Below are 55,937 nucleotides of genomic sequence, written 5' to 3'. Positions count from 1 at the left end.
GCGCCAGGCTTGCCAGCGCCGCCGCGCAGGCGATCGGATTGCCCGAATAGGTCCCGCCCAGCCCGCCCTTGGGCAGCGCGCCCATGATCGCCTGCCGCCCGACTACCGCGCCCAGCGGCATGCCGCCGGCAATGCTCTTGGCCAGCAGCAACAGGTCCGGCTCGATGCCCAGCCGGGGGAAGGCGAAGCGCTGGCCGGTGCGGCCGAAACCGGACTGGATCTCGTCGATGATGATCAGGATCCCGTGCTCGTCGCAGAAGCGGCGCAGGGTCTGGGCGAAGGCGGGGTCGAGGGCGAGAAAGCCGCCTTCGCCCTGCACCGGCTCGAAGATGAACGCCGCCACGTCCTCCATCGCCAGTTCCACGCCGAACAGGCGCTCCATGGCCTTGAGCGCCTGCTCGCAGCTCACCCCGGTGTCCGCGCTGGGGTAGGGCAGGTGGTAGACCGGACCGGGCAGTTCACCGACCCGCTGCTTGTACGGGGCGACCTTGCCGTTGAGGTTGAGGGTGGCCAGGGTACGGCCGTGGAAACCGCCGTCGAAGGCGACGATGGCGCGCTTGCCGGTGGCGCCGCGGGCGACCTTGAGGGCGTTCTCCGCCGCTTCCGCGCCGCTGTTGGTGAGCATGCCCGCCAGCGGGTAGCTGACCGGGACGAACTGGCGCAGGCGCTCCATCAGCTCCAGGTAGGGGCCGTGGGGCGCTGCGTTGAAGGCGTAATGGGTCAGACGCGCGGCCTGCTGCTGGATGGCCTCGACCACCGCCGGGTTGCAGTGGCCCAGGTTGAGCACGCCGATACCGCCGACGAAGTCGATGTAGCGCTTGCCGGCGGTGTCCCAGACTTCGGCGTTGCGGCCGTGGGAAAGAGTGATCGGGTGAACGATGGCGATGGACTGGCTGATACTTTCCTGATTCATCTGCACGCGGCCTGTTGTTCGAGTCAGGTCGTATCCAAGCGTGGCGGGGATATATCCCGCAAACGAATTATTCGATTGCCGTCATTCGTTTTCTTCCTGAACTTGATGGGTTGTCTTTGACATTATCCCGGGACACGCTCATTGGCGTGGAACGGGCAGGGCGCTACCATCGGCAGCCAGCCTCCTTCCCAAATCCAACAAGCCAAGGACGCACATGACCGAGCAAGCCCTTTCCCTGCAGCAACTCGCCGCCCCTGATGGCACCTGCTATGGCTGCGGTTGTTCCCACCCCAGCGGCCTGCACGTGCAGAGTCACTGGGATGACGACGGCGTCCACCTGCTGTGCCGTCATTCCCCTGATCCGACCTTCATCGGCTGGCCCGGCCTGGTCTACGGCGGCCTGCTGGCCATGCTGGTCGATTGCCATTCCAACTGGACCGCGATGGCCCACCACTATCGGGCCGAAGGCCGCGAGCCCGGCAGCCTGCCGCGTATCGACTGCGTTACCGGCCAGCTCAGCCTGACCTACCTCAAGCCCACGCCGATGGGCGTCGAGCTGCAGCTCAAGGCGCGGGTCGAGGGTGAGGTGGGGCGCAAGAGCCGGGTGATCTGCGAGGTCTGGGCCGGTGATGTGCTGACCGTCACCGCTGACTCGGTGTTTGTCCGGGTCGATACCGAGAAGCTCAAGCGCCAGGCTCACGGCGACGCCTGAACCTTGCGCCGGTTGGGAGGGGCTGGCATTGTCGAGGGTGATCCGGATGCCCGACAGGATGTTGCCATGCCCTACCAGATCCGCCCGGCCCGCAGGGACGATTGCGCAGTCCTGAGCCATATCGGCCAGGCCACCTTCGCCCTGGCCAGCCCGCCCGACAGTGCCCCGGCGGCGCAGCAGCATTACATCACCCACAACCTGCAGCCCGAGCATTTCCAGGCGCACCTGTGCCACCCGCACAAGCGCCTGCTGGTGGTCGAGCAGGACGGCCAGGTGCTGGGCTACAGCATGCTCGACCTGGCGCCCGGTGAGCTGGGGATCGCCGCGGCCGATCAGCTGGTGGAGATTTCCCGCTGCTATGTGCTGCCCGTCGCCCACGGCACAGGCGCCGCGCAGTCGCTGCTCGAGTCTATCTTGTCCCACACCTGTGGCCCGGTTCGCCTGACCGTCAACGAACTCAACGCCAAGGCCATCCGTTTCTACGAGCGCAATGGTTTTCGCAAGGTGGGCGAGGCGATCTTTCCCTGCGGTGACGAGCGGCACCGAGACTGGGTGATGGTCAGGACGCCCGACAGTCTTTAAATTGAATCCCCCAACCTTCAGGGCGCGAACATGACCGATCTTTGTGCATTCCCCATCACCCGCAAATGGCCGGCCCGGTATCCCGAGCGCCTGCAACTGTATTCGCTGGCCACGCCCAACGGCGTCAAGGTCTCGATCATGCTCGAGGAGATCGGCCTGCCCTACGAGGTGCACAAGGTCAGCTTCGACAACGACGACCAGCTGAGCCCCGAGTTCATCTCCCTGAGCGCCAACAACAAGATTCCGGCAATCCTCGACCCCGATGGCCCTGGTGGCCAGCCGCTGCCGTTGTTCGAGTCGGGGGCGATTCTGCAGTACCTGGCCGAGAAGAGCGGGCAGTTGCTCAGCCAGGATCCTGCCCAGCGCTACCAGACCCTGCAGTGGCTGATGTTCCAGATGGGCGGCATCGGGCCGATGTTCGGCCAGGTGGGGTTCTTCCACTTATTCGCCGGCAAGGAGTACGAGGACAAGCGGCCCCGGGATCGCTACGTCAATGAGTCCAAGCGCCTGCTGGGCGTGCTCGATCGCCATCTGCAGGGGCGCGAGTGGATGGTCGGTGCGTACAGCATTGCCGATATCGCCATCTTCCCCTGGGTGCGCAACCTGGTGGAGCGCTACAACGCGCGCGAGTTGGTGGGGTTCGATGAGTTCAAGGAAGTTCAGCGGGTGCTGGCGAAGTTTCTTGAGCGCCCGGCGGTCCAGCGCGGGCTGAAAGTGCCGAGCTAAGCAGCTATCCGCGATCCTGTGGGAGCGGGTTTACCCGCGAATGCGTCGGCAGCGCCACCATCGCATTCGCGGGTAAACCCGCTCCCACAGGCAATACGCATGGCTCAAAATAACTGGTTCAGCAACCAGTACAGGCAACCCGCCAGCAACATCGCCGCCGGCAAGGTCAATACCCAGGCCATCAGCAGGTTGACCAGCGTCTTGCGTTGAATTCCCGACCCATTGGCCACCATGGTCCCGGCCACGCCCGAGCTCAGCACGTGAGTGGTCGACACCGGCAGGCCGAACATGTCCGCCGCGCCGATGGTGCACATCGCCACCACCTCGGCCGAAGCGCCCTGGGCATAGCTCAGGTGGGTCTTGCCGATCTTTTCGCCCACCGTCACCACGATGCGCCGCCAGCCGACCATGGTGCCCAGGCCCAGGGCGATGGCCACCGCCACCTTGACCCACAGCGGGATATAGCGGGTGGCGTCGTCCAGCTGGTGCTTGAACAGCTGCACATGGCGGGTGGTGTCGGCGTCGTAGTGGGCCAATTGGTGTTTGTCGATCAGGCGGATGGCCTCGCTGGTCAGGTACATGTCGTTGCGCACGTTGGCCATGGCCTCGGCCGGCACGCGCTTGAGCGAACCATAGCCTTTGACTTCCTCGCCGATCATGCCAGTCAGCGCGGCCAGCGCCGGGACCAGCTCGGCGCTGGCCTTGGGCTCAGAGATGAACGCGGTCAGCACCTGGCGCGGATCGGCCGGTGCGGGGGCTGGCGCGGCGCGCACCAGGGCCTGGCGGGTGACCTCGGCGACCGCCGAGAACTGCAGGGCCTGCTCGTTGGGCATGGTCTTGTTCAGCGCATAGGCCATTGGCAGGGTGCCGACCAGGATCAGCATGATCAGGCCCATGCCTTTCTGACCATCGTTGGAGCCATGGGCGAACGACACGCCGGTGCAGGTGAGGATCAGCACGCCGCGAATCCACCAGGGCGGCGGCGTCTGGCCTTCTGGCGCCTGATACAGCTCGCGGCGCTTGACCAGCGCGCGCAGGGCGAGCAGCAGCAGGGCGGCGCAGGCGAAGCCGATCAGGGGCGAGAGCAGCAGGGCGTAGCCGACCTTGCTGGCTTGGGTCCAGTCCACGCCGCTGGTGCCGTCGCGTCCGTGCATCAACGCGTTGGCCACGCCCACGCCGATGATCGAGCCGATCAGGGTATGCGAGGACGACGCCGGCAGACCCAGCCACCAGGTGCCGAGGTTCCAGATGATCGCCGCCAGCAGCAGGGCGAAGACCATGGCGAAGCCGGTCGACGAGCCGACCTGCAGGATCAGCTCCACTGGCAGCAGGGCGATGATGCCGAAGGCCACCGCGCCGCTGGAGAGCAGCACGCCGAGGAAGTTGCACAACCCCGACCAGACCACCGCCACCGGCGCCGGCAACGAATGGGTGTAGATCACCGTGGCCACCGCGTTGGCGGTGTCGTGGAAGCCGTTGACGAACTCGAAGCCCAGGGCGATCAGCAGGGCCAGGCCCAGCAGCAGGAAGGGGGTGACGGTGGTGACCACGGTGCCGCTGGCGCTGACATCCTGCTTGAGGCTCCAGAAGGTGTAGGCCAGGCCGGCCAGCAGCAGGCCGAAGAACAGGGTGAGGGTGGCGCGTCCGGGACGGTGGGACAGGTGGGGGCGGGAGTCGAGCTTGGGCAGCGCGTCCTGGCTGACCAGCAAGGGAGTTGTCATGATGGCTCCGGGGGGCTTCGACGGAGAGGGGAAGGTTTCCTATCCTAGAAACAATCTGTTACTCCCGCGTGACCTCGGTCAACGGAACCTCTAGTCTAGAAGGCACCACGCAATTGCCAAGCGAGTTTCCGATGATCTGTTGCAAGCGGGTGTACGATCCCGTCATGGCGAGCGATGGCCAACGTGTGCTGGTCGACCGCCTGTGGCCGCGCAACACGCGCAAGGAAGACCTGCACGGGCAGTGGCTGCGCGAAGTGGCGCCGTCCGACGCATTGCGCAAGGCGTTTCACGCCGGCGAGTTCGACTTTGCCGGTTTTACCCAGCGCTACCAGCAGGAACTGGCCGCTCACCCCGAGCACTGGTACCCGCTGCTGGACCTGGCTGGCAAAGGCGACCTGACCTTGCTGTACGCCGGCAAGGACACCGAGCACAACAACGCCCAGGTCCTGGCCCGGTGGCTGGAGGACGAACTGGAACGCCGTGGCCCGGCCAGTTCGCCGGTGTGCTATGCCCCTTGAACTGATTCCTGCCAGCGACGAACACCTGACGTTTGCCCGTGACCTCACGCGCCGCGCCATGCTGCCGTATTACCGTGAATTCGATCTGTTGTGGATCGAGGAAGCCTTCGACGAAGCCTGGGGCTGGCGCGAACAGTGGCTGGTGATCGAGGACGACCGGGTGTTGGGCTTTTGCAGCCTGAGCCAGGACCGTCAGGCGCTGTACATCCGCGAGCTGCACCTGTTGCCCGAGCAGCGCGGCCGGGGCGTGGGAGGCTGGGTGCTGGAGCAGTTGGCCGGCTGGACCGCGCAGCGTGGGTTGCCCTGGCTGCGGTTGATGGTGTTCAGCAGCAATCCGGCGCGGCGCCTGTACCAGCGCCGTGGGTTCGTCGAGGTCGGGATGGACGAGTGCTTTGTGCGGATGCAGCGCCCGGCACCCTGACGCGATCCTGTGTAGGAGCGGCCTTGTGCCGCGAAAGGGCCGCAACGCGGCCCCGGCGATCTTTGCTTTAACGCTCAAATCCTGGGGCCGCTCCGCGCCCCTTTCGCGGCACAAGGCCGCTCCTACAAGGGGCGGTGTATTTCAGTCCTGGCGCACCCTGACCATCTGTCCCTGAACCAGCATCGCCTCCAGCACCGGCCCCTGCAACGCCAGCAGGTCGCCGGCCAGCAGGTTCTGCAGCAGCGCCTTGCCATCGAAGCGATTGCCTCCCAGTTCGACCTCGCGCACGCCCTCGACCCGCACCACCGCCTTGCCCACCTGCCCCAGGCGGTTGCCGCTGATCACCAGCGGCCCGGGCTGCGGCGTGGCGTTGCGCAGGCTGACGGCGTACTCCGGGGTGTTGCCGATACGGTTGCCCACCAGGGTCAGGGCCGTGACCTCGCTGGCATCCACGGCGCTGCCTTGGCTGCTGGCCAGCAGGTTGTCGTCGATCAGCAGCGGGGCTTCGGTCGTCGGCGCGAGGTTGCGCAGCTGGATGCCATGGCCACGGCTGTCGCCGATGCGGTTGCCGGCCAGCAGCACGGCGCCGCGCTGGTCGCTGATCTCGATGGCGGCCTTGGCGGCGCCGAGGATCAGGTTGTTTTCGACCAAAGCCCGGGTCTGGCCACGCAGGCGCACGCCGCTGTTATTGTCGACGCCGCGCAGCTGGTTGCCACGCAGGCTCAACTGGCTGTCGCGGGCGTCGATGGCGTACTGCTGCGAGCCTTCGAAGCGGTTGTCGATGATGGTCGCCTGGCTGTGCTGCAGCTCCACCGCGCTGGACAGCTCGCTGAAATGACTGGCCTCCACCAGCAGCGTGGCCGGACGCGTGCTGGACGGCTGCTGGGTGCTGAGCGCGGTGCTCAGACCACGGGACAGGTTGGTGTTGTAGCCCAGGCGTTTGAGCGTCGAGCCGATCACCTGGGTATGGCTGCCAGCCCAGGACACCACGAAGGGCCGCCAGGCGCGGTTGGTGTTGCCGGGCTTGTCGCCAGCGACGCTCTCCAGCGTCGATTGGTTCAGCCCCAGCCAGCCCTGGTTGATCAGCGCGGTGCCGGAGTAGCTGTACAGGTAGAGGCTCGTGCCCTCCAGCAGCAGCCCGGCATCGGCGCCGATCATCAACGGGTAGCTGAGCAGGTAGCCGTCCTTGTAGCGCTTGAGGACCCGTGGGTCGTGCAGCGCATCGTGCAGCTGCGCCAGGGTGATGCTGCCACCGCGCAGCACCACGGCCTGCGGGTGATGCGCCTGGTAGCCGGCTATGGCGCGGAACAGGCCGTTGTTGACGAACGGCTCGAACGGCCAGCTGCCGGCCTGGGACGAGAACATCGGTTGCAGGCTGACACTGGCGCGGCCCGCGGGTGGCGGGCGGCGCGCCTGCTCGAAGGTCACCGCCTGGCGGGCCTGGTGGCGCAGTTGCTCCAGCTGCTGCTGATACTGCGCCTGGGGCAGGGTGTCCATCACCGGCGCGGCCTGGGCGGTCGTCGCCAGCAGCAGGGCGGCCAGGCAGGTGAGGGAAAAGCGGCTGAACGGTGCCATGGGTGCGTCCTTGATCAAGGCAGGTTGGGGTAGGCCGGCTTGAGCGGGCCGCCGATCTGGCTGTAGTTGTCCACCTCGCCGTCTTCACTGTCGTACAGCTGGCGGGCGAGGGCATGCCCGGGCCGGCGGGCCAGGAACGGTATCAGCCAGGCCAGCTTGTAGGGCGCGACGTCGGCCTGGCGCTGGCCCTTGAGCTGGGGCAGGGAGTCCGGGGCGAGCACGCTGCGGGCGGCGAAGGTGGCCAGCTGGTCGAGGGTACGCTGGTCGTCCTCGCTCCAGGCCAGGCCGTTGGCCCGGGCCGACTCGCCGAGCAGCACCAGCGGCACCAGGGCGTACTGGCTGTAGTTGGCGGCCAGCCTGCTGCGTGCCACTTCCAGCGGCAGGTAAGCCTGGTCGCCACTGCGCACGGCCTGGGCCAGGCCCCGGCGCAGGTTGCCGTCGGCCCAGCGGATGAAGTCGTCGCGGCCCACCAGCATGCCGGCGGCGGCCACCGCCCAGGCGGCCCAGTAGTCGTGGTTGTTGAAATAGACCGTGGTGGACTGGCGGCGCGGGTCGTATTCGCGGATCACCTGCTCGCCGAGCTGGGTGAACCAGTGACGTTGCGCGGGGCTGAGTTGCGCCTTGCCGTCGGCCGCGGCCTGGGTCAGCAGCACCGCGCCGGCCATGGCCGCCAGGGCCCATTTGCGCGCGGCCATGCCGGTGTTGCTGGCGTGCGGGTCGAGCAGGGCGCCCGCTTGCGCCCAGTGTTCCAGCCACTGGTCCTGGCAGGCCAGGGCCATGTTGGCCTGCTGCGGCTTGCTGGCGTTCTGAAAGCGCTTGCCGGCCTGGATCAGGCCGCCGACGAATTGCTTGATCTGCCGGGCGACGCGCTCGCTGTCGGCGTCTGGGCTGGCGCGCAGGGTGGATTTGCTGGCGTCGCGTGGGTCGTATTTGCTTTGCAGGTGCAGGCTGGCGGTGTAGGGCGGTGGTGCTTCCTTGCTGCAGGTGAGGGTGCGGTAGTCGGCGATCATGGCCGATTGCGCGGTGGCGCGGGCGGGCCAGATGGTTTGCGCGGCGTGGGCCGTGGGGGTGAGCAAGGCCAGGGCTGCCAGGGTGAGCGTGAACCTGTGGGGGCGCTTTGCGCCTCTTTCGCGGCGCAAGGCCGCTCCTACAGGGATTGCGTGGGTGCGGTTCACAGGCACAGGCGGGTCTCCACATCGGTGGCGGCGGTGCCGGCCTTGGTCGGTTCGAGGAACACCGAGAGCAGGTTGGCGCCGGCGAACTCGGGGGCCTTGCTCAGTTCGAGGTAGTACTGGCCGCCGCTTACCGCGGCCTCACGCCGGAACCACACCTTGTCGCGGGCGCCATTGTCGTAATAGACGATGAGGTAGAAGTCCTTGACGCTCCTGTCGCTCAGGCGGATATCGAGAAAGCCGTTGGACACGGTCTGCCGGGCGCTACCAGCATTGCTCAGCAGTTCGATGCGCTCGCCGACCTTGAGTGGCGGACGCTGCAATTTCGTGCCAAGGATTTCCCTGGACGCCTTGCAGCCGCCGTGTATCGCCGGCACCAACTGGCGGTACATCAACGGCGAATCCAGGCGGTAGTTGGCCGGCAGTTCCCAGACGATCAGCTTGGGCGGCGCCTCGGGCTTGTAGTCGGCGGACAGCAGGTACTCCAGCAGCGAGCCGTCCTCGCCCACGCCGGGCAGGGCGTAGTTGAGTACATCCGCTTCCAGGTACTGCTTCAGGTAGCCGTCGAAGTTGAACTGCTTGCTCTCGTCCTCGCGGGCCGCCGCGTTGCTGTCGCCGACCAGGATCACCTCGGGATCGGGGGCTTCGTCGAACAGGGCGTCGCTGCTGTCGGCCACCGGCACGGTCTGGTAACCGCGCACGTACTGGAAACCGTAGTTGTTGCCGCAGATGTAGCTCAGGGCCAGGTTCAGGGTGCCGTCCTTGGGCACCATCACGCCGGGCTCGGTGCTGTAGCGCTTTTTGGTCAGGCTGTTGTAGAACGGCTGGCGGCGGATCTCCTCGGCCATGAGCCTGGCCGTTGCCTCGGCGCCGGCCGGGGTCCAGTGGTGGTCGCGGCGGAAAAAGTACTCGCCCTTGGGCGGCTGGCGCACCAGCTGCATCATCGGCGCCACCACCGCGCCGGCCTGGCGCAGCTGCCCCAGGTAGCTGTCGAGGTTGCGGCTGGCGCGCCCGTAGTCGAACCCGTGCAGTTGCTCGGCATAGAGCTTGTCGCGGTGCATAAGGCCGCGGGTCGGCTGGATCGCCATGGCCACCTGGATGCCCTGGCGGTGGAACGCGTCCATCAGCCGGGCGAACTCCGGGCGCATGGGCGCGGGAATGCCGAAGTCGTTGGTCAGGTCGACCATCGAGCGGAACAGCCAGCGCTCCTTGCCGGGGACGATCTGGCGCATCAGCTTCATGCGCCCTTCGGCATAGTGCTGCGGTTCGGCCAGGGCCGGGCAGACCATGCACTGCAGGTTTTCGCAGCCGGGCCGGACGGGCTCGGCGGCCTTTGCCTGCGCGCCGAGCAGGGCCAGGGTGGCCGCGAGGCCGAGGGGGAGGAGGGTGTTCATGGGCCAGTCATCCTTGCGTGCGGCACGGCGTCACTCGGTCGGGTCGATGCTGTTGGCCAGGCTCAGGCTGCGGTTGCCTGGCAGCAGCACATAGCTGTACGAGCGGCCCTTCTTGAGGAACAGCTCATCGAAGCTGGCCACTTCCTGGCCACCGACGTAGGCGGCGAAGTCGATCTTGATCTCGTTGACCATGCGCGCGCCGGTCTGGCCGCTGGCCAGGGCCTTGACCACCTCGTGCTTGCCGTCGGCGGTGCGCAGCGTGGCCTGGGACGGGGTCAAGTTGTAGAAGGCCACCTGGGCCTTCTTCGGCTCGTTGACGTACTGGTCGGCGATCAACTGCAGCTGCTTGCCGTCGTAGACCACGGTGCTGGCGGCATTGGCCACCAGGGTCGGTTCGATGGCCTTGGCGCCGATACCGATCCTGTGCACGCCGGCCGGCACGAAGCGGTAGCCGCTGAGCTGGCCGGGGGCGACCTTCTGCGGGTTGAGCTTGCCGCTGAGGGCCACCTCGACGTTGCCGTCGGACAGGTTGAGCACACGCACGAACGCAGAATCGGCCGGGGCCACGGCGTCGTACAGGTCGGCATTGCCTTCGGCGGCCAGGGCGGCGTGGCTGGCACAGGTCAGGGCCAGGGCGGTGAACAGGGGCGAAAGCTTCATCAGGTTCTCCTAGGGACGTCAGAAATGCCCGGGCTGGGCGCTGCGGGCCAGCGCGCCGGGACGATGGGCCAACAGGGTGCGCAGGGGGAACTCCCAGACCACGGTGTCGATCTGCGGGTTCTGCAACTGGTCGCCGGCGAGAAACTGGTTCATCGCCTCGAACGGCCCGCGGGCCTCCACGGCGATGGACAACAGGTCGCGGTTGAGCGCCTCCTTGAGGAACCCGACGAAGTTCCAGTCGTCGATCTTGCTGTAGCTGGTGCCCACCAGCAGCAGGCTCTGCGTCTGCTCGGCGAACAGCGCGTCGCTGTCCTGGTCGGCCTGGAGGGTCTCGTACAGCTCGATCGGGTTAGGGCCGAACTGCGGCGCCAGGCGGGCGTGGTCGAACTGCAGGTAGTTCATCAGGTCGCCCTTGACCGTCTTGTCGCCGGCCTTGCGCGACACGTACACCTGGTCGCCGAGCAACTGCGGGCGCTGGCGGGCCAGTTCGTAGGCCGACAGGCGCGCGCCGTCCGGGCTCCAGTGGGTGTCGGACTTGAGGAACAGCCGTGGGCCGGCCAGGTTGCGCAGGTAGGCGTCGCGCAACGGCACCACGTCCAGCCGGCGTAGCTGCAGGTCGGCGACGAAGCGGTCGTAGAGGCTGTGCACCCGCGGATCGAAGGCGTGCTCGGCGTGGTTGGCGTAGATATCCAGCTTCATCGGCAGCGGCAGCAGCACCAGGTGCTTGCCGTGCTCGGCCAGTTGCCTCTGGACCTTGACGATCTGCTCCAGCTGGCTCGCCAGGCTGGCGTCCAGGTCGTTGGGCACGCGGTATTCCTGGTTGGTGTAGAGCCAACCGTCCTTGCCCAGCACCACGCCCTTGGTGCCCTCGCCGAACAGCTGGAACTGGGCGTCGGCCCACAGTCGTTGCGAGGGCTCGCGCAGGAACAGGCGCTTGTCGTAGACCTGTTCGAACTTGCGCAGCAGCTTGCCGTCGACGAACAGGTTCCAGCTGTCGGTCTGGGCACGGGCAAAGCTCAGCACCGGCGGCAGCGAATAGACGAACATCGCCGCCAGCGCCAGGGCGAAGACCACACCGTTGGCCTTGCCGGCCGAATTCATCACTGGGTACATGGCATTTCCACGGAACAGTTAGTTGATTCATTGATCGACACGTCCCCCTGTAGGAGCGGGCTTGCCCCGCGATCAAGGCGACGCGGTGCATGGCACCGGCTGCGCCGGTGTTCGCGGGGCAAGCCCGCTCCTGCAGGGGGCATCTCAAGCCTTGCCCTAGAACTGGAAATACAGGAACGGCGAGAACGAACTGGCCGCCAGGCTGCTCAGCGCCAGCAGGAAGCCGCCCCACAGCAGCAGGCTGTGCAGCACACCGACGTGACGCATGAAGTAGCCTTCCTTGTTGCCGGCGTAGAAGCGCACGTTGTTGATCCCGGCCAGGATCAGCCAGGCGATTGCCACCAGGGCGAAGGCCATGGCCATCCTCGAGGCGCCAAGCACGTAGAGCTCCAGCGAACCGAAACCGTTGAAGCCCAGCAGCGCCTGGTAGATCTGCAGGCTGTGGCGCAGGTCCATGGTGAAGAACAGCGGCATGCTCAGGATGATCAGCAGCGCGGTGCGCAGGTTGCGGCCCAGGTGATAGGGCGTGGTGACCTTGGTCGCCAGGTTGAACCTGCGCTCCAGCACCATGCCGATGCCGAAGAACAGCCCCCAGCAGATGAAGGCGAAACTGGCGCCGTGCCACAGGCCCGACAGCAGCATGGTCCACACCAGCGCCGGCAGGGCGCCGGCCACGCGCTTGCGCACCAGCGGCAGGTACACGTAATCGCGCAGGAAATGCGCCAGGGTCATGTGCCAGCGCGACCAGAACTCGGTGATGCTCTGCGACACATAGGGCTGGTTGAAGTTTTCCGGGAAGCGGAACCCCATCATCAAGGCCAGGCCCAGGGCCATGTGGCTGTAGCCGGCGAAGTCGAAGTACAGCTGCAGGGTCGAGACCACCAGGCCGAACCAGGCATCGCTGAACTGCAGGGTGCCTTCGCCGACGAACAGCACGTTGATCGGCGCCAGGCGGTCGGCGATCAGCACCTTCATGATGAAACCGAGCATGAAGCGGCACACCCCCAGCGAGAACAGCTCCAGCGAGTGGCTGCGCTGGCGCAGCTGCGGCGCGAGCTGGCTGTAGCGCAGGATCGGCCCCGCCACCAGGTGCGGGAACAGCGCGACGAAGGCGGCGAAGTCGATGAAGCTGCGAGTGGGCGTGGCGTCCTTGCGGTAGATGTCGACGATGTAGCTCAGGGCATGGAACACGTAGAACGAGATGCCCAGCGGCAGGAAGATGTTCTCCAGGGTCCAGGTGTTGATGCCCAGCGGCGCCAGCAGCAGGGCCAGCACCTCGGCGCCGAAGTTGGCGTACTTGAAGTAGCCGAGCGTGGCCAGGTTACCGGCCACGCCGAGCCACAGCAGGCGCAGGGCACGGCGTTTGTCGCCGGCGTCCAGGCGCGCCTTGATGAACAGGCCGAAGCCGTAGTTCCAGGCGGTGATGGCGACGAACAGCAGCAAAAAGTCCGGGCGCCACCAGGCGTAGAACACGTAGCTGGCGGCGACGATCACCAGCGAGCGCCACTGTGGCCGGGCCAGGTAGTAGATGGCCAGGAACAGCGGCAGGTAGAGGAACAGGAAGACGTTGGAGGCGAAGATCATGCTGGCCGGTCCTTAGTAACTGATCACCACGCCGACACTCAGCTGGTAGTCGTCGCCGGTGTCCAGCGCGCTGCCTGCGTTGAGGTAGCTGGCGCTGACCAGGGTGTTGACGTCCAGGTGCTTGCCGTCGAGGGCTACCGGGAACATCTTCCAGTAGTAGTTGAGGTCGATCATCTGGCCGACGTTGTCGCCCTTGCCGTGCCGGCCGGCGTTCAGTTCGCTCTGGCGCCGGGCGCGGGCATCGGCGGCCATGCGGATCGGCAGGGCGCCGCCTTCGTCGCGCAGGTTGAGCTGGGTCACCCGCAGGTCCAGGGCGCTGCGCGCCGTGGGCCGGGTCTCCAGGGCGACGCCGTAGTAGCTCAGGTTGCGCAGGTCGAGGGCGACGAACGAGCTGGTCAGGCGCGTGCTGTACGAGCCCTGGCGGGTGATGCGGTCGGACTGGATCGGGTTGAGCCGGAAGCCGTCGTTGTCGTCGTCCGGCTTGTCGGTCAGGCCGCCGCGCAGGGCCAGGCGCGGGGTCCAGGGCAAGGTCTCGAAACGCTTGCCGACCTCGCCCAGCGCCGCCCAGCCGCGGCTGCCGTGGCCGGTGCTGGTGACACCGTTGCCGGCGGTGTTGTCCATCGTGCCGTCCAGCGCCGCCAGTTCCAGGTGGTAGTCGCTGGCCAGCGGCAGGTTGTCGCCCTTGAAGAACAGTCCGTAGCGCCAACCCTTGAAGTCGTAGCGGTCGTCGGCGTCGTGGCCACTGCGGTCGTTCTCCTGCATCAGGCGCACGCCGACCTGGTTGTTCGGGCTCCAGCGATAGGCGTACTGGCCCATCAGGTACAGCGTGCGCGCTTCGCTGGCGGCCAGCGAATTGACGTCGGTGTTGTAGTTGCGAAATTTCTGCCCGACCGCGACGAAGGCATCGCTGAAGGTATCCTGGTAGTTGAATCGCAGCGACTCCAGGCTGTCGTCCCACCAGATGCCGTAGTCGTCGTAGAAGCGCTGACGACCGAACGACAGCGAGAAGCGCGGGTCGTCGCCGATCAGGTTGCGCTTGACGTACAGCTCGCGCAGCTCGGCGTACCAGCCCTCGGGTTGCTCGCGCTCATTGTTGTTGGTCGACTCGTTGGCCAGGTTGCTCGACTGGCTGGAGTCGTAGTTCAGCCACAGGCGACCATAGACCATCCATTTGGCCCAGCGTTTTTCCGGCGAGTACCAGGCGAACGACGGCTCGTAGCGCAGGCTGTAGAAGCTTTCGCGGTCGCGGCCGACCTGGGAGTCCTGCGGCCCGTAGCCGGTCTGCACGGTGAGCTTGTTGAAGAACTCCGAGGTGATCAGCGGCTCGCTGCCGTCAACGGCCGCGACGCGCACAGGCGCGTTGCTGTCGGCCTCGGGGCCGGTGACTTCCTCGGCCGCCAGCACCGTCAGGGGCGCCAGGGCGAGCAGGGCGCCGAGCAGGGGTGGGTGGGCTTTCACAGGGTGGCCTCCTTCAACAGATCGTTGCGCGCGGCCAGGGCGCGCTCGATGTCATCCTTGGGCAAGGTCTTGTCCAGCCGTTTGATCAGGCCGCGGGCGCGGGTCTCGCCCAGGTCGAGGGCGATGCGCGCATAGGTGTAGGCCTTGACCGGGTCGTGGCAGATGGCCCGGCCGCGCAGGTGCACGGTGGCCATGCGGTACCAGGCCGCGGTCGAGCCCTGCTCGGCCTGCCGCTGCCAGATGGCCAGGGCACGCTCCTGGTCGGGCTGGTCGAGGCCGCCCTTGCTGTACAGGTCGCCCAGCAGCAGCTGCGCGTCGGGATAACGGGCGGTGATCAGCTCGTCGATCAGCGCCTGGGACTTTTGCGGATCCAGGGTCAGCCAGTTGTTGACCATGTAGAACGCCGCATCCAGCGCCTTGGCCCGGGTCGGGTCCTTGGCCCGCACCTGGGCGATCAGCGCCTGGGTCTGCTCGGCGTTGTGCTCGGTGGGGTTGGAGATCATGAAGTTGGCCTTGGACACCTGCGCCGGCAGGTAGCCACGGGCGACGGCGTTGTCCAGCCAGCGCTGGGCCTCGGCGATGCCGTCGGCGCGCAACTGGTCGTTGGCCTTGTCGCGGGCCAGTTGCTCGGGCGTCGGCTCGACCTTGGGGCCCATGGCGCGGCTCAGGCGCTGTTCGCGCTCGGCGTCCAGCTCGGCGCGGGTGGTGCCGTGGATGCTGTCCAGCAGCGCGCCGATGCGCTGCACGACCTCCACCGGCAGGCTGGCCATCTCCGGCTCCAGGCTGCGGGCGAAGGCGAGGAAGGCCGGGTCCTGGCGCTCGCCGAGGAAGCGGTAGTAGCGCTCGATGCCGCGTGGGTCGATGCGCGCCGCCTGCTGGTACCAGCGCTCGGCTGCGGCGCTGTCGCCCTGGCGCTCGGCGACCACGGCGCGGTACAGCTCAGGGCGACAGTTGAGCAGGCAGCTCTGTTCGTACAGCGCCAGCAGTTCGGCGGCGCGCTCGCCGGGGAACAGCTGCGGATAGACCAGGAACACCTCCAGGCTGGTGCTGGTGCTGCGCGGATCACGGTCGTTGGGGTAGCGGGCCAGGGCCTGACGCACCCAGGCTTCGTGACTGCGCTGCAGGCGCGGGGTGCGGTCGAGCAGGCGCGCCAGCGAGGCCAGCGCCGGGATCTGGCCGTGGCCGTCGGCGAAGGCCTCCTGGTACAGGCTCACGATGTCCTGGCGGTTGGCACTGTCGCTGTTGGCCAGCACATCGCCGAGCAGCTGCTTGGAGGCCAGGTCGCCACGCTCGGCGAGGGCGCGCAGGTCGCTCGTGACATCGGCGCTCGGGTCCTTGTACAGCGCGTAGCGGATCTGCTCCAGGCTCTGCCCGGCCCAGCCGCTGCCGGCCCAGGCCAGGCCGAGGCCGGCCAGCAACAGGCGCGGGGCGTTCTTGGCGATCATGACCGGCCCTCAGTTGCCGCTGCCGAACGGCAGGCCCAGGTACAGGTCGACCGCCACGGCCTTCTGGTAGGCCGCTGCCGGCAGCGGGCTGTCCGGCTGGATGGTCAGGGCCAGGTTGTGGTTCAGCTCGTCGGAGCGGGCGTCGACCACCTTGCCGCTGAAGTGCTGGTCGAGGCCGAACACCTGCATGTCCACCGAGCGCACGCGGCCGACATCGGCGAGCTTGTCGAACGGCACGTTGGCGCGCACGAACAAGCCCTCGTGCTTCGGCAGCAGGTGCATCATCGGCGCCGCCTTGTAGCCATAGCCGTCCAGCGGCGGCGACGGGTACCAGACCTGGCAGTCGCACGGGCTGTTGATCACCGTCTCGACGCTGGCGCGCCCCAGCAGCGCCTGCAGGTCGCCCGGGGCGAGGTCGGCCAGGGCCTTCATGTCCGCCGGGCTGGTGAAGCTGGTGGCCAGCTGGGTGGAGATGTTCGCCAGCGGCTGGCCGGCCTGCACCTCGCTGGCGCCGGCCGGCAGCAGGTACTTCACGTAGCCGTTGTCCGGCATGCTGATGACCTGGGCATTGCCGGCCACCGTGGCCTGCAGCGCCGGGACGCGGAAGAACAGCAGGTAGCCCTTGTAGCCGACGAAGCCCAGCGCGGCCAGGCCGGCGGCGGCGTACAGCGCGGTGCCGGCCACGGCCTTGAGGCGCTCGGCCGGGGTGCGGGCGCTGGCCTGCTGGTGCTTGCGCGCCTTGATGTAGTTCTCGCGCTGCATCACGTTGAACAGGCCGTTTATGTCGGCGACTTCGCCCGACAGGTAGGCGCTGATCAGGTAGCGCAGGATGTCGCGCTTCTGCGCGTCGAGGTCGACGAACTGCGCGCCGACCTCCTTGCCGCGCTGGGAGACGATGCGCACCTTGCCGTCGATCGACAGGTCCACCTGGTTCAGGCGCAGCTGGATCGAGGCGTCGTACAGCGCGCCGACGGTCAGCGGCGCCTCGTGCAGCAGGCCGATGCCGCCCAGCGAGATGTCGGCCAGGTCGGCCTCGAACGGTTCGCGGCCGACACCGGACAGGCGCACCCGGGCGTGCATGCGGGTGCGCACGTACTGACGCTCGTCGATGGCTTCGTGGACGATGTTGGCCGTGGTCGTGCCCGGGGCCGCCGGGGTATTCGAAGTACTCATGTGCAGGCGCCTTTCCTTAACGTTGCGAGAGTTCCAGAAGAACGGTGATGACCCCGAAGAAGATGGCGATCGAGGAGCACAGCATCGCCTTCGAGGACCAGCGGTTGAGGCCGGCGTCGAAGTCGACGCTGCCGGTGGCCAGGGTGGTCTTCTGCCGCGTCCAGCGTTGCTGGTCCATGTGGAACATCGCGTAGACCTTCATCAGCGAACCGACGATCTGGTTGTAATAGAGAACGAACGGGTACATCGGGCTGACCGGGTGCCCGGCGAAGACGAACAGCACCGTCACCAGGCTGCGCGAGACCAGCACCCAGAACAGGTACACCAGCAGGTACTGGATGCCGAACACCAGGCCGGCGACCACCGAGCCGGTCAGGCCCATCAGGCAGGTCCACATCGACACCCGCTGGTCGAGCAGCACGTACAGGGTGAACAGCCCCAGGCGCGCGCGGCCGAGCAGGGCGGTGGCGCGGAAGTTCTGGCGCAGCGAGTTGCCGTACCAGCGGAACATCAGCTGGCGGGTGGCCACCCAGAAGCTGTCGCTGGGCGGGTGCTCGACGGTCAGGGTGTGGCTGTCGGGCACGTAGAAGGTGTCCCAGCCGGCGCGCATCAGGCTCAGCCAGCTCGACTTGTCGTCGCCGGTGAGGAACTGGAAGCGGCCCAGGCGCCAGTGTTCGAGAAAATCCGCCTCGACGTCGCGGATGAAATCCGGGTCGGTCATCACCCCGGCGCGGAAGAACGACAGCCGCCCGGTGAGGGTCAGCACCCGGTGCGACAGGGCCATCGAGCACATGTTGATATGCCGTTGGACGAAACGCATCGAGTGCCACTGGCGCATCCAGCGACTGCCCTCGACCTGGCAGAACTCGTTGGTGGTCAGGCCGCCGACGTCGGGCAGCACGGCGAACAGCTTGACCGCCCGCTCGACGCAGCCGGGCAGCATCATGGTGTCGCCGTCGACCACGCCGACCACCGCCTCGTCCAGCGGCATCTGCCGCGACAGCGCGCGGAAGGCGTGGGCCAGGCCATCGCGCTTGCCGGTGCCGCGGGCGCGGACGATCACCAGGCCGATATCGTCGCGGCCCCGCACCTCGTCGCGCATGATGTCCTTGATGAACTGCTCGTCGCCCTTCTCGACGATCGAGGCGATTACCGTGCACGGCACCTTCAGCCGCTGCACCTCCTGGAACACCGACTGGTACACCTTGAAGGTGGTGTGGGTGGGGATGCGAAAGCTGGTCACCACCATGAACATGTGCGACGGCAAGGCCGCGTCACCCAGGCGCTCGACCTGGCGGCGCAGGCGCGGGAAGCGCCAGTGCAGGAAGTACATGCCGCGCAGGTAGTGGACGATGGCGTTGCCGTAGCGCCACATGCCCAGGGTGCCAATGATGAAGATGAACAGGTGGTGGTTCGGGTCCAGGTACTGTGGCGCGACCATCTGCGCGGCCAGGGCGATCAGCCCGGCGAGCAGCGTCCAGGCGCAGAAGCTGGCCGCCGCGCGCATATACCCCGGGGCCGCGAAAGGCCGCTGTTGCTGTCGTTCCATGGCGTTGTAGCTCCTTGGGTCGGGGCCCGCCGTAACGGCGGGCGGCGGCGTGCCTTACCAGCAGATGCCGTGGCGTTGGGCGTCGCTGCTGCCGGCCATGAAGCCGACCAGGTCGATCACCTGCTTGCCGTTGCCGACGTCCAGGGCCTGGACGAAGCGCTCGTCGTTGTTGCCCAGCACGATCACCTCGGCCTCGTCGATCACCTGCTGCAGGTCGCTGCGCAGCAGGGCGCTGACGTGGGGGATCTGCTGCTCGATGTACTGGCGGTTGGCGCCGAACTGGCGGGCGTGGTCGACGTTGGCGTCGAAGATGCGCAGGTCGTAGCCCTTGCCGATCAGCTGCTCGGCCAGGGTTACCAGCGGGCTTTCGCGCAGGTCGTCGCTGTTGGCCTTGAAGGCCAGCCCGAGCAGGGCGATGCGGCGCTTGCCGGCCCGGGTCACCAGGTCGAAGGCGTTCTGTACCTGGTTGCGGTTGCTGTCCATGATCGAGGCCAGCAGCGGGTGCGCCACGTCCAGCTGGCTGGCGCGGTAGGTGAGGGCGCGCACGTCCTTGGGCAGGCACGAGCCGCCGAAGGCGAAGCCCGGGCGCAGGTAGTAGCGCGACAGGTTGAGCTTGTAGTCCTGGCAGACCACGTCCATCACTTCGCGGCCATCGACCCCCGAGGCCTTGGCTATGTTGCCGATCTCGTTGGCGAAGCTGACCTTGGTGGCGTGCCAGACATTGCAGGTGTACTTGATCAGCTCGGCGACCTCGATCGATTTGCGGATCACCGGGGCGTCGAGGCCTGTATACAGCGTGGCGAGCAGATCGCCGGACTGGCTGTCGAGTTCGCCGATCACGGTCATGGCCGGGAAGTCGTAGTCCTGGATCGCCGTGCTTTCACGCAGGAATTCCGGGTTGACCGCCACGCCGAAATCGCGGCCGGCCTGCTTGCCCGAGGCCTGCTCGAGGAGCGGGATGACCACGTTCTTCACCGTGCCCGGCAGCACCGTGCTGCGCACCACCACGGTGTGGCGGCTGGCCTTGTCGCGCAGGGCCGCGCCGATCTCCCGGCACACCGCTTCCATGTACACCAGGTCGAGGTCGCCGTTGGCCTTGCTCGGCGTGCCGACGCACAGCAGCGACAGCTCGGTGGCCAGGATCGCCGCCTGGACATCGGTGGTGCCGCGCAGGCGGCCCTGGCGCACGCCGTCGAGCAGCAGCTGTTCCAGGCCCGGCTCGACGATGGGCGAGCGGCCCTGGTTGATCATGTCGATCTTCGCCTGGGCGACGTCCACCCCCAGTACCTGGTGTCCGCGTGCCGACAGGCAGCCGGCGCAGACCGCTCCCACATAGCCAAGTCCGAAGATACTGATGTTCATAGATCCCTCTCCCCAGGCGCGGCGCAAGGCCGGCCGAGATACTCAGTTCAGAAGTTTTGAAAATGCCAGACGCGCAGGATCAGGCCGCGCTAGATATATAGCGATGCAGGCTGTTTCTTGGTGGTCTTTTTACATCCTAAGGAGTTTTCTGATAGTTCGGCAAGCTTTGTTGTGTTGTTGTTTTGATAAATTCTAAATTTCCTGTGAGAAAGTTGAAAATTACTTATAAAACAATGACTTAAAGTTAGATAAAAGTTGGGCGTCAAAAAATAGATGCGCTTGTTTGTGACGATAAAATGACGCCAAAATGGCGCTTTTCGCCACTTTTTCCACCGTTTCAGTCGCGCTTCGATGTGCGCTTTTTTACTGATTTGGGTGATTTTTCTTATTCTTGGAAGTGCTATTTTCGTCTGTCGTCGGGCGCGTCCATGTCCCCCAGACGTCCGACTGTGGCGCAATGATGGCTTGCAAGGATTGGATCCAATTGGCATAGTGCCGGACGACTGCGCAGGCATTCACTCGGGTGCGGGATGCACCCTTCTTCCATTCATGCAAAGGAGGCAAGCAGATGAACGGATTCGGTCCGCGACTCAGAGAAGAGCGCGAACGCCTGGGGCTGACCCAGCGTATCTTTGGCGACATCGGTGGCGTCGAGCCCAACGCCCAGGGCAAATACGAGAGCGGCGAACGCACGCCGCGCATGGACTACCTCGCGGCGGTCGCCAGCAAGGGCGTCGATGCGCTCTATGTGCTGAGCGGCGTGCACACCCCCGCGCCGCTGGACAGCCTCACGTCCGACGAAAACCGTCTGCTCGACGCGTTCCGCCGCCTGCCCTCGGCCGACCAGGCCGCGGTCTGGCACCTGCTCAACCGCCTGGCGGGCGAGGAGGGCGGGGCACAAGTGCTGCGTATTCGGCGGCCTGACCGGCAGGCATATTTCCATGACGCTTTGCGCTAGGTTCGTTGTGAAAAATTTTGTTAAGGTGGCGGGATCCAATCGCCCCACTGACGAGGTGTCTGCTTGATTAGGGTCCTGGTGGTCGACGATCACGATCTGGTGCGTACCGGCATCACACGCATGCTGGCCGACATCGACGGGCTGCAGGTGGTGGGGGAGGCGGACTCTGGCGAGTCCGCCCTCAAGCTGGCCCGCGAGCTCAAGCCGGACGTGGTCCTGATGGACGTGAAGATGCCAGGGATCGGTGGTCTGGAAGCCACGCGCAAGCTGTTGCGCAGCCATCCGGACATCAAGGTGGTCGCGGTGACCGTGTGCGAGGAAGACCCGTTCCCCACCCGCCTGTTGCAGGCGGGTGCCGCGGGCTACCTCACCAAGGGCGCCGGGCTCGACGAAATGGTCCAGGCAATCCGCCTGGCCTTCGCCGGCCAGCGCTACATCAGCCCGCAGATCGCCCAGCAGCTGGCGCTCAAGTCGTTCCAGCCGCAGGGCTCGCCGTTCGACGCGCTGTCCGAGCGGGAAATCCAGATTGCGCTGATGATTGTCGGCTGCCAGAAGGTGCAGATCATCTCTGACAAGTTGTGTCTGTCCCCCAAGACCGTCAATACTTACCGTTATCGAATCTTCGAAAAACTCTCGGTCACCAGCGACGTCGAACTGACCTTGCTGGCTGTCCGCCACGGTATGGTCGACGCAAGTCTGTAAGCACACACCTCATGTCACAACCTTTTGATGCAAGCGCGTTCCTGGCGACCTGCAGCGGTCGCCCGGGCGTGTACCGGATGTTCGACGCCGAAGCCCGGCTGCTGTACGTGGGCAAGGCCAAGAACCTCAAGAAGCGCCTGGCCAGCTATTTCCGCAAGACCGGGCTGGCGCCGAAGACGGCTGCCCTGGTGGGGCGCATCGCCCAGGTCGAAACCACCATCACCGCCAACGAGACCGAGGCGCTGCTGCTCGAGCAGACGCTGATCAAGGAATGGCGACCGCCCTACAACATCCTGCTGCGCGACGATAAGTCCTACCCGTACGTATTCTTGTCTGACGGCGAATTCCCGCGCCTGGGCATCCACCGCGGCGCGAAGAAGGCCAAGGGCCGCTATTTCGGCCCGTACCCCAGCGCCGGTGCCATCCGCGAGAGCCTGAGCCTGTTGCAGAAGGCGTTCTCGGTGCGCCAGTGCGAGGACAGCTACTACGCCAACCGCACCCGCCCGTGCCTGCAGTACCAGATCAAACGCTGCAAGGGGCCGTGCGTGGGGCTGGTCGCCGCCGAGGAGTACGCCGAGGACGTGCGCCACTCGGTGATGTTCCTCGAAGGCCGCAGCCAGCAGCTGGGCAACGAGCTCAGCGCCGAGATGGAAAAGGCCGCCATGGCCCTGAACTTCGAGAAGGCCGCCGAGCTGCGCGACCAGATCGCCCTGCTGCGCCGGGTCCAGGACCAGCAGTACATGGAGGGCGGCTCCGGCGACGTCGACGTGGTGGCGGCCTTCGTCAACCCGGGCGGCGCCTGCGTGCACCTGATCAGCGTGCGTGGCGGCCGGGTGCTGGGCAGCAAGAACTTCTTCCCCCAGGTGGGCATTGAGGAGGAGGTGGCCGAGGTCATGGCCGCGTTCCTGTCCCAGTACTACCTGGGCAACGCCGAGCGCGAGCTGCCGGACGAGCTGATCGTCAACGTGGTGCACGACGACTTCGCCGCCATCAGCGAGGCGCTGCAGACCCTGCGCGGCCGCGAAATCAGCATCAGCCATCGGGTGCGCGGCACCCGCGCGCGCTGGCAGCAGCTGGCGGTGACCAACGCCGAGCAGGCCCTCAATGCCCGCCTGGCCAACCGCCAGCACATGGCCGCGCGCTTCGAGGCGCTGGCCCAGGTGCTCGACCTGGACGAGGTGCCGCAGCGCCTGGAGTGCTACGACATCAGCCACTCCAGCGGCGAGGCCACCGTGGCCAGCTGCGTGGTGTTCGGCCCCGAAGGCCCGCTCAAGTCCGACTACCGCCGCTTCAACATCGAAGGCGTCACCGCTGGCGACGACTACGCGGCCATGCACCAGGCCTTGCAGCGCCGCTATGGGCGGATCAAGGACGGCGAGGGCAAGCTACCTGACGTGCTGCTGGTGGACGGCGGCAAGGGCCAGCTGAACATGGCCCGCGACGTGATGCAGGAACTGGGCTTTGCTGACCTGACGCTGCTGGGGGTGGCCAAGGGCGTGACCCGCAAGGCCGGTTTCGAGACCCTGTACCTGAACGACGTGGCCCACGAGTTCACCCTCAAGGGCGACTCGCCGGCCCTGCACCTGATCCAGCAGATCCGCGACGAAGCCCACCGCTTCGCCATCACCGGCCACCGCGCCCGGCGCGGCAAGGCCCGGCGCACCTCGAGCCTGGAGGACGTCGCCGGGGTCGGCCCCAAGCGCCGTCGCGACCTGCTGAAACATTTCGGCGGCCTGCAGGAGCTCAACCGCGCCAGTGTCGACGAGATCGCCAAAGCCCCCGGCATCAGTAAAAAGCTTGCCGAGTCGATTTATGCCAGCCTGCATAGCGAGTAGAATGCCGGGTTCAACTCGCAGCCAGTCGTACCGATGAATATTCCAAACCTGCTCACCGTTCTACGCGTCCTGCTCATCCCGATCTTCATCCTGCTGTTCTATGTGCCCTATCACTGGAGCTACATGGCCGCCAGCACGGTGTTCGCCATCGCCGCCGCCACCGACTGGCTCGACGGCTACCTGGCGCGTCGGTTGCAGCAGAGCACCCCGTTCGGCGCCTTCCTCGACCCGGTGGCCGACAAGCTGATGGTCGCCGTGGCCCTGGTCCTGCTGGTGCAGGTGCACGCCAACTTCTGGCTGACGCTGCCGGCGGCGGTGATCATCGGCCGCGAGATCGTCGTCTCGGCGCTGCGCGAGTGGATGGCCGAGCTCGGCGCCCGCGCCCACGTGGCGGTGTCGAACCTGGGCAAGTGGAAGACCGCCGCGCAGATGCTGGCGCTGGTGATCCTGCTGGCCAACCCGCCGCTGCTGACCTTCTGGGTGGTGCTGGGCTATGGGCTGCTGCTGGTGGCGGCGGGCCTGACCCTGATCTCGATGGTGCACTACCTGCTGGCCGCCTGGCCGCACCTGCGCGAAGGTTCGGAGCAGAAGTAAAAGTTTTTTTGAATCAAGGGGTTGACGCCGTTCTGGAAATCGCTAGAATGGCACCCATCACGACGCGGGAATAGCTCAGTTGGTAGAGCACGACCTTGCCAAGGTCGGGGTCGCGAGTTCGAGTCTCGTTTCCCGCTCCAAATTCGATCCACAGTGCGTCGCTGGGATCACAAAGAAGAGGCCGAAAGGCCTCTTTTTTTGTGCCTGGGATTTGGTGGTTGCAGGTTCATTTCAGTATTTGGGCCGGCCACAGTGGGCATCTGATTGTGGCCGGGTTATCTGTTCTCGGTGGCAATCTCCCTCTTTACACGCAGGGCGCATGCGTGGCGTCCGCCATGATAATGCTCGGCGACTCTAGCTAGCCCTATTCGATCAGCCAGGCGGGTTCACCTTCTATCAGTGTCCCGCCGTGGCTTGTCTTGTCTCCCTGGCGCGCCGCAGGACTGCCCTCAATGAGTGTATGCGCGGCACCAGTCTCGATGACCGCACCGCAACTGAGTTCATCCCCTATGCGTGCGATTGCACGACCATTCACTGAGGCACTGCCCGCGCCGCTGATGACGGTGCCTTCCCCGTGGAGAGGACAAAGGTGGCGATGGCCGATGAGGACGACAGGCTTCATGGCGACTCTACCTGGGCAAGTGGAGCGGTTTTTGGGGCCGTTCGTGATTCGTGGTCTATTGCTTCTGGCCACTTGACCTTTGGTGCCAGACGCATGGCGAATTGGCACCAGAGGAGATCGTTGTGATCTCTATTGAGCGGGGCGGGAGGGACAGCGGAGAGGCCATGTTGCATGTAAGTGCAGATATAGGTCCAAACTGACTCATCACCAACCAGGTTGGTCAAAGGGAACCGGTCGATGACGTTGTTGGTGCCTGGTTCCACGATGGACAGCATGATCCCCGTTTTTACGAGGTGTGAGCCTTGGTGAGTTACGGCTTGTTTTCTCCAACGCTCTGCGCGGACATCTTTCCAGTCGTAGCTGACGGTTTTTATTGGCCATGGAATGAAAGGATTCCACCAGCAGTATGTGAAATTGTAAGCATAGATTTTTTGGCGTGCACGGTTGAAACGTATGGGTTCATCGCGCGGGGTGAGGCGGATCATGCGTAGGAATGATGCTGTCTGGCAGGTTGCTAATAATAGGATGGCCAGCTTTAGTAAGATGAGGTTGTGCTGGTTATGTATTGCGCTATTAATTATTAGGCCGGCGGCCAGCATGAGAAATGGGCTGTTGATCAATGCGCACGCGAGCAGTAGTTCACGCATGATGATCGAGCTTCGGGATGTCTCCAGATAGGTGTCGTCTTGATGGTTTGTACTCAAGAGTTCGGAACAGAGCTCTATGTTGGGAGGGTCATTTGGGAGATTGAAGTCTTCCTTCCAGCCTGGGCATGGAGGCGCTAGGGTAGGCCTATTCTTCATGGTTGTCTCGTCGTGTTCAGTTGTTTTTTTCGCAGGGGACTAGATCTGCGGTATTACCCTTGTCGAGCCAGTAACTGAAGATCTGATCAAAAGCATGCGTCATGACAACGCTACCTTTACAGGTGGAACGGACTGTGGGCTGGTTCGCGACTCGTGATCAATCACCTCAGGCCACTTGACCTCTGGCGCCAGACGCATGGCGAATTGGCACCAGAGGATATCGTTGTGATCTCTATTGAGCGGGGCGGGAGGGACAGCGGAGAGGCCATGTTGCATGTAAGTGCATATATAGGCCCAAATTGATGCTTCACCGTATTCGTTGTTCAATGGGAATCGGTCGATAATGTTATTGGTGCCTGGTTCCACGATGGACAGCATGATCCCTGTCTTTACGAGGTGCGAGCCTTGGTGGGTTACGGCTTGTTTTCTCCAGCGTTCTGCGCGTACATCCTTCCAGTCGTAGCTGACGATTTTTATTGGCCATGGAATGAAGGGGTTCCACCAACAGAAATTGAAGTTGTAGGCGTAAATTTTTTGGCGGACACGGTTGAATCTGATGGGCTCATCACGTGGGGTGAGACGGATTGAGCGTGTGAATGATGTTGATTGCCAAATGCCAATGATTAGAAAGATAGCATCAATTGGGATTAGGCTGTATTGCTGGTCTGTAATGCTTTCTATTGTTAGGTGTGCGGCTACGGCGAAGCCGAAAAGGCTCGCTATTGCTAATAATAGTAGTAGCTCTCTCATGGTTATTGAATGTCGGGATATTTCCAGGTAGATATTGTCTTGATAGTTTGCGTTTATTAGCTCGGGGACGGGTTCGGCATGAGTGAGCTCGTTTGGAAGATTGAAGTCCTCTTTCCAGCTTGGGCATGGAGGAATCAGGGTAGGTCTTTTCACTTTTAGCTCCTCGAGTCCAGTTTGTCTTGTTTTTTTACTAATCTTGCGAGGTTTGTGGTGTCGTCCTTGTCAGGCCAATAGCTGACAGTTAACTCAAAGGCGTCGATGGTTTTGAAGTCTGCAGTTGGTGTACTTCCTTCTATTCTTATAGTCTTTACTTGTTGAGAGCTATCCTCTGGGCTACCGGTACTTTCATATAACTCGGTTTTTGCCTTGTCGCTGTCTCCGGAGTACACGGTCGGTACAGTGTTTCTGCCCGGTGAATAAACTACCAGTGTCCATTCGTATCTTGCCCGTTCGTGAGTAAAATTAGGAATGGTGATTGTGTAGTTCAGGCGTGTTTCGAGTGGAACCGAGAAGTTGTCCCTCAGTGTGACGAACGGCTCTATCGTTTTCGGAGGGTGTGTTTCTTTGAATGTTATATCTATTGAAGCGTGCGCAGTGATACCCAATAGGGCTGCATTGAGAGCACCTATAGCGTTGTCATTGTCTTCTGCGGCCTGCCATTCACGATGTGACGCCGGCAGCCCCCACCTGGATTGGCGTGCCCAGATTTCCAGTGGAGAGGACTCTTTTTTCTTGGCGGCCGCGGCAAGTGTATAGGCCGAGAGTGCAAGTATTACTGCTATCCCGACAGGCCCTAGGAAAGCAGTGCCAAATAGGAGCGTACTTGCCCCTGCAACTGCTGAGAAAAGTGCGGATAGCGCTGCCTTATTATATAAACTTCTGGATGAGTCATCGCCTTGTGCACCTGTCCGTTGAGCTGCGAATACATAGTTGGCACTATCGGCAAATCCGGCCGCAGCAGCGATTGCACCACCATACTTCACAAGCTGCGTCCCCCGCATCAATGTCGAGCCCGCTGTCACGCCGACCCGGGCAGGCCGCAATATCTCGATCGCTTTCCCTGTCGCCTCAATACTCAAGCCCAAAACCCCAATGGACGACGACCAGACCGCCGCCAACGCTTCGGCCTCCGCATTGCCCGGGATCGCGTTCAGCGCGTCATGATTCCTGCGCAGGCTGTCCTGCTGGAACCACAACCCACCCAGGCTCAACATCAAGTCCGCGCGGCCCGGCCCCAGGCCAGACAAGCCACTGCGCAGGTTGCCCATGGCCTCACGGGCCAGGGCGCGGGTCTGGTCCGCGCTCAGGCTGAGCAGGCGCAGGCTGTGGGCGGCCTGGTATTGCAGGCTGTCTGCCCCTATGCGCACGCTGCGCAAGGCCTCGCCAGCACCAGTACCCGCGCTTGCAGGTTCTGCAACCGGGCCTGCACGTCCTCGGCGCTTTCCATGGTCCAGAGCACCAGTTCCACGACCTTGCCGTGCTTGCCGGACACTGCCGCGGTGATGGCGCCGCTGAGCAGCATGGCGTTGACCTTGTGCGCGGCGGGTTTGCGAAAGGCCTGGTCCAGCTGGCCCAGCAGTGCATCGGTGCGCGCCTGCAGGCCTTCGTTGAGCAGCTTCAGGTATTCGCCTGCCCTGAGCGGCACGACGAGCTGCGTCATGTGCTGCCCGGCGAAACGCAGCAGCGCCGCGCTGTGCACGTAGCCGATCATCTGCCGGGCGCCGGCGGAAGCCGTTACTGGGTAAGCGATCGTCCCCAGGATGCTACGTCCTCCATGGCGACTGAGATCAGGCTGATCTCTACGGCTGATCGATACTGTCGACCTCATGGGGCGCATCCTTCTCAATATTGGGAGTTTGACTTTGGCTTTTGGGCCGACGTTTAGAGACACGGGGTTTCCTCTCCGGTCGTTTGCCTGGGCGTATAGTCCAGAGGTAGGCGTTCTCCCGCAGTCTCTCCTGGATATGGGGTGGGTAATCGTCAACGGTGGTCACTGCCGGGACGGGTTTTCCCGGCAGGCCGGCTTCACGGATGATCCTGGGCCATCGAGGTTTCCAGCACAGCAGGAGACTCGCCCAGTGGCCTGTTCCGATGATCAGGAAGGCAGGAGACAGCAGCAGCAGGCCGCATTTGAGGACGCGGGAGGAATTGCGGAAGTAGTGGGTCAGGCCTTCGAATTGAGGCGTGAAGGCTTGCCAAGGCCAAGGGAAGTGCGAGGTGATGTGGGGGCGCGGTAGCCCCTCTGGGCCCTCATCCATGAAGCGACGGATGAACTCCCATTCGGCTTGAAGCTCCGCGAAATTGTTGGCGGATTTGCCTACCCAGACCAATTCCGGACGCAGCGTGCCGGTGAACGCGGGTGACCATATGAGCGCTAGGGGGATACCCACACCACTTGCTATGGAAGATTTTTTATCAGAACCACTGGACGATACGCCGCTCCACGGAAGCGTGACGACTCCACCGCAGTAGGCAGGGCGGTGGAGGTAAACCTGTTGGGTGGTGCGGTTGAAACGTATCAACAAATGGCGTGACGTGAACATTTCCAAGCGTGAGAAGCGAAGACCATACTTTAGGTAGGGCAATGAGAGGGTTAAAGCGATTCCAAGAAAAAAAGGCTCATAAATAGTTGTTCGCCATATGGCTTGCCATGAGACGTTAGGTGTATGAGTTTTTCTATGCCTCCAATGGCTATCCATAAATTAAATACTGCTGAAAATATAATGGCCAGGGAAAGTATGGAGATTAACCCGCGCTTGTCCTCCCACATGCCGCAGCGCATTTCGAGCACATGCTCGTTATATATATAAATCGGGCCGCGACTCTTGGGTGAGTCGCTTGCTGGTTTTTTGGCGGCCTCAATGAGCTCCTCTTCTTCATTTTCATAAACCCCTCTGTTCTTGATTGTCTTGTTGTGTTTTTCAAAAGCATCGCGCTCTTCTTTAGAGTCAGTGGCGGCTAGCCATGCAAACCATTCAATAAGATACACTACATAACCTCGCTCATGGCGTTGAACAAGGCTTCGAGTTCTTCGGTGTCCTTTATGTATCCTTTGTTGGATGATTTAAGGCGGAAGCAACATTTGCTGCACCACTTCTCCAGTGCGTCATCTTCGATGATGAGTAAGGTTATGGTGGTGCCGAGTACAATGGCGCCGCCTATCCAGCTCAAGCGGCTCAGAAACATCATTGCTGCACGGTTCGCTGCCAGTTTTGCCGAGAGTCTGGAGAAAGTAGCGAGTAAGCTGCTTGGCCAGGCATGACTAGCACTTATTGACAGCCACTGAAAAAGCGCACTCGCCTGTGAAAACGCTATTCCTCCTTGTCCCAGAATTAGGGCGATGGTTGCGCTTCCTCTAAGTCCGTAGGCTGCTGCAAGCGTTGGTTTGGATCTGGCTTCTGCTTCCTTGGCGTCGGAGAAGTCCCAGGCAATGCTGACAAGCCCCCCCACCGTCGCCAATCCCGCCCCCCACAGTCGATAGCGCCCCAGGCTGATGTCCGCTCCCCGCGCAATCGCGCTGTTCCGCCCGACGCCCAGCAGGGTCTGTTCGGTCCCCACCGCCAGTAGCTCGAACCCCGCCGCCGCACTGGCCAATCCAGCGGCCACCACCTCGCTCCAGAAGCGCCGGTCCTTGTCATCCCGCTGCCCCTGCAACAGGAGCAGTCCCGCCTCCAGCAGGAGCAGCCCACTGGCCAGCCGAAGCCGATAGAACGAATGAGCGTGAGCGCCCTGCAATGTCTCCACGTAGGCGCGATCAAGGCGTCGGACCATGGGGGCCGCCACCCGTCCTCGCGAGGGGGTGTCACCCTCGAGTGCGTGTTCGCTCAGGCGCAGGTTGATGGCTTGCTCGCCCAGCGAGGCGATGAGGTAGGTGCCCAGGCGCCGGTACAGCAGGCGATCCATGTTGCCGGGGGCGCCGGCCTGCAGGCTCTGGCGCCCCAGTTGACCCAGCCAGGCCAAGGCCCCGGCGGTGTTGAGGGCGCTGTGCTGGGCCAGTTGGTCGAGGTGGCCGTCCACCCGGCTGAACTGCGAGGCGAGTTCCTTGGCGTACTTGAGTGAGGTGTCCACCTGCTGCCAGTGATCGTATTCCGGCGGCAGCGCTTGCAGTGCCTGGCGCGTCTGCTCCAGCACCTCGGCAATGGCGCGCTGGTTGAAGACGAAGGAACGCAGGGCCAGGTTGTCGGGCGTCAGCGTGTCGGCATGCCACCACTGGGCGAGCAGCCGCGCCCCGGCTGACACGCCCTCCATGCCGACCACGCTGAGCCCGGTCTGGTGGGCGAAGCACAGGCCGCTGCGCAGGTCGTTCTCGTCGTAGTAGGCCAAGGCCGCGAGCAGTTGCTCAGATTGCAACCAGGCGAGATGGTCGTCGGCCCGCACGTCGGCCAGGCGCTGCGCTTCGAGGCCGTGGGATTCGAACCAGGCCAGCTGGTCGTGCATGGCCTTGAGGTCGACGTGTGGCAGGTAACGCGCTTCGAACTGCCGGGCGAACTCGCCGTTGTTCGCCCGGGCCTCAAGGTCCTGGCGCCTGAGTGCGCCTGCGGTATCGAGAATGCCCTCCTTGGCCTGCGCCCACCAGGCGGCCATCTGCGGGTTGGCGCCCTGGTCGGCACCGGCGAGGTGGGCGCGCATGGCCTCTTTGTGACGGTCGACCAGCGCGGCGACCTTGCGCTCACTGAATTGCTGATGCAGTTCGGTGAAGGCCTGGGCGACCAGCACCTTGCGCTCGTTGCTGGGGCCGGGTTTTCCCGCGACCGCCTCCGTGGTTTCCAGCCAATCCTTCAGGTGCTCCATGCCCGCGTTGCGCCAGGCATTGAGTTGCTGGGTGATGCCGATGGCATCTTCCACCACCACCGCGATGCCACGGGCCTCGGGTTTGCCGGCAACCGGGCCCAGCATGTACCGGGCCGCCGTTAGCGAGTGGACGCTGGTTTCACTGAACAGCTGGTTGTCCAGCAGCTTGCGCAATGAGCTGTCGGTTTCCGCAGCGAAATCGGCGACCAGGTCCAGTTGGTCATGGCGCAGCACATAAGGCCTGGGCGTCGGGCAGCCAAGGCCGGTGAAGGCGGCGACATCCACGGCCGGCAGCCTGTCGCGTCGACGCAGCAGTTGCTGCTGGGCCGCTTCGGTCAGCGGGTCGGGGCTGTAGAACAGGCGTAGCTCAGCCAGGTCTTCGAGGTCATGGACGTTGAACGCCAAGGCCGTGTTGCGCATCATATCGCGCAGGGTGTGGGCGTCTGTGGCGTCCGGCTCGGACTGCCCGGGGGCAACCAGCGACAATGAACCGTTCGCCGCAATGCGATAGGGCGGATGCAGGCTGTGCTGCCCGCTGCGCTTGCGTTTCTCCATGACGTACAGGAAGCCTTGGCGCAGTGGCCGAATGGCATAGTCGGCATGCTGGAGCGTGGCAACGCTGTAGGGATGGCGCAGGTGTTCGGGCAGGCTGGGCAAGCGCAGGCGTTGGCCGGTAGTGCCGCCAACGGCCGCATAGCGCAGGGGCAGGATAGTGAAGGTGCGCGTGCAATGGACGGCGGGCCCGCTGGCGAAGGGGGCCTCCAGGGCCTCGCAGGCTTGCCGATTGATTTCGAGCAATTTGTTGAAGTCGAACATCCGATGTCCTCAGCGAAGCTGTTCATGCAGGTGGGTTTTTACCGACTCGACAAGCGACGTTTGCTTGTCGAGGGCGTCATTTATGGCGGCTTGCCAGACGGGATCGCTCGTCAGGCGCTCACCAAGCAGCGCCATGAAAATCACATAGGTAATCTGGTCTTCCTGCCGTACGAGGCCTGATTCACGTGCAAAGGCCAGGAGCTTCTGCGCGAGGCCCAGACGTACGACATGACATTGTTCAGGTTTGCCGCTCGTGCGCAGGGCGTGCTTGAGTTGGTCGGCAAGCCCATGGGCCAATGAATCTCCTGCCAATGCCTGCCAGCAGGCCTGATCAAGCCTGAGGCCATCGAGCGCTCTGGCCTCAGGCCGGTCGCCGCCGGAAAAGTCGTACCAGAGTTGCCGGGCGGCATAGGGGTAGGGCACCCACCAGGTATGGATAGGGGCTAGCCAGTCGAGGATGTCGGGCAGATCCTGACGAGCGTGCAGCACACGCAGGCCCTGCTCGGTGTGATAGCGCAACAGGTAGCGATGACCGTCTGGGGCCAGAAGGGTGTTGGCCTGTGCCAGATGTGCGGCCAGGTCCTTGGCCGGCAGCGCGCTGACGATCCAGCCACAGATGGCATCCTTGCACAGGTCGGTGAGCTGCCAGAAAAAGTCGGACTGGCCCTGCAAACGGGTGCTGGCGTTTGCAGCGCACAGGACCGTACCGACCTGCTGCAAATGGCTGAGCGCCTTCTGCGGCATCAGTGAGTGCAACACCTCTTTTCGCTGTTCGAGCTTTTCCAGCTGTTCGTCGTCAAGCCGTGACAGTTCGAGGAGGGCGGATAGCCGATAGCGCTCCGATTGATACAAGGGAGCCAATAGCCGGTCGTAGAAGGTACCTTTCATTCGCCTTCCCCTTCCATGCGAACGACATTCCGACCCTCTGCGATGGCCTTGAGCAAACAGCTGACGCAGATGGCTTCCCCGGGCTCCGGGGTCGCGTTGATCGCCAGTTGGCGTGAACCGCCCACCCCTGTCTGGGCTACCGGGCCTTTGATGTTTATCGCGATGGCGTCGAGCGTCATGCCGCTTGCGTCGAGACGTAGCGTCGCTCCTGGCGCCTTGATGACAAGGCTTTGCGATACGTTGAGTTCAATAACCTGGGTTTCATGGCGAATGGCTTGTCCGGCCATCAGCTCGACATGACCGGCCACCTGTTGCTCCAGATTGCCGCCAACCTCTACCGAGTGATTTGCGGTGGTCTTGTCATAGCGATGATTGCCGACCTGTTCGGTGCGATCCTGGCCGGTGATGACGGTGCAGTGGCGACCGACCTCCAGCGTGTCATCCTGGCCAATTTGCTCATGACGATCTCTGCCGATTACCAGATGCTCGTCGTTACCCAATTCCTCGCTACGGTTGCGGCCAACAGTGATCTGTTCATCTCGCCCGACTCGTTCAGAGCGATCATTGCCAACCTGCGTGGTTTCATCATGCTTGACCACATTGTTCTGATCCCGCTGCGCATGGATGAACACCTCTTCCTGCCCCAGCTCATCCTCGAAGCGCAGCTCGTTGAAGCCTTGCCCCTTGTGGGTCTTGCTCTTGATGGTCATGCGCGTGCGGTGCTTGGGCAGTTCGTAGGGCGGCCGTTGATTGCCGCAGTAGGTGCGGCCGGTGATCATCGGCTGGTCGGGATCGGCGTTGACGTACTGGATGACCACGTCCTGGCCGATCCGCGGGATGGCCATGGCGCCCCAGCCGCCGCCGGCCCAGCCCTGGGACACCCGCACCCAGCAGGAGCTGTACTCGTTGTCGCGGCTCTCGCGGTCCCAGGGGAAGCTGACCTTGACCCGGCCCCACTCGTCGCAAAAGATCTCCTCGCCCTCTGGGCCGACCACCGTGGCCATGTGCGGGCCGTCGATGCGCGGCTTGGGCGGTGCCTCGGGGCGCCACTCGATGCGTCCGGGCACCAGCAGGGCCTCTTGCGAGTAGCGCGTGCCTTGCTCGGCGCCGGCGGCTTCCTCCTGCAGGCTGGTGAACTGCGCGCCCTCGTGGCGAACGCTGGCCACCCGCCAATGGATGTTGAGGTCTGTGCGGGGGTGTTCGACCAGGTTGAAGCTCAGGCCCGGCTGCAGGCGCACGTCGTCGCCCTCGACCTCGGCTATGCGCGCGTCGTGGCGCAGGGCGGTGAGGCGGGTGCGGGTGAAGGGGATGCCGACTTCGTCGCGCTTGTAGCGGCCGGGGTAGTCGAAGCGCTCGTAGTCGTCGGCCTGGTGTTGCAGGTCGCTGGCGTTGAATTCCTGCTGCAGGTGGTAGGCCGGGTGAGTGAAGGAGTAGTCGCGCTGCACCTGGCGGGCCGTGCGCACCTGCTCGCGGTAGTGCAGGCGGCGCAGGCAGGGGCGGGCCTGGTCGCCACCGCTGTTGGCGTGGTAGAGCACGGCGAGCGGGTCGGGGTAGTCGTCGTCGATGAAGCCTTCGTCGTCGTCATCGTCCTCGGGCTTGACCAGGCTGGAGCTGATCATGCCCAGGGTCAGCACGCGGTCGCTGACGAGCAGGCGGTGGCCCTTGGCGCTGTGGACGAAGCGGTAGATGAAACCTTCCTCGGCGGCCAGGCGGGTGATGAAGGCGAGGTCGGTTTCGCCGGCCTGGACGCAGAACTCGCGGGGGGCGTGGGGGAAGCTGTGGCCCAGTTCGAAGTCGGTGATGCGCTGGGCCTTGAACAGGGTTTCGAGGATCTGCGGCACGCTTTGTTGCTGGAAGATGCGCCAGTTCGAACGCAGCCCGGCGCGGGCCAGCTTGGGCTCGACCACGGCCTGGTAGCGGGTGCGGCAGGAGCCGGTGTCGCCCTGGCTGAAGGCGCTGATCAGGCCGTGTACGTAGCGCATCGGGCGCTGGCCGCGCAGGATGGTGAACAGCGCGGGCTTGTCGAGCAGGTGGGCGAAATCGACGTTGTCTTCGTAGCTGACCAGTTCGAGCACCAGCCTGAATGGGTTGCTGAGGGCTTCGTCGAGGGTGAAGGAGACCACCTCGAACGGGTCCTGGCTGGCCAGGGGCTCGAAGCGGTAGCTCAGGTCGGATTGATTAGGCATGGAAAGTCCCTGTCCGCCTTCTGACGGTGGCTGAAGCCCGGGCAGGCGTGCCTGCCCGGAACCCTGCGGTCGGGTCAGACGACGGGCGCGCGCCAGTCGTCGGAGCCCGCGGTGCCCGCGACGGTGTGATCCCAGGTGATCTTGCGGTAGGCCAGGGACACCTCGATCAACTGCGTGAAGTCGGCGTTCTCCTTGTCCTGGGCATGGGGCATGACGGTGTTGATGTCGACGATGGTGGCGTCGGTGAGCTCGGTGGTGAAGAAGTGCTCCTGCTTGCCCTCTACCGAGGTGCGGTACCAGTTGACCGTGACCTTGGGCAGCATTTCACCGGACGCCAGGGCGTTGTACATCAGCGGGGTCGCCTTGTTCAGCGCACTGGTGAAGATGAACGGCTTGTGTACCCGCTGCCCGGTCGGCTGGCCGCTTTGCGGGTCGGTGGGCACGGTCACCTTGTGCTTGATTTCCTGTACCAGGATCTCGTCTTCATGGCCTTCGACAAACACGTTGCCGACGGAGTCGGAGGTGAAGGCGCCTGCGGTGAGCAGGCCCTGGGTCTTGCCTTCGATCTTGATGTAAGCGGGTGTTGGCATGGCAGATATCTCCTGCATCCATGTGGGTAAGCACGCACACGGTAAGTGGCGTGGCCATCGGGCTCGATGGGCTTTTCAACGGGGCGCAGGCCCCGAAAATCCATTGCTTCGGGCGCGCCGTTCACGGCTGCAGAAGGGTGTTCAGCGCCTCGATCGCCTCGCGGGTGAGCAGGTCCAGGTGGTAGCGGTAGTAGCCGTACAGCCCGGCCAGGGCGATCGCCGAAACCACCAGTGGGCTCCACCAGGGCCATTCGCGGCGCAGGCGCACGTCTCGCGGGGCGACGTTGGCCAGCGGGTCGCCGAAGAGGTCAGGGGGCGGGCCGCGCAGTTCGAGGATGATTTCGCGCAGCTTGAGAATGAGGGCCTGCAGCGCCTCGTCGCCCTTGGGGTCGATGCCGTACTTGCCGCGCAGGCCCAGGCCCAGGCACAGGTAGATGAACTCCAGGGCGTCCTGGTAGCGCTTGGGCTCCTGCATCATGCGCGACAGCACGGTGAAGATCTTCTCGCCGCCCCAGGTCTCGTGGTGGAAGACGCTGAGCAGGGGCTTCTGGCTCCACAGCGAGCTCTTGCCCCAAGGCGTGGACATCACGGCCTCGTCGATATACAGGCACAGCGCGTAGGAGTGGGCCTGCAGCTGGGCCGGCTCGTAGTCGTACCGGCGCATCTCCTCGACGATGGCGTTGACCTGGTTGTAGACGGCGTTGTAGAGAAACGGGATATCCCGGTGGCTTTCCTGCTTGCGCAGACGCATCACCAGGCCGAACAGGGGCATCGCCGCATCGATCATCTGGTTGCTGAAGGCTCCACGGAGCTGGAAGTCCGGGTCGGGTACGTAGTCCGGGTGGTCCATCGCGTTGGCGGGGGCCGGCACGGACTGCTGTGTCTGGCTCTCGCCGGCGAGCGCGCTCAGTAGGCTGGCGCCCGGCTCAGTGGGGCGATTGTTGGCTGCTTCGGTCATTTCATTCGCTCCGTATCGCCCAGAACTGCAACTGGAGCCCCGGGAACTCCCCCGCGACATGCAGGCCAAAGCCGTTGCTGTCCTTCATCGCGGCCCAGTTCGGGCTGCGCCGGTCGAGCTCGAAGTAGCTGAAGCCGGCATGGAACGGCAGCTCCCGCGGCGCCACGGGCATCGGTCGCAGCGCAATGCCGGGCAGTTGCAGCGGCACCAGGTCACCCAGTGCCTCGAGGGAGGTGATCTTGGTTTTCTGCAGGAACGACTGCTGGAATGTCTCGGCGGGCAGGTCGGCATGCACCGCGAGGATGAACGTTGCTTCGTCGATCAGGCGGCGATCGTCCAGGGTCACGGTCAGCACGCCGAACGGCTGCGCCACCAATGGCAGGGAAACGGCCCGCGGTTGCCGGACGATGCTCAGGGTGCGGCGCAGTGCATCCTCCAGCGGCTTGAACGACTGGCGCAGGGCGTTGTGCCGGTAGGCTGGCGGCTCCGGGGGCAGGCGCTCGTCGTCGGTGAAGGTCAGCAGCTCGCCGCACGCCTGGCTCAGGCTCAGGTACAGCTGCTCAGGGTGGGTATGGGGCTGACGGGCCAGGTGCTGGAAGCACGGCCACCAACGGTTCATGGCTTGCAGCAGATTGAAGTCGCGGATGTCGGCCACCCCCGACTGACCGGGCGAGCCGATACGCGCCGCGAGGTTGCGCGCGCGCTCGCGCAAGGTGTTGCTGACTTCGTCGAGAAACCGCTTGAGTGCCGGGGCCGCCTGAATCGAGACACAGGTGGGGTAGAAGTCGTCGTCCAGCAGCAGGCTGCCGTCGGGCCGGCGCTCGAGGATCCAGGCAAGAGACAGCCGGGAGTAGGCGCTGTTGTCCTCGGTCTCGCGCATGAGTTGAAGGTTGGGGACCGCCAGGTCCACCTGCACCAGGTCGCCGTCGGCGCTGTGGGTGTCCTTGATCTCCAGGGGCTGGGCGCCGTAGCGGTAGTTGCCGCCGCTCTCGGGCCAGCTGACTTCGCGTCCCCCTTCGGTGCGCAATGGCAGGCACAGGAACACCTCGTTGCGTTGCGTGCCGTCGTCGGTGATTTCCAGGGCGGGCGGCGGCGGCAGGTCGCCGGGAATGTCGAATACCGTGCCGTCCGGCATGATGCCGCGGGCCCGGGTGATGGCCACCTTGCCAAGGCTCAGGTACTCCTGGTTCAGCTGCAGTTCGCTGAAACCGTAGAACGCCGCATTCAGGCTGCTGACGCGCTGCTGGACCGCGGCGTCGCTGGCCCTGGCCTGTTGCTGGAAATGCTGTGGCTTGACGAACATGCCTTCGGGCCAGAGAACTGGATTGCGTGAGCTCATGGGCGCTCCAAATAAAGGGGGAGGGTGGAGACCTGCAGGCGGGGCATCAGCTTTCCTCCTGCAGCAGGATCTGCGTGCCATCGAGGGTCACGGCGAGCACGACCTGACGGCCGCGTGGCGCGATGCGTATCACCTGCCGCCAGTCGGCGTTGGTGATGTCGTTGAACTTGGCGATTACGGCGATGAAGCGCGTGTCGGCGGCGATGGGCTCGAAGCGCACGAACTTGAACTGCCCCGGTGCCAGCAGGTAGTCGTCGTCGCGGATGTAGGTGCTGCGCAGGGCCTTGGCGAGGTCCTGGTCGAGTTGCGTATACAGGCTGTTGCGCAGCAGCGAGTCGTCACGCAGTTGCAGGATCTTGATCGCGACGGGGGTGGCGATCGACGGCGTCGCTTTCTGGCTGGGGGCGGCCACGTCGAACCGGACGTCCTTGGCGTCATAGCTGCCTGGGCCTTCATGCTCCATGGGTGAATGGGCCGGTGCCTGTTGGTCGTTCGGCTCCACGGGGGACATGGCTGGAAACAGCGCTTGAAGATGCGCCAGCAGACCGGCGACCTGCTCAGTCAACGCCAGCGGATCGCCTGCACGGAGGCTGACCGCATAAGGCGTGGGCTCCAGCGCTTCACCGGGTACCTTCGCATCGAGGCTGTGGGGGTTGGTGTTGATGGTTGGGCTGGCGTGCAGGCTGAAGGCGACCTCGGTGGGCTGGTCCGACAGCGCGCCCACTGGGATGGAAGGGTCCATCAACACCTGGCCGATCTTGCCGAGGGCCGTGCAGCCTGTGGCCGACCCGAGGGCAAGCAGAAGCGTGGCTACCCTCAGTGGATGAGACGTCATGGCTTCCCTCCGGCGATGAATCGCTGCAGGGCGCTTGCCCCAGGCTGGGCCGGTTGCTGCGGTGCAGTTAGTGCGGCCAGGGGATCCGGGGCCTGAAGTCGATCGAACAGCGTGCAGATATCGACCGGGAGACTCGCTGTACGGGGCGCGGGATGCCAGGGGCTGGCCAACGAGCTGTCCAGCAGCGCTTCGAGCGCCTGCCGGCCAGGCTTGAGCAGGTCATCCAGGTCGCCGCGGATGAAGCTTTGATCGCTTGGCCCGGCTTGATAGCGGGCGTGCAGTTGATAGGGGCCGACCTGCAGGCAGTCGCCTTCGCCCACGCGCACCGGCTTGCCTGGGCCGGGAGGCAGCGGGCTGTCGTTGAGCAGGGTCTGGCCGCAGAGGTCGATCACGCAGAAGCTGCCTTCCAGCCAGCGGATCGCACAATGAGCGGGGTGAATCCGCCGCTGGCGATCCAGCAGCAACCAGTCGGCTTTGCGGCTGCCGATGATGCCGCCATCGCGGTCGAACAGATGGCACGCGACGACGCCGTGGTGCAGGCGATCGAGATTGGCGATGCTGAGGGCGAGTCTGGTCATGCGCGACCCCGTATCCGCACGACCGGGCTGACTTCACCCTTGCGGTCTTCGATGAAGCTGGTCCAGCCCAGGTGTGCACCCTGCTCGCGGTGCAGGCGGAACGGTGGCAGTTCACGTGGCTTCAGGCGCAGCTCGAGGTCATAGGCCAGGCCGTCGCGGAGCAGGAAGTCGATCAGTGCACGCAGTCGCTCGAAGTCGACGCCGCCGGGCAGCAGGCTGCGCAGGCGTGCCAGGTCGAGGTCGCCGATCAGCAAGGTGAACTTGCTGCTGCGGGTTCGCGTGCGGTCGCCGAGCATGAAGCTCTCGCCCAGTTGCCCGTTGCAGCGTCCCAGGCGCACCACCTGGCGGTGTGCGATGGTCACCGTGCGGGTCTCGAACTCGCGGATTTGCACCGACGGCAGATCGAAGCAGTGGGCAATGATCCCGGCGACCACACCGGGTGCCCGGCTGCGGCTGGCAATGACGCCGACGAAACTCAGCAGACGGCTCCAGGGCAGCGGCGTGTCGCCACGCAGGCGTTCGTCGCCGAGGCCGATCAGGGCGAAGGCGTAGCGCGAGAAGTCATCGCTCGCCCCGGTCTGGAAGCGCACGTAGTAGCGGTATTTGCGCCAGATGCGGTGCAGCAGGCTGAGCAGGCAGTGGTTGAAGAAATCGAACAGCGCGGGGCGCACGCCGATGCCCTGGGCGTATTCGTAGGCCAGTTCGTCGAGGTAGTAGCTGGGCAGGGGCGAGTCGGTGCCGTGCAGCCCCAGGAAGGTGGTGCGCACGCGATAGCGCGACGGCGCCTCGGCGATCCGCTCGGCGGCCAGCACATCGGCCACCGGAAAGCTCAGCCGCGGGTCGCTGGCAAGGTGCACGCGCTGGCGTGTGGAGGTGTCTGGCCAGCGCGGCTCGAGGTTGTCACCGTGCAAGCCATGCAGCCGCTCCAGCAGTTGGAAGAAGCTGTGCCGGTGGGCCTCGGCGAGTAGCGTTTCGGCTAGATCAGCGGTTGTCTGCCGGTCAGCAGTGGCCATGTGTAGTGCTCGTTGTTGGTGGTATTGATCACTTCCAGCTGGTGGAAGGAGTTGGTGCTCGCGTAGAGGGCGAAGAAGTGGGACAGCACGCAGCCGAACAGGTACAGGTCGCCTTCGCAGAGGAAGGCCTGCTGGTCGAGCCGCAGGCGGGTACGCAGGCCGCGAATGGGCAGGCCCTTGATCAACCAGTCCAGCGGTTCGGTGTGCGCCTCGCCGATGCCGTCCAGGCGTTTGCGCGTGGCCCTGGCCTGCTGGATGTCGTGCAGGGCGGCGAAATCGTAGGCGCCGATCACCGCCTTGAGCGGGGCGGCCGAGAGCAGCGACAGGTAGTTGAGCGAGAGGTTGGAGATGAGAGTCCACTGCAACTGGCCATCCAGCACCGGACGGTACGGGCGGGTCGGCAGGCAGATGTTGCGGTAGCGGATCAACGGCGCGGTGGCCTGGTTGATGACATCGATATCGCCCAGGCCCAGCGCCATCGGCAGGTCCCGATTGGTGCAGGTCAGCTCGATCGAGGCGGTTTCCATGTGACCGATGAACTGGCTTTCGTCGCCCCGCACGAAGGCGATCTGGTGATCCAGCCCGTCACCGAGCAGCGATTGCTCGACCCGGCAGCGGTAGTACAGCGCAGTGCGCCCCTGCACATGCTCGATCTCGTGGGCGAACGACTCGAAAGGCTGGAATACCCGCAGTTGCTCGCCAGGGCTGCCATCGGTGCTGGTGCGGGTGCTGATCACCCGGTCGACGCTGAAGATCTCGTGGCTGTCGCGGCGCAGGCCATGGGGTACCAGGCGATGCTGGTCAGCCGTTCCGGACAGGTCGATGGGCTCGGCTCCGTGCTCGAACAGATTGACGGCAGGGGCGCAGAACAGCCTGAAGTCATCGGGGCCGATCCGCGTCGAGCCGGGCAGTGGGCGCGCGAGGTGGAACTCGATGCGGATCGTGGAGCTGGCGTGCGCCGGCCAGACCCTGCCCAGGCCGGTCAGGTTGAAGAAGTGGAAGCGTTGCGGGAAGACCAGGTACTCCTGGAGGATCCGGTAGCCATCGAACACATTGCGCGGGTAGGGAAGCAACGCCTCGTCGGGGCTGAAGCCGGAGAAGCTCAGGTGGTTGGCCGGCAGGCGACGCACCTGGCCGTCGATGGTCACGCTGATGTGCTCGAGGTATTGCGCCAGCCACAGGTAAAGGGTCTGGGCGTTGCTGCGCTCGCCACCGAGGTGGAACTCCAGGCTGTCGCAGCCCAGGGTGTTCAGCGGGCGTTGCACCTGGGTCTCGAGCTGGAGGTGAATGACCGAGCTGTCGGGCGTCAGGGTCGCGCTCACCTCACCGAGCGTGAAGGGATAGAGCTTCACCTCGGTGCAGGTGCGGAACTCGCAATCCACGCCATCGACCGGCCGGGAAAACAGGCGTGAGCCTCTGGGAACGATCTGGGCCTGGCTGAGCGAAGCGTCCAGGGGCGAGAACTGAATGATCGTCGCGCTGGGCAGGGGGCGCAGGTAATTCGGCCAGAGCAGTTGCAGCATGCCATGGGTCAGTTCCGGCACCTCGTCCTCGAGTTTCAGGCGCAGCTTGGCGGTCAGGAAAGCGAGGCCTTCGAGCAGGCGCTCGACACCGGGATCGCCACTGTCCTTGCCCAGATAGCGGCTGAGCTGGGGATTGTCCCGCGCAAAGTCCTCCCCCAGTTCGCGCAGGTAGCGCAGTTCTTCGCCGAAGCGGTCCTTCAACGACATGGCCTACCTCACCTGGGTGTTGCGGTTGTGGCCGTTGACCAGCAGTTCGATCTGCAGCTGTTCGGCGTGGTTTTCCACCCGCACCTGGCAATCCAGGCGAAAGTGCAGTTCCAGTGGGTTGTCCGCGTCCGGTTGCCCCTGCAGGTTCAGCACCTGGATCCTCGGCTCGTAGCGCCGGATCGTGCGCTGGATGTCCGAGCTCACCTGGCGCAGCAGGTCGCCGTTGCCCTGGTCATGGCCGTTGAAGTCGCGCAAGCCGAGGTCGGGGCAGCTCTGCGAGCAGCCCCGACGGGCGTTGAGCAGCGTCTCGAGGTGGCGTTTGATCCGCTCGACGGTGCGCCCGGTGCTTTCTCGGCGGCCAGCGGGAGCGTCGCTGGCCAGGCGGTCGAAGAGGCTGCTCATTGGGTGTCGAGCCGGCCGACCAGGGAGATCTCGAAGTTCGCCCCCATGTACTTGAAGTGCGGGCGCACCGCGAGCGAGACCTGGTACCAGCCCGGATCGCCCGCGACGTCGGTGACTTCGATCTGCGCGGCGCGCAGGGGGCGGCGACTGCGGATGTCGGCCGAGGGGTTCTCCTGGTCGGCGATGTACTGCTTGAGCCAGCGGCTGAGCTCGCCCTCGAGGTCGTTGCGCTCCTTCCAGCTGCCGATCTGCTCGCGTTGCAGCACCTTGATGTAGTGGGCGAGCCGGTTGACGATGAACAGGTAGGGCAACTGGGTGCCGAGCTTGTAGTTGGTCTGTGCCTGCAAGCCTTCGGATGTCTTGGGGAACTGCTTGGGTTTCTGCACCGAGTTGGCCGAGAAGAACGCGGCGTTGTCGCTGTCCTTGCGCATGGTCAGGGCGATGAAGCCCTCTTCGGCCAGCTCGAACTCCTTGCGATCGGAAACCAGCACCTCGGTCGGGATCTTTGCCTGCAACTGCCCGAGGGCCTCGTACAGGTGCACCGGCAGGTCGTCCACGGCGCCACCGGATTGTGGGCCGATGATGTTCGGGCACCAGCGATAACGGGCAAAGCTGTCGTTGATGCAGCTGGCCATCAGGAAGGCGGCGTTGCCCCACAGGTAGTTCTGGTGTCGAGCGTCGATGTTTTCGTCGTAGCTGAAGCTGCTGATGGGGTGTTCCTGGCGGTCATAGACCGAGCGCAACATGAAGCGCGGCAGCACCAGGCCGATATGGCGGGCATCTTCACTGTCGCGTAACGACCGCCACTTGGCGAAGCGTGGTCCTTCGAAGATGTCCTTGACCTCCTTGAGGTCGGGCAGGTCCTCGAAGCTGCTCAGGTTGAAAAACTCGGGAGCGGGGGCGGTGATGAAGGGGGCATGCGACATGGCGCCCACGGAGGCGACATAGCTCAGCAGCTTGATGTCAGGCGAGGAGGGGCCGAAGTTGTAGTTGCCGATCATGGCCGCCACGGGTTCACCGCCAAACTGTCCGTAACCTGCGGTGTAGACATGTTTGTAAAGCCCGCTGCAAGTGATGTCCGCGGCATTGTCGAAGTCATCGAGCAAGTCGCTCTTGCTGACATGCAGGACTTCCAGCTTGATGTTCTCGCGAAAGTCGGTACGGTCGACCAGAAGTTTCAGCCCGCGCCATGCGGACTCCAGCGCCTGGAACTCGGATTGATGAAGAATGGTATCCATTTGTTTGCCGAGAAGTCGGTCGACTTCGGCAATCATCTGGTCGACCCGGTGCTTGTTGACCAACTGGTCCGGGGTATCGTCCTTGAGCATTTCCGATATGAATGCAGCTACGCCTTGCCTGGCGATCTGGTATCCCTCCTGGCTGGGTACCAGCATGGTTTCGACCATGATCTGGTCGAGCAGTGTCGAGTTACCGATGGTTTCAGCCGTGGTATCGGCAGTGATTGTCGTGTTGTTTGTGGTGGACATCCGAGACGCTCCGTTGTCTATGTCATATGCCATCTGTCAGAAGTGCGTTTTCATTCCGCTGGCGGGGCTTCGACTACCAGGTCCAGCTCCTGCGCGAGTTGCTTGCGTGCCTGCTGGTCCGTCAGCAGGTGCTGCAGGTGCCGGCGAAATGCCGGGACATTGCCCAGCGGGCCTTTCAGGGCGACCAGGGCCTCGCGCAGCGCCAGCAGCTTGTTCAGCTCCGGCACCTGGCGAGCGATCTGGTCGGGGCCGAAGTCGTTGATCGTCCTGAACTGCAGCTCGACCGCCAGCTCGGCGTCGGCGACAGGGTTGAGTGCCGAAGGGACCGAGAGGCTCAGCTTGACGTCGGCGTCCTTGAGCACGCTGTCGAAGCTGTGCTTGTCGATGCGCATGGGTTGGCGGTCCTCCAGGTTGCGGTTGTCGACCAGGCCGAAGTCACCCAGCACCAGCATCTTGTGCGGCAGTTCAACCTCGGCCTGTTGATCCCCCGTGGCGGGTACATACTTGATGTTGATGCGCTCTTTGGGCGCAACGGAGCTTGAGTTTCTGGACATGATGTAAGTTTATTCCTGATGCTGAAGTTTGTGGGGTGTTGTGCTTGTGGGAAGTTTTTTGGAATTTTGTAGGAGGGGTCCTACATATTTGTTTTTATATACACGTTAATGTTTTGGTGCTGTAAATTTCCCTTAGACGATGCTGAAATGAAGTAATCAAGGTCGAGTCTAAAAATGTAAGAAAATATTTGATTGTTTGTGGTGGTGAGGTTGTTCTAGGCTTGCGTCAAGTCTGTTTTTTAGCGATGGCTAATTGTCTTTTATCTATTGCTTTGCATGTTCCCAATAAGAAGTTGCATCGAGCCGTGAGGTCTAATTCTGGTGTGCAATCCATATAGTTGCGTGCTTGGTCTGGCATTGTTCGCGCTGCTGGAACCGACCTTTGCAGCCCCTGTGCGGGACTGCACGGGGATTGTTTCCAATGTCGAGCGCCTGGCGTGTTTCGATGAGGCGGCGGGAACGCCGGCGCGCGTGCCGACGATCGGCAGGGGATGGTCGGCCCCGGAGCTCGATGCCCCGAGCGTGGCTCGGGTCATGGGCAACGAGACCCGACGAGCGCCCGACAATCTGGCATTCATCCTGGGGGCCGAGGACGACAAGCGGACAGGGCGGCGGCAGGTCGTGATCTCCGCACCGGCTATCGCGACCTCCGAGCCGCGCCCCTATCTCGCCGTCAGCTGTGTACAGAACATCTCCAGGCTGCAGTTGCTCACCGCCGAACCCGTCCAGGGCAATCGGGTGACCTTGCAACTGCGTACGGAGCATCGGTCGACCCGCTCGCTGGCCTGGCAGGTGCTGGAAAACGGCCAGGTGCTGGATGCCGGGCGCGGCTTGCCCGCCATCGAGCAGATCAAGGTACTGCAGGGTGCCCAGCGCATCCTTGTGGTCAGTGATCATCCGGCCCTCGATGGCTTGCGTTTCGATGCGCAGGGGTTGGACCCGTTGATTGACCAGGCGCGCACAGCATGTCGCTGGTAGCGCCGGTGTCGACCGAGGAGGTCGCCAGGTTGCTGGCGCCCGTCGACCCGCTCGCGCCAGCGGGTTATTTCGATATCGAGGACGAAACCTACCAGGCGATCGATCAGGAGATGGTCAAGCTGGGAGGGCTGCATGAAGCCGCCATCGATTGGCCCTACATCGAGGAAGCCTCCCGTCACTACCTGAGCGGCCAGTGCAAGCACTTGCGTATCGTCGGGCACCTCAGTGTCGCCTGGCTGCGCACGGGATGCTGGGAGCGCTGGTGTTGCACGCTGACGTTGCTGGCAGGCATGGTCGAGCACTATTGGGAAAGCGCCCATCCCAAGCCAGGCCCCAAGGGCTTCCTGGGCAAGCGCAAGCTGGTCGGGCTGCTGCTCGGGCGCCTGTCGGCGGCGCTGCCCGGCCTCGACCGCTTCAGTTACACCCCGGCCTGCAAGCAGGCCGCCCAGCAGGCATTGGCCTGCCTGCAACAGCAGGCACCCCTGGCGCAGCTCGATCCTGCCGCGCTGGGCGAGCTGGAGCGCGCGCTGCTCAAGCAGGCCGAGCAGGCGATGGGGACTGCGCAACCCAGTCGCAAGGAATCCTCGCCACCCCAGGCGCCCGTCGCACCACTGACCGATGTGTTTCGACCTGCCAGTACCACTCTCTCCCTGGGGAACGAACGTGAGACCCGTCGTGCGGTACTGGGCATGGCCGAGTTCATCAACCAGCAGGATATCTACGATCCGACGGGCTACCAGCTGAGGCGCTTCGGCCTGTGGGCGCATATCCAGACACTGCCCTCCACGCGTCAGGGGCTTCGCACCGAGTTGATGGCGGTGCCTGCCGACATTGTCGGCGGGTACGAGGACGCGCTGTCTGCTTCGGCGCTCGACCCGACCCTGTTGATGAAAGTCGAGCGAAGTGTCGCGGCCGCCCCTTACTGGATTCGCGGCAGCTATCTGGCGGCGGGCATCGCCACGCGCCTGGCAATGAACGAAGTCGCCGAGGCCATTCGCTGTGCCACTGCCAGGTTCGTACGGCGCCTGCCGGCGCTTGAGCAATTGTGCTTCAGCGATGGCACCGCGTTTGTCGATGACCAGTGCCTGGCCTGGCTCAGGGGCAGCCAGGCAACGCTGGCAGGGGATGGCGCCACCCAGGCGTTCATCGGCCTGCGCGAGGAGCTGGCCAGCCAGCTCGAGGTCGAGGGCGTGGAACCAGTGCTGTTGAAGCTGCAAGGGCTGCAAGCGGACTACCGATCACCACGCGAGCGTTGCCACAGCACGGTGATCGCCGCCGATCTGCTGGCCTCACGGGGCGTGTCCTGGCTCGCCCAGGAGCTGTGCGCGAATGTCGCCCGCACCATGCGTGGCATGACTGCCGAGGCGTGGGAGCCCGAGGTCTACCAGCAGCTGCAGCAGTTCGCCGCGACATCAGGATTGAACGATCAGAACAGGGAGTCTTGAACCGCCATGAGCAAACTCTGGGCGCTTTTCAAACGTTGGGGCCTGCCGCTGGCGTCCCGAATCAATCTGGCCATGCCGCTGTTGCTGGGCCTCGGAGCGGTGTTGCTGCTGGTGCTGATCTGGTGGCTCGGGCCGCAATGGCAGTGGCACGGACAGCAGCCGTTGGCCAGCCTGACGCATCGCAGCGTCGCCACACTGCTGCTGGTGTTGTTGCCGTTGCTGATCTGGCTCTTCGTGCTGCGTGCGCGCTTTCAACGGCTGCAGGCCGAACGCCAGCGGGATATCGAGGCGAGCGCCGACCCGATATTGCCTGTGCTCCGGTCTCAGCAGCGCGCCCTCGATGCGGGGCTGGCAAGCTACCTGGAGCATGCCGGCGGGTATGGTGCGTTGTATCGGTTGCCCTGGTATCTGCTGCTGGGCGACGAGGGCGCGGGCAAGACCAGCCTGATGGAGCGCTCGGACCAGCGCTTTTCCCTGACGCGGATCGGCAAGGTCCAGGCACACGGGCGCCAGGACGAGGCGTTGGCCTATCCCGTGGACTGGTGGATCAGCGACGATGCGGTGGTCATCGACCCGCCGGGGGCGCTCATGACCCGGCAGGCTCCGGATGGCAACCTGCCCGACACGCTCGACAAGGCCAGGCCGGCACTGCCGGCTGGCACCCAGGCGCGGTTATGGATGCACCTGCTGGGTTGGCTGGCCCGCACGCGCAGTCGCAACGCCCTCAATGGCGTCGTGCTGGTCGTCGATCTTGCCGCCTTGCAGCTGGCCACGCCGCAGCAGCGCATGGCCTTGGCCCAGGTGTTGCGGGCTCGCCTGTATGAGGTGAGCAACCAGTTGGGCGCACGGTTGCCCGTGTATGTCGTGCTGAGCAAGTTCGATTTGCTGGATGGTTTCGAGCAGTTGTTTGCGCGCCTGACGCAAGCCGAGCGTGAGCGGATGCTCGGGTTCACCTTCAGGCTGGATGCCGTCAGCGCGTTCGATGCCTGGCTGGATGAGTTGGCCGAGCAATACGACTGGCTGGTCAGGCGGACCGAGGAGCAGGTGCTCAACGACCTGGGTGTGCTGGGCAAGACCGACCTGCGTGAACGGCTGGTGTCCTTGCAGGGCCAGCTGCTTGGCCTGCGGCCGATACTGCTGGCGTTCCTGCGCGAGATGCTGGTGAGTGATCGCTTCACCACGCCTGCACTGGTGCGGGGCCTGTACCTGTCCTCGATGCTTCAGCAGGGCCAGGTGCTCAACGCCTTCCAGCGCAATGTGGCCCATCCCTTCAAGGCCGATGCGCCGGTCAGCGAGGGCAAGCCCCAGGGCCGGCAACAGGCGTATTTTGCCCAACGCCTGTTCCAGCAGGTGGTGTATCCGGAGGCCGGGCTGGCCGGCGACAACATCAGGGTGGCGCTAGGCAAGCGACGCCTGCTGTGGGTGGGCTCGGGGGTCGGGGCATTGGCGTTGGTCGTCATGGGCAGCGTCTGGCAGCGCTACTACGAGGCCAACAGCGACAAGGTGGCCAGTGTCCTGGACATGAGCCGGGCATTCGGCAGCCATGAACTGGATCAGCGGCTGGACCCTACCGGGCGCAACCTGCTGGCGCCACTGGAGCAGATTCGCGAGGCAGTGGCGGTGTTCGGCGACTATCGATCGGCCTGGCCGGTGGTGGCGGACCTGGGGCTCTATCAGGGGCGCCTGCTGGGGCCGCGGGTCGATGAGGCCTACCTTAACCTGTTGTCCAGGCGCTTCCTGCCGGCCGTCGCCAGCGGGGTGATCGATGCCATGGATGCCGCGCCTGCGGGCAGCGAGCAGCAGATGGCTGCGCTCAGGGTGTACCGGATGATCGAGGACCGCCACAATCGACGGCCGGAATGGGTCGAGCAGTGGATGGCCCGGCAATGGCAGACGGCCTTCCCTGGCCAGGGGCAATTGCAGCAGGCCCTGATGCGTCACCTGCAATACGCCCTGGCCTATGCCGATACCGAGCTGCCACAGTTCCGCCAGCGGCTTGGCCAGGCCCAGCAAGGCCTGCGTGAGGTGCCACTGGCGCAGCGGGTGTATGTCAGCCTTAAGCAGCAGGCCCAGGAGCAGTTGCACAATGGCCTGGACCTGCGCCACGAGGTCGGGCCTGCCTTCGAATCGGTGTTCCAGCTCCGCTCCGGCGACGCCCAGGTGCCCGTTGACCTGTTCCTGGCGCCCATGCTGACGGCCAAGGGTTTCAGCGAATACTTCCTGCCTCGCAGCGCGCAGGTCACCGACCTGGCAATGGTCGATCAGTGGGCGCTGGGCGAGCGTCGCCAACTGGATTATTCACCGGCTGATCGCGAAGTACTGATCGAGGGGATCCGCAATCTCTACAGCGCGGACTATATCGACAGCTGGCGGCGAGCCCTGAACGCACTGGCGATTGCCCATTTCCGCGACCTGGAGCATGGGGTATCGGTACTGGGGCAATTGACGGGGCCGGCAGAGCCCTTGCGTCGACTGCTGGAGAGCGTGCGCGCCAATACGGCGATGTCCACGCTGGCGGACAACGTAGAGGCCCCGAATCTGGCGGGGCAGGCTGTCGACCAGCATCTGGTCGGTATTCGTCGGGCCTTCTCGGGCTTGAACGACATGCTGCAGGCCAAAGGGGAGCGGCCCAGCTATTACGATGAAGCCTTGAGCGCGATTGCCGCCGTCCACGACCAGGCAAGAGGGGTACAGGACAGCCCTGACAGGGGTAAGGCCGCTCTGCAGGCGGTGCTGCAGCGATTCTCGATGAGCGGCGCGGACCCGATTGCCACCTTGCAGCGGGTTGCGACAGGGCTGCCAGAGCCGGTCGGCCAGCAGGTGAGGGCCGTCGCGGACCAGACGGCGCAAGTGCTGGTCGTCGAGGCGCTGCGTGAGCTCGAGCGGCGCTGGGATGCCGACGTTTATAGCTTCTTTCAGCAGCGGCTGGCAGGACGATATCCCTTTGTGGCTGGGGGCGCTGATGCCGCCCTAGATGATTTCGAGGCGTTCTTCGGACCCAAGGGGCGTCTGCAGCAGTTCCAGGAGCGGTACCTGAACGCATTCATCAAGGACAACCTCGACGCGCTGTACGCCGACAACCAGGATGGCTACCTGATCCGCAACGAAGTCATCGAGCAACTCGCCCTGGCAGACCGCATCCGCGAAACCTTCTTCGACCCACGCGGCAACCTCGGCGTGCAGTTCAGCATCGAGCCCCTGGGGCTCAGCGCCAATCAGCGTACCAGCCTGCTGGACCTCGATGGTCAACTGGTCTCCTACACCCATGGCCCCAGCCAGATCACCGGCGTGATCTGGCCGAACACGCTTGGCCAGCAGGTACGCAGCAACCTCACCCTGCTCAGGCTCAATGGCAACAGCAGCAGCCTGGAATACCGGGGCCCCTGGTCGATGTTCCGCCTGCTCAGCCGTGGCGCCCTGAATGGCCGCAGCGCCACCGCGGTGGACCTGAGCTTCAAGACCGGTGACGGCGTGATGCGCTATCGGCTCAGTTCGGAGAAAGCCTTCAATCCGATCACCCAGCAGCCGTTCAAGGGCTTCAAGCTGCCGCGGACCTTGCTGCAGCAACCCGCCGCAGAAGCACCTCAGGCCATATGAGCCAAGGTTGATAGTGCACAAGAAACGGAGAGTTTCCTGGCACCACGCCACCTGATATTACCCCGTGCACCCTGCACCCAACTTCAGGACGAGGTACTCATCATGCAACTGGCAGGCAAAGTGGCAATCATCACCGGCGCCAGCTCCGGTATCGGCCGAGCCGCGGCGACATTGTTCGCCCGGCACGGCGCCAACCTTGTGCTCACGGCCCGGCGCCAGGCCGAGCTCGAGCAGCTGACGGCGGACATCGCGGCGGCCGGGCAAGGCCGGGCTGTGGCCGTGGCTGGCGACATCACCGATACGGCATTGGTCAGGGAACTGGTGGACGTGGCGGTGGCGCGCTTCGGTGGCCTGGACATTGCCTTCAACAATGCCGGTACCCTCGGTGAACTGGCTGCCGTTCCCGAATTGTCCCTGGAGGGCTGGCAACACACCCTGCACACCAATCTCACCAGCGCCTTCCTCTGCGCCCAGGCACAGATTCCGGCGTTGCTGGCCCGTGGCGGCGGCTCGCTGATTTTCACCTCGACCTTTGTCGGCCACAGCGTGGGCATGCCGGGCATGGCCGCCTATGCGGCGAGCAAGGCCGGGCTGGTCGGCCTGGTCCAGGTCATTGCGGCGGAGCAGGGCAGCCGTGGCATACGCGCCAACGCGCTGCTGCCCGGCGGTACCGATACGCCTATGGGCCGTAGTGCGATGAACAGCCCCGAGGCCCGGGCCCATGTCGAAGGGCTGCATGCCCTCAAGCGCCTGGCCCGGCCGCAGGAGATCGCCGAGGCGGCGTTGTTTTTGGCGTCGCAGGCATCGAGTTTCATGACCGGGACGGCCATGGTGGTGGATGGCGGGGTGTCGGTGGTGCGGGGGTGAGGTGGGCTGCAGGTTCCGCGTGGCGCTGTGGAAACGATCGCGGGGCAAGCCCGCTCCCACGCGGGTCCAGTTACTACACGCAAGTTCAGTTACCAGTAGATTGAACGGGGCTGCCAGGCAGCCCCGAGCGCTTGTATCAATCAGCCGGTTTGGGCGCGAAGCGCAGGATCAGGCAGGCGATCACCGCCGACAGCAGCGAGCCCAGCAGGATGCCGATCTTGGCCGCGTCGATCTTCTCGGTCTGGCCGGGGAAGGCCAGCTCGCCGATGAACAGGCTCATGGTGAAGCCGATGCCGCACAGCATTGCCACGCCGTAGATCTGCAGCCAGCTGGCGCCATGGGGCTTGCTGGCCAGGCCGGTCTTGACCGCCAGCAGCACGCCGCCGAACACGCCGAGCTGCTTGCCCAGCAGCAGGCCCAGGGCAATGGCCAGTGGCAGCGGGGCGAAGATGTCGCTCAGGCCCAGGTCGCCGAACGAGACGCCGGCGTTGGCGAAGCCGAAGGCCGGCACGATGAGGAAGCCTACCCAGGGCGCCAGGCCATGTTCCAGCTTGAGCAGCGGGCTGGCTTCGCGGGCCTCGCTGTCGCCGGTGCTGTAGGGGATCAGCAGGGCACCGACCACGCCGGCGATGGTGGCGTGCACGCCCGACAGCAGGGTCACGTACCACAGCGCGGCCACGCCGATCAGGTAGGGCCACAGGCTGACCACACGCAGGCGATTGCACGCCAGCAGCACGGCGACGATGCCGGCGGCGCCGGCCAGGGCCAGCAGGTTCAGCGACGAGGTGTAGAACACGGCGATGATCGCCACCGCGCCCATGTCGTCGATGATCGCCACCGACACCAGCATCACCTTGAGCGACAGCGGCGCGTGCCGGCCGAGCAGGGCCAGGGCGCCGACGGCGAAGGCGATGTCGGTGGCGGCCGGGATCGCCCAGCCGTCGGCCAGGCCCGGCTCGCCACGGGACACCGCCAGGTAGATGAGCGCCGGCACGGCCATGCCCATCAGTGCCGGCAGGGCCGGCAGGCGACGCTGCTCCCAACTGGCCAGGCGACCGTCGACCAGCTCGCGCTTGATCTCCAGGCCCACCAGCAGGAAGAAGATCGCCATCAGGCCATCGTTGATCCACATGTGCACGGTCATCGGGCCGAGCTTGTCGGTCAGCACCGGGCCGACGGGCAGGTGCAGCAGGTGCTGGTAGGCACTGGCCCAGGGGCTGTTGGCGATGACGATGGCCAGCGCGGCGGTGAACATCAGCAAGACGCCGCCGGCCGCCTCGGTGGCCAGCAGGTGCCGCAGCATCGAGCGCGGCTTGACGGGTGGAAGGGGTGCGGTCATGTAACGCTCCTCGTTCATGGCATCACCCTCGCGGTGGCAGTGGCGCGGCGGGCAACGGGCACGGCGGGACGCTGGCTCCGGACAAGACGGGCCACTGCGGCGAAGGGCGAGAAGAAGGATGGGGAATGCGGCGCAACAACCCACGCCGTGAAGACACGGGGCAGGAAGGGCCATGGGGAATGGAGGCATGCGTGCAACATGGACAAATCTCACGGAAAACAAATGAATGTTCTCCGTATTCGGGAAGGCTCCCGGGCGCACGCAGCACACGCCAGGCGGCCATTCTAACGGTACGGGCGCAGGTGTGTGTTGCATTTTTGCATCGAAATGTTGCCAAGCGAAGGTATCGCTTCGTGGCAGCGTGTTCGACGACAGAGTTGCAGCGTTCTTGAGATCGAGCGCCGCGCGGGCGGCGCTCGATCTCATAGGCGCTGCAAGGGTTGCGGCGAACACCTGGAGACCCCCACCCGGTCTAACGTCGGCGGTTTCGCCATCGGTGGCGCGATGGCCACGGTGCTGGCCCACATGCTCGGTTAGCTGCTGATGACCGAGCCGGCCATGCCCACGCCGGACAGGTCAATGCCCGACCAGTTGCGCCAACAGGCGCTGCTTGTGCTGGAACAACAGCGCCGTATCGCGTTGTCGCGGATGTGCCAGCTCCAGTTGCACCTGCTCGCCGATGCGCCCCGGATTGGCCTCCATCACGATCACCCGGTCCCCCAGGTACAAGGCCTCCTCGATATCGTGGGTGACCATGATCACCGTGCAGCGCTCCTGTATCCAGATGCGCTGCAGCTCCTGCTGCAGGCGCACGCGGGTCAGGGCATCGAGGGCGCCGAAGGGCTCGTCGAGCAGCAGCACCTTGGGCTTGTTCACCAGCGCCCGGGCGATCGCGCCGCGCTGGGCCATGCCGCCGGAGAGCTGGTGCGGATAGGCCTGCTCGTAGCCTCGCAGGCCGACCAGGGCGATGTGCTCATCGACCAGGCGCTGCTTCTGCGCCGTGCCCAGGTCATGGTTCTTCAAGGCCAGGGCGATGTTCTGCTGCAACGTCATCCAGGGGAACAGGCGGTGGTCCTGGAACACGATGCCGCGCTCCAGGCCCGGGCCGTTCAGCGGCTGGCCGTCGAGCAGGATCTGCCCCTGGTAGTCCGGGTCCAGGCCGACGATCAGGCGCAGCAGGGTGGACTTGCCGCAGCCGCTGGCGCCAAGGATGCTGACGAACTCGCCAGGGCGGATGTCCAGGTCGATGCCTTGCAGCACCGGCACGGGCCGGCCCTTGAGCGGGTAGGTCTTGCTCAGGTTGCGGATGCTCAGCGCGCCGGTCTGCACGTGGGCGGGTAAGGATGGGGCGATGGCGTTCATGGTCGGGCCTTTCAACGGGTGGGGCGCCAGCGCAGCAGGCGGCGGGCGAGCAGGGTGGACAGCCAGGTCATCAGGTAGCCGCACAGGCCGATGCACAGCACGCAGATCACGATGATCTCCATGCGCGCGCCGGCCTCGGCGTTCATCATCAGGTTGCCCAGGCCGGCGCCGGAGGCGAGGAACAGCTCGCTGCCGACCGCCGTGACCCAGGCGAAGGCCAGGGCCTGCAGCACGCCGGTGGCGATGCTCGGCAGGGCGGCGGGCAGCAGGACCAGGCGCAATTGCTGCCAGCGCCCGAGCGCCAGTACCTGGCCGACTTCGCGATGGCGCACATCGACCTGGCGCAGACCCTCGAAGGTGTTGAGCACCATCGGATACAGCGCCGCCAGGCTGACGATCAGCAGCTTCGATGCTTCGCCGTTGCCCAGCCATAGGGCGATCAGCGGGATCCAGCCGAGCATCGGCACCTGGCGCAGGGCGTGGAACAACGGTGCCACCAGGCGGTTGGCCAGGGGCGACAGGGCCATCAGCGCGCCCAGAGCGACGCCACCGACGATGCCCAGGGCGAGGCCGGCACTGGTGCGGGCCAGGCTGGCCAGCAGGTTGACCAGCAGCTCGCCGTTGCCCAGCAGTTCCAACAGGGCCTGGCCGATGGTCGCCAATGGCACGAAGGCGTAGGCGCCGGCGGCGTCCTGGCGCGAGGCCAGTTCCCAGGCGCCGATCAGCAGCAGTGGCAGCAGCAGGCCACGCAGGTTGCGCAGATTCATCATCATCTCCCGGCCACTTGCCAGCCGGACAGGCGCCGTTCGACACGGCGCAGCGAGAAGTCCAGGGCAAAGCCGATCACCCCGGTGATCGCCACGCCCACCATCACCACATCGATGCGCAGCATCTGCCGGCCCATCTCGATCATCTGCCCCAGGCCGCTGTCGGCCGCCAGCAACTCGCAGGCCACCAGCACCACCCAGGCGCGGGTCAGGGCCACGCGCACGCCGGTGACGATGGCCGGCACCGCGGCGGGCAGGGCGATGCGTGCGACCAGGGTCGGCCAGCGCAGGCGGTACACGGCGGCCACTTCGAAGTGGCTGCGGGGGATGGCGCGGATGCCCTCGACCGTGGCCAGGGCCACCGGGAAGAACGCGGTCTTGGCGACGATCACCACCTTGAAGGTCTCGTCGATACCCAATAGCAGCACCAGCATCGGGATCAGGGCGATGCTGGGGATCTGCCGCAGGGTATGGAACAGCGGCGCGCAATAGGCCTCGACCGTGTCTGACAGGGCCATGGCCGTGCCGAACGCAAGGCCGGCCAGCGCGCCGGCGGCGAAGCCCAGCGACAGGCGCGACAGGCTGCCGGCCAGGTGCTCCTGCAATTCGCCGGTGGCCAGCAGGTCGGCGAAGCTGCGCCAGACCTCCAGGGGCGGCACCAGCAGGTTGGCCGGGAACAGTGCGGCGTCGGCGACTGCAGCCCACAAGGCGAGCAGGGCCAGGGGCGAGACCAGCCAGGTGAGGGCTTTGAATGGGGACATGGCGAACCTTGTGCACGGCGGGTGATACCGAGGTATCGCAATCGCCGTGCCAGGGATCAGGCTACGGTTTTACAGGGGCTGCGAGCGGGGCTGCTGGTGGCGCAGCAGTGGGGTGTTGCTGTGGCAACAGTCGCTCAGCAATGGCTCGGGATATTCGCGGGGGACTGGCTTGCAGCGTCCTGGCGGGAAAGCCAAGCCACGGCACACAGCGCCATCCCCGCCACATTCAGCGAAACCGGGTTGAAGGCATCCACCAGCATCGAGGGTTGCATCACCGCCACATCCACCAGCAGGCCCAGCAATACCGCTGCG

General features: G+C 64.7%; 51 protein-coding genes and 1 tRNA gene (2 of these 52 running past the window's edge). 14 read left to right on the top strand and 38 right to left on the bottom strand.

Going from position 1 to position 55,937, the window contains the following annotated elements; genetic code table 11:
- Nucleotides 1-913: the 5' portion of a 2-aminoadipate transaminase gene (locus AC0MAZ_RS20240; protein WP_203652044.1), read on the bottom strand. It extends 338 nt beyond the left edge of the window; the window shows 913 of its 1,251 coding nt (coding positions 1-913); the start codon lies at nucleotides 911-913; its stop codon lies off the left edge, out of view.
- 214 nt (nucleotides 914-1,127) lie between these two features.
- Here AC0MAZ_RS20240 and AC0MAZ_RS20235 point away from each other — a divergent pair, with 214 nt between their 5' ends.
- From AC0MAZ_RS20235 to AC0MAZ_RS20225, 3 genes are all read left to right on the top strand, one after another.
- On the top strand, nucleotides 1,128-1,625 hold the full coding sequence (locus AC0MAZ_RS20235; RefSeq protein ID WP_203652045.1) for a PaaI family thioesterase: 498 nt from the start codon (nucleotides 1,128-1,130) through the stop codon (nucleotides 1,623-1,625).
- A gap of 66 nt (nucleotides 1,626-1,691) precedes the next feature.
- Nucleotides 1,692-2,207: a GNAT family N-acetyltransferase gene (locus AC0MAZ_RS20230; protein ID WP_203652046.1), complete on the top strand. Its 516-nt coding sequence runs from the start codon at nucleotides 1,692-1,694 to the stop codon at nucleotides 2,205-2,207.
- Between the two features lie 30 nt (nucleotides 2,208-2,237).
- Nucleotides 2,238-2,933 (top strand): glutathione S-transferase N-terminal domain-containing protein, encoded by a 696-nt coding sequence (locus AC0MAZ_RS20225; RefSeq protein WP_475858949.1) that lies wholly within the window; start codon nucleotides 2,238-2,240, stop codon nucleotides 2,931-2,933.
- Nucleotides 2,934-3,037: 104 nt separating this feature from the next.
- On the opposite strand, the gene AC0MAZ_RS20220 is transcribed toward AC0MAZ_RS20225, so the two are convergent.
- Entirely contained in the window at nucleotides 3,038-4,654 is a 1,617-nt protein-coding gene (locus AC0MAZ_RS20220) for an inorganic phosphate transporter (RefSeq protein WP_475858948.1), read from the bottom strand.
- 131 nt (nucleotides 4,655-4,785) lie between these two features.
- Between AC0MAZ_RS20220 and AC0MAZ_RS20215 the strand changes: the two genes are divergently transcribed.
- Both AC0MAZ_RS20215 and AC0MAZ_RS20210 read left to right on the top strand, forming a co-directional pair.
- Nucleotides 4,786-5,172 (top strand): DUF488 domain-containing protein, encoded by a 387-nt coding sequence (locus AC0MAZ_RS20215; protein ID WP_186714710.1) that lies wholly within the window; start codon nucleotides 4,786-4,788, stop codon nucleotides 5,170-5,172.
- Nucleotides 5,162-5,593 (top strand): GNAT family N-acetyltransferase, encoded by a 432-nt coding sequence (locus tag AC0MAZ_RS20210; protein ID WP_234562613.1) that lies wholly within the window; start codon nucleotides 5,162-5,164, stop codon nucleotides 5,591-5,593. The genes AC0MAZ_RS20215 and AC0MAZ_RS20210 overlap by 11 nt, the downstream gene beginning before the upstream one ends.
- Nucleotides 5,594-5,734: 141 nt before the next feature.
- Here AC0MAZ_RS20210 and AC0MAZ_RS20205 read toward each other — a convergent pair whose 3' ends face one another.
- From AC0MAZ_RS20205 to AC0MAZ_RS20155, 11 genes are all read right to left on the bottom strand, one after another.
- The gene (locus tag AC0MAZ_RS20205; protein ID WP_475858947.1) at nucleotides 5,735-7,168 is read right to left on the bottom strand and encodes a right-handed parallel beta-helix repeat-containing protein; all 1,434 of its coding nucleotides are present in this window, start codon (nucleotides 7,166-7,168) and stop codon (nucleotides 5,735-5,737) included.
- 14 nt (nucleotides 7,169-7,182) lie between these two features.
- Entirely contained in the window at nucleotides 7,183-8,244 is a 1,062-nt protein-coding gene (locus tag AC0MAZ_RS20200) for a polysaccharide lyase (protein ID WP_475858946.1), read from the bottom strand.
- 95 nt (nucleotides 8,245-8,339) lie between these two features.
- The gene (locus tag AC0MAZ_RS20195) at nucleotides 8,340-9,734 is read right to left on the bottom strand and encodes an alginate O-acetyltransferase AlgX-related protein (protein WP_475858945.1); all 1,395 of its coding nucleotides are present in this window, start codon (nucleotides 9,732-9,734) and stop codon (nucleotides 8,340-8,342) included.
- Nucleotides 9,735-9,764: 30 nt separating this feature from the next.
- On the bottom strand, nucleotides 9,765-10,394 hold the full coding sequence (locus AC0MAZ_RS20190; RefSeq protein ID WP_203652062.1) for an alginate O-acetyltransferase AlgF: 630 nt from the start codon (nucleotides 10,392-10,394) through the stop codon (nucleotides 9,765-9,767).
- An 18-nt stretch (nucleotides 10,395-10,412) separates the two neighbouring features.
- Nucleotides 10,413-11,507 (bottom strand): alginate O-acetyltransferase, encoded by a 1,095-nt coding sequence (locus AC0MAZ_RS20185; protein ID WP_203652064.1) that lies wholly within the window; start codon nucleotides 11,505-11,507, stop codon nucleotides 10,413-10,415.
- Between the two features lie 156 nt (nucleotides 11,508-11,663).
- Nucleotides 11,664-13,091 (bottom strand): MBOAT family O-acyltransferase, encoded by a 1,428-nt coding sequence (locus tag AC0MAZ_RS20180; protein WP_232857039.1) that lies wholly within the window; start codon nucleotides 13,089-13,091, stop codon nucleotides 11,664-11,666.
- A gap of 12 nt (nucleotides 13,092-13,103) precedes the next feature.
- Nucleotides 13,104-14,549, bottom strand: a complete 1,446-nt coding sequence (locus AC0MAZ_RS20175) for an alginate export family protein (protein WP_203652068.1) — start codon at nucleotides 14,547-14,549, stop codon at nucleotides 13,104-13,106.
- Nucleotides 14,546-15,994 carry an SEL1-like repeat protein gene (locus AC0MAZ_RS20170; RefSeq protein WP_232857042.1) on the bottom strand — a complete coding sequence of 483 codons (1,449 nt, stop codon included), beginning with the start codon at nucleotides 15,992-15,994 and terminating at the stop codon, nucleotides 14,546-14,548. The genes AC0MAZ_RS20175 and AC0MAZ_RS20170 overlap by 4 nt, the downstream gene beginning before the upstream one ends.
- A gap of 9 nt (nucleotides 15,995-16,003) precedes the next feature.
- On the bottom strand, nucleotides 16,004-17,167 hold the full coding sequence (locus AC0MAZ_RS20165; protein ID WP_203652072.1) for a PilZ domain-containing protein: 1,164 nt from the start codon (nucleotides 17,165-17,167) through the stop codon (nucleotides 16,004-16,006).
- Nucleotides 17,168-17,183: 16 nt separating this feature from the next.
- Nucleotides 17,184-18,674, bottom strand: a complete 1,491-nt coding sequence (locus tag AC0MAZ_RS20160) for a glycosyltransferase (protein WP_475861469.1) — start codon at nucleotides 18,672-18,674, stop codon at nucleotides 17,184-17,186.
- 96 nt (nucleotides 18,675-18,770) lie between these two features.
- Complete coding sequence (locus AC0MAZ_RS20155; protein WP_203652077.1) at nucleotides 18,771-20,078, bottom strand: nucleotide sugar dehydrogenase; 1,308 nt, start codon at nucleotides 20,076-20,078, stop codon at nucleotides 18,771-18,773.
- A 568-nt stretch (nucleotides 20,079-20,646) separates the two neighbouring features.
- Here AC0MAZ_RS20155 and AC0MAZ_RS20150 point away from each other — a divergent pair.
- From AC0MAZ_RS20150 to AC0MAZ_RS20130, 5 genes are all read left to right on the top strand, one after another.
- The gene (locus tag AC0MAZ_RS20150; RefSeq protein WP_028692527.1) at nucleotides 20,647-21,036 is read left to right on the top strand and encodes a helix-turn-helix domain-containing protein; all 390 of its coding nucleotides are present in this window, start codon (nucleotides 20,647-20,649) and stop codon (nucleotides 21,034-21,036) included.
- A 63-nt stretch (nucleotides 21,037-21,099) separates the two neighbouring features.
- Nucleotides 21,100-21,738, top strand: a complete 639-nt coding sequence (gene gacA, locus AC0MAZ_RS20145) for a response regulator transcription factor GacA (protein WP_028692526.1) — start codon at nucleotides 21,100-21,102, stop codon at nucleotides 21,736-21,738.
- An 11-nt stretch (nucleotides 21,739-21,749) separates the two neighbouring features.
- Nucleotides 21,750-23,573 (top strand): excinuclease ABC subunit UvrC, encoded by a 1,824-nt coding sequence (gene uvrC / locus AC0MAZ_RS20140; protein WP_475858944.1) that lies wholly within the window; start codon nucleotides 21,750-21,752, stop codon nucleotides 23,571-23,573.
- A gap of 33 nt (nucleotides 23,574-23,606) precedes the next feature.
- Complete coding sequence (gene pgsA / locus AC0MAZ_RS20135) at nucleotides 23,607-24,167, top strand: CDP-diacylglycerol--glycerol-3-phosphate 3-phosphatidyltransferase (RefSeq protein ID WP_028692524.1); 561 nt, start codon at nucleotides 23,607-23,609, stop codon at nucleotides 24,165-24,167.
- 64 nt (nucleotides 24,168-24,231) lie between these two features.
- Nucleotides 24,232-24,307: transfer RNA gene (locus AC0MAZ_RS20130), tRNA-Gly, on the top strand.
- Nucleotides 24,308-24,531: 224 nt separating this feature from the next.
- Here the strand turns inward: AC0MAZ_RS20130 and AC0MAZ_RS20125 are convergent.
- From AC0MAZ_RS20125 to tssB, 20 genes are all read right to left on the bottom strand, one after another.
- Entirely contained in the window at nucleotides 24,532-24,789 is a 258-nt protein-coding gene (locus AC0MAZ_RS20125; RefSeq protein ID WP_475858943.1) for a PAAR domain-containing protein, read from the bottom strand.
- Nucleotides 24,786-25,436 (bottom strand): DUF6708 domain-containing protein, encoded by a 651-nt coding sequence (locus AC0MAZ_RS20120; protein WP_475858942.1) that lies wholly within the window; start codon nucleotides 25,434-25,436, stop codon nucleotides 24,786-24,788. The genes AC0MAZ_RS20125 and AC0MAZ_RS20120 overlap by 4 nt, the downstream gene beginning before the upstream one ends.
- Before the next feature lie 255 nt (nucleotides 25,437-25,691).
- Entirely contained in the window at nucleotides 25,692-26,495 is an 804-nt protein-coding gene (locus tag AC0MAZ_RS20115) for a DUF6708 domain-containing protein (protein ID WP_475858941.1), read from the bottom strand.
- A gap of 2 nt (nucleotides 26,496-26,497) precedes the next feature.
- Nucleotides 26,498-27,718, bottom strand: a complete 1,221-nt coding sequence (locus AC0MAZ_RS20110) for a hypothetical protein (RefSeq protein ID WP_475858940.1) — start codon at nucleotides 27,716-27,718, stop codon at nucleotides 26,498-26,500.
- Nucleotides 27,700-28,053 (bottom strand): hypothetical protein, encoded by a 354-nt coding sequence (locus tag AC0MAZ_RS20105; protein ID WP_475858939.1) that lies wholly within the window; start codon nucleotides 28,051-28,053, stop codon nucleotides 27,700-27,702. Before AC0MAZ_RS20105 ends, AC0MAZ_RS20110 begins: the two co-directional genes overlap by 19 nt.
- Nucleotides 28,054-28,141: 88 nt before the next feature.
- Nucleotides 28,142-28,885, bottom strand: coding sequence for a DUF6708 domain-containing protein (locus tag AC0MAZ_RS20100; RefSeq protein WP_475858938.1), 744 nt, complete (start codon nucleotides 28,883-28,885; stop codon nucleotides 28,142-28,144).
- A 50-nt stretch (nucleotides 28,886-28,935) separates the two neighbouring features.
- The gene (locus AC0MAZ_RS20095; RefSeq protein ID WP_475858937.1) at nucleotides 28,936-29,331 is read right to left on the bottom strand and encodes a hypothetical protein; all 396 of its coding nucleotides are present in this window, start codon (nucleotides 29,329-29,331) and stop codon (nucleotides 28,936-28,938) included.
- Entirely contained in the window at nucleotides 29,331-31,949 is a 2,619-nt protein-coding gene (locus AC0MAZ_RS20090) for a T6SS effector BTH_I2691 family protein (RefSeq protein WP_475858936.1), read from the bottom strand. The genes AC0MAZ_RS20095 and AC0MAZ_RS20090 overlap by 1 nt, the downstream gene beginning before the upstream one ends.
- 9 nt (nucleotides 31,950-31,958) lie before the next feature.
- On the bottom strand, nucleotides 31,959-32,837 hold the full coding sequence (locus tag AC0MAZ_RS20085) for a DUF4123 domain-containing protein (protein WP_475858935.1): 879 nt from the start codon (nucleotides 32,835-32,837) through the stop codon (nucleotides 31,959-31,961).
- The gene (locus AC0MAZ_RS20080; protein WP_475858934.1) at nucleotides 32,834-35,023 is read right to left on the bottom strand and encodes a type VI secretion system Vgr family protein; all 2,190 of its coding nucleotides are present in this window, start codon (nucleotides 35,021-35,023) and stop codon (nucleotides 32,834-32,836) included. Before AC0MAZ_RS20080 ends, AC0MAZ_RS20085 begins: the two co-directional genes overlap by 4 nt.
- Before the next feature lie 74 nt (nucleotides 35,024-35,097).
- Nucleotides 35,098-35,613 carry an Hcp family type VI secretion system effector gene (locus tag AC0MAZ_RS20075; protein ID WP_062574481.1) on the bottom strand — a complete coding sequence of 172 codons (516 nt, stop codon included), beginning with the start codon at nucleotides 35,611-35,613 and terminating at the stop codon, nucleotides 35,098-35,100.
- A 121-nt stretch (nucleotides 35,614-35,734) separates the two neighbouring features.
- Complete coding sequence (gene icmH, locus AC0MAZ_RS20070) at nucleotides 35,735-36,571, bottom strand: type IVB secretion system protein IcmH/DotU (RefSeq protein WP_475858933.1); 837 nt, start codon at nucleotides 36,569-36,571, stop codon at nucleotides 35,735-35,737.
- Between the two features lies 1 nt (nucleotide 36,572).
- Nucleotides 36,573-37,910 (bottom strand): type VI secretion system baseplate subunit TssK, encoded by a 1,338-nt coding sequence (gene tssK, locus AC0MAZ_RS20065; RefSeq protein ID WP_475858932.1) that lies wholly within the window; start codon nucleotides 37,908-37,910, stop codon nucleotides 36,573-36,575.
- 46 nt (nucleotides 37,911-37,956) lie between these two features.
- A complete protein-coding gene (gene tssJ / locus AC0MAZ_RS20060) occupies nucleotides 37,957-38,745 on the bottom strand; it encodes a type VI secretion system lipoprotein TssJ (protein WP_475858931.1) in 789 nt (262 codons plus the stop codon).
- A complete protein-coding gene (locus tag AC0MAZ_RS20055) occupies nucleotides 38,742-39,323 on the bottom strand; it encodes an FHA domain-containing protein (protein ID WP_475858930.1) in 582 nt (193 codons plus the stop codon). The genes tssJ and AC0MAZ_RS20055 overlap by 4 nt, the downstream gene beginning before the upstream one ends.
- The gene (tssG, locus tag AC0MAZ_RS20050; RefSeq protein ID WP_475858929.1) at nucleotides 39,320-40,336 is read right to left on the bottom strand and encodes a type VI secretion system baseplate subunit TssG; all 1,017 of its coding nucleotides are present in this window, start codon (nucleotides 40,334-40,336) and stop codon (nucleotides 39,320-39,322) included. The genes AC0MAZ_RS20055 and tssG overlap by 4 nt, the downstream gene beginning before the upstream one ends.
- Nucleotides 40,300-42,066: a type VI secretion system baseplate subunit TssF gene (gene tssF / locus AC0MAZ_RS20045; RefSeq protein WP_475858928.1), complete on the bottom strand. Its 1,767-nt coding sequence runs from the start codon at nucleotides 42,064-42,066 to the stop codon at nucleotides 40,300-40,302. Before tssF ends, tssG begins: the two co-directional genes overlap by 37 nt.
- Nucleotides 42,067-42,069: 3 nt before the next feature.
- Nucleotides 42,070-42,468: a type VI secretion system baseplate subunit TssE gene (gene tssE, locus AC0MAZ_RS20040; RefSeq protein ID WP_186715062.1), complete on the bottom strand. Its 399-nt coding sequence runs from the start codon at nucleotides 42,466-42,468 to the stop codon at nucleotides 42,070-42,072.
- On the bottom strand, nucleotides 42,465-43,955 hold the full coding sequence (tssC, locus tag AC0MAZ_RS20035; RefSeq protein ID WP_475858927.1) for a type VI secretion system contractile sheath large subunit: 1,491 nt from the start codon (nucleotides 43,953-43,955) through the stop codon (nucleotides 42,465-42,467). The genes tssE and tssC overlap by 4 nt, the downstream gene beginning before the upstream one ends.
- A gap of 50 nt (nucleotides 43,956-44,005) precedes the next feature.
- Nucleotides 44,006-44,509 (bottom strand): type VI secretion system contractile sheath small subunit, encoded by a 504-nt coding sequence (gene tssB, locus AC0MAZ_RS20030; protein WP_254465051.1) that lies wholly within the window; start codon nucleotides 44,507-44,509, stop codon nucleotides 44,006-44,008.
- 357 nt (nucleotides 44,510-44,866) lie between these two features.
- Between tssB and vasI the strand changes: the two genes are divergently transcribed.
- From vasI to AC0MAZ_RS20010, 4 genes are all read left to right on the top strand, one after another.
- Nucleotides 44,867-45,487 carry a type VI secretion system-associated protein VasI gene (vasI, locus tag AC0MAZ_RS20025; RefSeq protein WP_475858926.1) on the top strand — a complete coding sequence of 207 codons (621 nt, stop codon included), beginning with the start codon at nucleotides 44,867-44,869 and terminating at the stop codon, nucleotides 45,485-45,487.
- Nucleotides 45,475-46,932, top strand: a complete 1,458-nt coding sequence (gene tssA, locus AC0MAZ_RS20020; RefSeq protein WP_475858925.1) for a type VI secretion system protein TssA — start codon at nucleotides 45,475-45,477, stop codon at nucleotides 46,930-46,932. Before vasI ends, tssA begins: the two co-directional genes overlap by 13 nt.
- Before the next feature lie 6 nt (nucleotides 46,933-46,938).
- Nucleotides 46,939-50,529, top strand: coding sequence for a type VI secretion system membrane subunit TssM (tssM, locus tag AC0MAZ_RS20015; protein WP_475858924.1), 3,591 nt, complete (start codon nucleotides 46,939-46,941; stop codon nucleotides 50,527-50,529).
- A 102-nt stretch (nucleotides 50,530-50,631) separates the two neighbouring features.
- Nucleotides 50,632-51,396, top strand: a complete 765-nt coding sequence (locus AC0MAZ_RS20010; RefSeq protein ID WP_475858923.1) for an SDR family oxidoreductase — start codon at nucleotides 50,632-50,634, stop codon at nucleotides 51,394-51,396.
- A gap of 136 nt (nucleotides 51,397-51,532) precedes the next feature.
- On the opposite strand, the gene nhaA is transcribed toward AC0MAZ_RS20010, so the two are convergent.
- The 5 genes from nhaA to AC0MAZ_RS19985 all read right to left on the bottom strand — a co-directional run.
- Entirely contained in the window at nucleotides 51,533-52,735 is a 1,203-nt protein-coding gene (gene nhaA, locus AC0MAZ_RS20005) for a Na+/H+ antiporter NhaA (protein WP_203652126.1), read from the bottom strand.
- A 576-nt stretch (nucleotides 52,736-53,311) separates the two neighbouring features.
- Nucleotides 53,312-54,097, bottom strand: coding sequence for an ABC transporter ATP-binding protein (locus AC0MAZ_RS20000; RefSeq protein WP_234562935.1), 786 nt, complete (start codon nucleotides 54,095-54,097; stop codon nucleotides 53,312-53,314).
- A gap of 11 nt (nucleotides 54,098-54,108) precedes the next feature.
- A complete protein-coding gene (locus tag AC0MAZ_RS19995; RefSeq protein ID WP_234562934.1) occupies nucleotides 54,109-54,864 on the bottom strand; it encodes an ABC transporter permease in 756 nt (251 codons plus the stop codon).
- Between the two features lie 2 nt (nucleotides 54,865-54,866).
- The gene (locus AC0MAZ_RS19990; RefSeq protein WP_186734555.1) at nucleotides 54,867-55,625 is read right to left on the bottom strand and encodes an ABC transporter permease; all 759 of its coding nucleotides are present in this window, start codon (nucleotides 55,623-55,625) and stop codon (nucleotides 54,867-54,869) included.
- A gap of 134 nt (nucleotides 55,626-55,759) precedes the next feature.
- Nucleotides 55,760-55,937, bottom strand: partial view of a DoxX-like family protein gene (locus tag AC0MAZ_RS19985; protein WP_234562932.1) — the end only. Its footprint extends 230 nt past the window's final position; the window shows 178 of its 408 coding nt (coding positions 231-408); its start codon lies off the right edge, out of view — the gene reads right to left on this strand; the stop codon is at nucleotides 55,760-55,762.

The organism is Pseudomonas sp. A, assembly GCF_056270345.1.
This window is presented reverse-complemented; position numbering and strand designations above follow the sequence as displayed.

What these genes read in the sequence shown, in the direction of transcription:
- AC0MAZ_RS20235 (WP_203652045.1), top strand. Translation starts at nt 1,128, where the DNA reads ATGACCGAGCAAGCCCTTTCCCTGCAGCAACTCGCCGCCCCTGATGGC.
- AC0MAZ_RS20230 (WP_203652046.1), top strand. Translation starts at nt 1,692, where the DNA reads ATGCCCTACCAGATCCGCCCGGCCCGCAGGGACGATTGCGCAGTCCTG.
- AC0MAZ_RS20225 (WP_475858949.1), top strand. Translation starts at nt 2,238, where the DNA reads ATGACCGATCTTTGTGCATTCCCCATCACCCGCAAATGGCCGGCCCGG.
- AC0MAZ_RS20220 (WP_475858948.1), bottom strand. Translation starts at nt 4,654, where the DNA reads ATGACAACTCCCTTGCTGGTCAGCCAGGACGCGCTGCCCAAGCTCGAC.
- AC0MAZ_RS20215 (WP_186714710.1), top strand. Translation starts at nt 4,786, where the DNA reads ATGATCTGTTGCAAGCGGGTGTACGATCCCGTCATGGCGAGCGATGGC.
- AC0MAZ_RS20210 (WP_234562613.1), top strand. Translation starts at nt 5,162, where the DNA reads ATGCCCCTTGAACTGATTCCTGCCAGCGACGAACACCTGACGTTTGCC.
- AC0MAZ_RS20205 (WP_475858947.1), bottom strand. Translation starts at nt 7,168, where the DNA reads ATGGCACCGTTCAGCCGCTTTTCCCTCACCTGCCTGGCCGCCCTGCTG.
- AC0MAZ_RS20195 (WP_475858945.1), bottom strand. Translation starts at nt 9,734, where the DNA reads ATGAACACCCTCCTCCCCCTCGGCCTCGCGGCCACCCTGGCCCTGCTC.
- AC0MAZ_RS20190 (WP_203652062.1), bottom strand. Translation starts at nt 10,394, where the DNA reads ATGAAGCTTTCGCCCCTGTTCACCGCCCTGGCCCTGACCTGTGCCAGC.
- AC0MAZ_RS20185 (WP_203652064.1), bottom strand. Translation starts at nt 11,507, where the DNA reads ATGTACCCAGTGATGAATTCGGCCGGCAAGGCCAACGGTGTGGTCTTC.
- AC0MAZ_RS20180 (WP_232857039.1), bottom strand. Translation starts at nt 13,091, where the DNA reads ATGATCTTCGCCTCCAACGTCTTCCTGTTCCTCTACCTGCCGCTGTTC.
- AC0MAZ_RS20170 (WP_232857042.1), bottom strand. Translation starts at nt 15,994, where the DNA reads ATGATCGCCAAGAACGCCCCGCGCCTGTTGCTGGCCGGCCTCGGCCTG.
- AC0MAZ_RS20165 (WP_203652072.1), bottom strand. Translation starts at nt 17,167, where the DNA reads ATGAGTACTTCGAATACCCCGGCGGCCCCGGGCACGACCACGGCCAAC.
- AC0MAZ_RS20160 (WP_475861469.1), bottom strand. Translation starts at nt 18,674, where the DNA reads ATGCGCGCGGCGGCCAGCTTCTGCGCCTGGACGCTGCTCGCCGGGCTG.
- AC0MAZ_RS20155 (WP_203652077.1), bottom strand. Translation starts at nt 20,078, where the DNA reads ATGAACATCAGTATCTTCGGACTTGGCTATGTGGGAGCGGTCTGCGCC.
- AC0MAZ_RS20150 (WP_028692527.1), top strand. Translation starts at nt 20,647, where the DNA reads ATGAACGGATTCGGTCCGCGACTCAGAGAAGAGCGCGAACGCCTGGGG.
- uvrC (WP_475858944.1), top strand. Translation starts at nt 21,750, where the DNA reads ATGTCACAACCTTTTGATGCAAGCGCGTTCCTGGCGACCTGCAGCGGT.
- pgsA (WP_028692524.1), top strand. Translation starts at nt 23,607, where the DNA reads ATGAATATTCCAAACCTGCTCACCGTTCTACGCGTCCTGCTCATCCCG.
- AC0MAZ_RS20125 (WP_475858943.1), bottom strand. Translation starts at nt 24,789, where the DNA reads ATGAAGCCTGTCGTCCTCATCGGCCATCGCCACCTTTGTCCTCTCCAC.
- AC0MAZ_RS20120 (WP_475858942.1), bottom strand. Translation starts at nt 25,436, where the DNA reads ATGCGTGAACTACTGCTCGCGTGCGCATTGATCAACAGCCCATTTCTC.
- AC0MAZ_RS20105 (WP_475858939.1), bottom strand. Translation starts at nt 28,053, where the DNA reads ATGATCGGCTACGTGCACAGCGCGGCGCTGCTGCGTTTCGCCGGGCAG.
- AC0MAZ_RS20100 (WP_475858938.1), bottom strand. Translation starts at nt 28,885, where the DNA reads ATGTTCACGTCACGCCATTTGTTGATACGTTTCAACCGCACCACCCAA.
- AC0MAZ_RS20090 (WP_475858936.1), bottom strand. Translation starts at nt 31,949, where the DNA reads ATGTTCGACTTCAACAAATTGCTCGAAATCAATCGGCAAGCCTGCGAG.
- AC0MAZ_RS20085 (WP_475858935.1), bottom strand. Translation starts at nt 32,837, where the DNA reads ATGAAAGGTACCTTCTACGACCGGCTATTGGCTCCCTTGTATCAATCG.
- AC0MAZ_RS20080 (WP_475858934.1), bottom strand. Translation starts at nt 35,023, where the DNA reads ATGCCTAATCAATCCGACCTGAGCTACCGCTTCGAGCCCCTGGCCAGC.
- AC0MAZ_RS20075 (WP_062574481.1), bottom strand. Translation starts at nt 35,613, where the DNA reads ATGCCAACACCCGCTTACATCAAGATCGAAGGCAAGACCCAGGGCCTG.
- icmH (WP_475858933.1), bottom strand. Translation starts at nt 36,571, where the DNA reads ATGACCGAAGCAGCCAACAATCGCCCCACTGAGCCGGGCGCCAGCCTA.
- tssK (WP_475858932.1), bottom strand. Translation starts at nt 37,910, where the DNA reads ATGAGCTCACGCAATCCAGTTCTCTGGCCCGAAGGCATGTTCGTCAAG.
- tssJ (WP_475858931.1), bottom strand. Translation starts at nt 38,745, where the DNA reads ATGACGTCTCATCCACTGAGGGTAGCCACGCTTCTGCTTGCCCTCGGG.
- AC0MAZ_RS20055 (WP_475858930.1), bottom strand. Translation starts at nt 39,323, where the DNA reads ATGACCAGACTCGCCCTCAGCATCGCCAATCTCGATCGCCTGCACCAC.
- tssG (WP_475858929.1), bottom strand. Translation starts at nt 40,336, where the DNA reads ATGGCCACTGCTGACCGGCAGACAACCGCTGATCTAGCCGAAACGCTA.
- tssF (WP_475858928.1), bottom strand. Translation starts at nt 42,066, where the DNA reads ATGTCGTTGAAGGACCGCTTCGGCGAAGAACTGCGCTACCTGCGCGAA.
- tssE (WP_186715062.1), bottom strand. Translation starts at nt 42,468, where the DNA reads ATGAGCAGCCTCTTCGACCGCCTGGCCAGCGACGCTCCCGCTGGCCGC.
- tssC (WP_475858927.1), bottom strand. Translation starts at nt 43,955, where the DNA reads ATGTCCACCACAAACAACACGACAATCACTGCCGATACCACGGCTGAA.
- tssB (WP_254465051.1), bottom strand. Translation starts at nt 44,509, where the DNA reads ATGTCCAGAAACTCAAGCTCCGTTGCGCCCAAAGAGCGCATCAACATC.
- tssA (WP_475858925.1), top strand. Translation starts at nt 45,475, where the DNA reads ATGTCGCTGGTAGCGCCGGTGTCGACCGAGGAGGTCGCCAGGTTGCTG.
- tssM (WP_475858924.1), top strand. Translation starts at nt 46,939, where the DNA reads ATGAGCAAACTCTGGGCGCTTTTCAAACGTTGGGGCCTGCCGCTGGCG.
- AC0MAZ_RS20010 (WP_475858923.1), top strand. Translation starts at nt 50,632, where the DNA reads ATGCAACTGGCAGGCAAAGTGGCAATCATCACCGGCGCCAGCTCCGGT.
- nhaA (WP_203652126.1), bottom strand. Translation starts at nt 52,735, where the DNA reads ATGACCGCACCCCTTCCACCCGTCAAGCCGCGCTCGATGCTGCGGCAC.
- AC0MAZ_RS20000 (WP_234562935.1), bottom strand. Translation starts at nt 54,097, where the DNA reads ATGAACGCCATCGCCCCATCCTTACCCGCCCACGTGCAGACCGGCGCG.
- AC0MAZ_RS19995 (WP_234562934.1), bottom strand. Translation starts at nt 54,864, where the DNA reads ATGAATCTGCGCAACCTGCGTGGCCTGCTGCTGCCACTGCTGCTGATC.
- AC0MAZ_RS19990 (WP_186734555.1), bottom strand. Translation starts at nt 55,625, where the DNA reads ATGTCCCCATTCAAAGCCCTCACCTGGCTGGTCTCGCCCCTGGCCCTG.